Genomic DNA, 49658 nt, shown 5'->3' on the forward strand with positions numbered 1-49658 from the left:
AAGGGCCCATAAAGTTAACTAACCTCTTAACAGTTCCCCAAAAGTTTTTTACCCCTTGGGGTTTCTTACCCATTTGATGTCCATGTGGTCCCACTAAATTTCCTCCTCTCTTAGTTGTGAATGTAAAATTTCCTGGTAGACTGGGTTGGTTTGCTTCAACTCTTCGTGCGTCCCCATCCCTGCTACCTTACCTTCGTCTAAGACAATAATCTTATCCGCTTGGGTAACGGTTGAAATTCTTTGGGCTACAATTACAACAATGCCACGACTAATTCGTTCATCCGCGCTCAAAGCCTGCCGTAACTTAGCATCAGTCTTAAAATCTAGCGCTGAAAATGAGTCGTCAAAGACATAAATTGATGCGTCCTTAATTAAAGCCCGTGCAATAGCTAGCCGTTGCTTTTGTCCGCCAGAGAAGTTATCCCCGTTTTGTTCGACCACGGCGTCTAGCCCTCCGTCTAATTTAGAAACAAAATCTTTGGCTTGAGCAATCTCCAGGGCTTGCCAGATTTCTTCATCACTAGCATCGGCTTTTCCAAACTGCATATTCGAACGAATCGTCCCCTTAAAAAGCACCGCCTTTTGTTGAACAAAAGCAATTTGGGCATGTAAGTCGGCTTGGCTTAAGCGGCGGATATCTTGCCCGTTAACTTTAACCACCCCGGTTTCTACATCAAATAAACGCGGAATTAGGTTAATCAAGGTCGATTTACCAGCCCCGGTACCACCAATCACCGCCAATGTTTGTCCAGCTTTCATTTTAAAGCTCAAATCTTCTAAGACACGTTTTTCTGCCCCGGCGTAACGGAAGGAAACCTGGTCATATTCGAGGCTTGCTTGTGCTTGCGGCTTAACTTGTTTTGAAACAGGCGCATCAACAATGCTATTTTCTTTTTGTAGCACTTCATTAATCCGACTAGCTGCTGCTTGAGCTCGGGGGATAAAGACAAAAATCATCGACAGCATCATAAAACTAAATAAGACCATGGCTGCGTAAGTCATGAAGGAAACTAATTTACCAACTTCCATATCCATTGAACCGATTAGCTTACCCCCAAACCAAACAATCCCCATATTGGTCCCGTTTAAGATTAAAGTCATAATTGGAAACATCAAGGAAACGATGCTAAAAACCTTAATCCCAGTTAGTGTGTAGTCTTTGTTAGCTTGATCAAAGCGTTCTTGTTCAAATTCATCTTGGTTGAAAGCCCGAATAACTCGAACCCCCGTCAGCCCCTCTCTAAAGACCAAGTTAATCTTATCAATTTGTTTTTGCAGTTTCTTAAAGAGCGGAACCGCTGAACCCATAACCAATGCAATCGCAATTAGTAAGAGGGGAATAGAAACGGCAAAAACGCTGGTTAAGCGTCGCTCCGTTGTGAAGGCCATAAAACCGGCACCAAGTAACATTAAGGGTGCTTGAATCATCATCCGTAACATCATAATCACTACATTTTGAATTTGCAAAACGTCATTAGTCGTCCGCGTGATTAATGAAGAGGTTCCTAAATCATCAATTTCTTTGTTACTAAAGGATAACACCCGTTTAAAAATATTTGACCGGATTCGCATCCCCATCTTTTGAGCTTGAGTTGCCGCAAAGTATACGTTAAACAAAGCTGCAATCAGACCGACGAATGCAATTCCTAGCATTTGACCACCTACATGCCAAATATAAGCTGTATCACCCTTAGCCACCCCATTATCAATTAACCTTGAGGTTAGGTTGGGTAGGTACAGGTCACACATTACTTGGATTCCCAAGAAAATTACCGCTCCTAGGACTGCCCACCAATCTAGATATTTTTTCATCAACCGAATCACATTAACACTTCCCTTCCGTTTTCCCCGCTCCATACTGGAGTAAATCGAGCATGCGCTTATAGTTTTGCTTTAAGCGTTCTAAATCAGCTTTACCCTGGGCTTGTTTCATAACTAAGCCCTGCATAATCGTGTGGAATATCCCCCCCACAACAAGATTATTCAACATTTTAAAATCTTCAAAGTCACTTAAGTTCAACTTAGACTTATCCACAAACCGATAGATAAAGCGGGCATCGCGCTCATCTTCTAACCTAGGCGCTTTCTTTTGGTGAAACTTATGAAAGACTTCAAAGCTACGCGCTTCCATCATCTTAGCGTAAAACAAGGCGTCATCACCTTGAAACACTTCGTCAACAATTAAGTCAATGTAGCTTCTAAAACTAGCAAAGTAATCTCCTTGGTTAGCCTGCAAAATTTTGACTAACTTTGCCCCGTAGTCTTTTTTCATCATTTGTCCGTAGTAGGCGTACAGATCCGCTTTATCCTCAAAGTACTGATAAAAACTCCCGCGTGAAATATTAGCCCGCTCGATAATGTGACTGATAGAAGCCTCGCTAAAACTATAGGTCCTAAATTCTACCTGCGCTGCATCTAATAGTCGTTGCCGTTTTTCGGCTGGCAGATTAAAAAAGGTTTGTTTGGGCATAAAAAATCCTCCTTTTGAATGCCAAATTTAAGAGCCCGTCCTAAAACAAGCTCTCATAGTTACTATTCTTTTCGTAATGAATCAACCGGATCCAATTTAGAAGCACGGTTAGCTGGCATCATTCCGGCTAACATACTAATTAGGATACTGATTACTAACCCACTAATTACATATTGGGGGGTAATTGCCACCACGTTAATCTCAAACATCGCTTGTGAGAAATGGTTAGCAATTAAACTTAGAATCCAGGTTACCAAGTCACCTAGCGCTCCGGCACTTAAACCAATCAAGAAGGCTTCCGAAACAAAGATGCGGCGAATATCTTTCCGGCGCGCACCTAATGCCTTTAAGACCCCAATTTCCTTAGTTCTTTCAACTACTGAAATGTTAAGGACAACTAAAATCATAATCGCAGAGACGATTAGGGAAATAGCCGCAATTCCCGTCAAGACGTCGGTGATGATGGTTAACATGTCGCTAAACATATCCGTCATCGCTTCTTGCATCGAGCCACTATAACCCAAGTCCTTTACCTTATCTTTTACCCGGCTAGTTGCATCCTTATCCTTAGCTGTTAAGTAGATAACGTTAGGCTTTAGGTTAGTCCCCGTTTCCTTATATAGGCTCGCCAAATCGGAATAACGGGCTAAGATGGTCGCCGTTGATGAACCACTAGCTGAAAGTGAGTAAGTGCCGGCTACCTTAAAGGTCTTTTCAATTTGCTTAGAGTCTATGGTTAAATGAAGGGTAACCTTCTTGCCAATCATATTCTTCCCCAAGATATCCGCGGTCCCAGCATCAATTAAGATTTCATTTTTACCAGGACGCTTGCCTTGCCGAATATTGGAATCAGTTACCGCTGACGACATTGTTTGCAGTTGGACAATGCTTGCCTCTTTATTTTTATACTTAACCGTCGTAGTTCCTAGCGAAATGGTTGAAAAACCTTTTTGTGCCTTAGTCACATCCTTCAAGGAAGCCAGTTTCTTAATCTCCTTTTGACTAAAACCACTATCATTACCGGTACCCGTCAACGCCTTCAACATATCTTGGTTAGCTTGGGCCTGCGCAGCCGAATTGCCATTAGTTTGCGTAGCCATCCGCTTTTGGTTTGAAGTTCCATTCTTATGAACCTCTGTTACCCTAGGATTGGTATACGAGTTCATGGTCGACTTCACGTAGGAAGTAACCCCCTTACCTAAGGAAAGCATCAAAACAACCGACATAATTCCAATGCTTGAACCTACAGCAACTAAAGCGTTACGACCAAACTTAGCCTTCATGTTGAGCAAAGCTAACCTAAAGGCGTTATACCAGCTCATATTCTTAACTGCAACTTGTTCTTTATTCTGACTATCTTCAATTACTAACTCTTCTTGCCTGAAGTCTTCTAACAACTGGCCGTTATCAATTCTTAAAACCCGGCTACAATGCGAAGCTACCCTTTCCGAGTGAGTAACCATTAAAACAAGCTTACCACTTTTGGCAATGTCTTTAATCAACTCTAACACCGTATCAGTTGTCTCTGCATCTAAAGCCCCAGTCGGTTCGTCGGCAATTATCATGTCAGGATCGTTTATCAAAGCCCGTGCAATTGCCACCCGCTGCTTTTGCCCACCGGAAATTGCGTCCGGCTTCTTATAAATATGTGCTTCGAGGCCAACTTGCTTCAAAAGCTCTTTAGCCCGCGCTTCCCTCGTTTTTTGATCGACATTCGACAAAGTCATTGCCATGGCAACGTTATCTAATAAACTTAAGTGTGGAATTAAATTAAAGTTCTGAAAAATAAAGCCAATACTTTTCTTGTGATAGTCCACTAACTCTTGCTTACTGTAAGTGGCTAAATTCTTACCTTCATAAATAATTTGTCCGCCAAAATCGGAATCCAAACCTCCAATCGTATTCATTAAGGTTGATTTCCCGCTACCGGATTCACCTACAATTGCGACTAATTCTCCCGCTTCAAAGGAAGCACTAATTCCTTTGAGCGCCTGAAAGCTACCACCACCGGCTAATTTATAGGTCTTGGTCACGTTCTTTAATTCTAAAACTGCCATCAGCCCAATCCTTTCTCTATCATTTAATATGACAATCTGTCATATGACACATTGTCATATTACGCTTTTTCAAACTGACTGTCAAGAAAAAAAGAGCCTTAATCCCATAAGACTCCCTTAGCACTATAAAATTGTCGTCCGAAAGGCTTGCTCAGCCACCGGATTTTCCAAAATATCAAAATATATCTCAGCAAAGGCCCCTTGAAACTCCAAGCGAGCCAAAACTTGTTTAAAGGCATGTGCCACCATTTTAGGGTCGTTGCCAAATACCCCGCAACCAAAAGCCCCCAATACCAAGTGAGTAACCGCATTGTTTTTAAACATGCGTAAGGTCCGTAAAATTTTATTTTCCAAGTCGGTGTAAATTCTACTAGTATTGAGCTTTATTTTTGCTGCTTTCATCGCAGTCACATTCGGAGCCGCAATCGTCACAAAATCGACTAGTCGTCCCATAACTATTCGATCTTCCCGTTCATCCCTAATCACTTTTACTTGGTTAGCGTAGATTAGCGCGGGACTATAGAAAAAATCATTGGGATATAGTTTATTTTGCTGGTAGTAGGTATACCGATACTTCTTCAATTCAGGGTATAGGAAGCTATTACGGCAGATTGCTTCTTCTTGCGCATTGACTCCCAACATAAAGTTTCCCCCGGGAGTAAGCGGGTCTGCAAAGTTCATACAGCCCACCTTTACCTGGGAACCGAACTGGTGCAGCCGGTACAATAAATTCTCATTCTTAACGTAGATTTTAGTTTGGTAATCATAATCTGTCGGAATTTCATCTGGTTCAAACGTCACCAACTCAGATGACTGCTCAAGCTGATACATTTGTACCTGGTATAAATTCATAGCCTTATGTCCTAAAGCTTGTCTCCTTTCAGTTGGCGTCATCTTTTTTCCTCCAAATAGAGTAAGTCATATCTCCGTACTCCTTTAAAGACGCCAACTCTACTTGCGGCGCCGGTAAATTTGTATTAAATAAGGAAATGCCCGTCCCAAATTCTAGCGGCAAAGTCACTAACCTAATTTCATCAGCTAAATTTTGACTGGTCAGTTCGTTAATCAGCTCATGTCCTCCCATGACCCAAACAACTTGGCCGATACGCTCTAAGTAGGTAATTACCGCCTTGATTTCACCCTTAATGCAGCTGACATTTTGTTCGGCAGCAGTTAACTTTAAAGGCTCACTAGCCAAAACCACCACTGGTAAGTCACTATAACTGCCCACCGTTAACTCCTGTCGGTAACTTTCGAAGGTGTTATGTCCCACTAAAATTACATCGCAGTCTTGAGGCTGCCGCAATTCAACTCCTGCCGGTTGTCTGATAAAAAACGCTTCTTCTAACTGGTTACTGCTCCGATTTTCTTCTGCAATAAAGCCATCCATAGTCACCAATAAGGAGATGATTATTTTTGCTGCCATCCCAACTTCCTCACTATCTCTAAACAATTTCTTATTTTATCTTACAATGTATCCGGCTACTTGGCTAGAGGACAAAAAAACAGCCAGGCCAAAACCCAGCTGTTTTTAATGGTAAGTTGCGCTTAACCGCGACCAATCACCCAGAAGAACCCAATAAAGACGAAGAATAAAACGTACATCAAAGCAGGTACTTCCTTGCCACGCTTAGCAGCTAACATTGTAATTGGGTAAAGGATTACCCCTAAAGCCAAACCATCAGCAATACTGTATGTTAATGGCATTGCGGCAATAATGATGAAAGATGGAATTGCGATTTCTAATTTAGACCAGTCAACCCGCGCCATATTTTGAGCCATAAGTACCCCAACGATGATTAAAGCGGGAGCCGTAACTTGTGTAGTAACAATCGCAAGTAATGGTGAAAAGAACAAACCGAAGATGAATAAGATCCCAGTTGTAACGGCTGTTAACCCTGAACGACCACCAACAGCAATCCCAGCGGATGATTCAACGTAAGCACCGACTGGTGAGGTCCCTAGTAAAGTCCCAACGAGCATTGCACTTGAATCAGACATCAAAGCTTGACCAATCCGGGGAATCTTGTTGTCCTTAACAAAGCCTGCTTGGGTACATAGACCAACTAAAGTTCCGGCTGTATCAAAGAAAGCAACTAATAAGAAGGTCAAGACCACTACGACCAATTGGAAGCTGTTAATATCCGTAATGTGCTTAGCAGCCACCAAGAAGGTTGGCTTTAAGCTAGGCGCTGCAGAAACGAATGCAGTTGGCATCTTGATTAAATCAGTTGCAATCCCAAAGATAGTTGATAGGACCATCCCGATAAAGATAGCTCCCGGCACCTTAAGTACCATTAAGATTGCAATCGCGATTAACCCAAAGACAGTTACCCAAACTTGACCATGAAAACTACCCAGGCTTACTAATGTAGATTCGTTCTTAACGATGATGCCCCCACCTTGAAGACCGATAAAGGCGATAAACATCCCAATCCCAGCAGAGATAGCATACTTTAAGTCTTGAGGAATTGAATCGATAATCAATTCACGTAATTTAAAGACGGTGATTAAGATGAAAATTAAAGCAGCCACAAATGCACCAGCTAAAGCTGTTTGCCATGGAATTTTCATCCCGATACATACAGAATAAGCGAAGAAGGCATTAATCCCTAAACTAGGCGCAGTTGCGATTGGATATTTTGCAATTACCCCCATTAACACACAGCCGATGGCACTAGAAAGTGCTGTCGCCGTGAAGACTGCGCCCTTGTCCATCCCGGCTGCGCTTAAAACAGTAGGGTTTACGAACAAAATATAGCACATAGAAATAAATGTTGTGAAACCAGCTAAGATTTCACGCTTAGGATTAGTTCCTAATTTATCTAACTTAAAAAATGAATTGAGTGCATTCATTAATTTTTTCTCCTTTTTCACGAACATTAATCGTATTTTTTAGTTTAATAATAGCACTCCATTACTATAACTTATCTTTCACCCAATGTAAATAGTTTTTTAGCAAAAAGATTAACGTTCGCCTTTAAAAACTTAACATTAATTCGGAAACCGGCTTAACAAGAAACCGTTTTTAATAAAGGCTTTCGTAGTCTACTCTTACTTAACTTAATCATCAAGAAAAGCCGAACTATAATAGTAGTTGCCATTCCAGGTTCAAAGCTTTATGCTAGTTAAGAAACTATTTACGAAGGGAACAAGCACTATGCCATATTCAGTCGGGGTAAGAGAATTAGTCGAATTTATTTTAAAAAGCGGCGATTTGTCAGCTGGTGGTCTTCAAAGCCCCAACAGTGCCCTCGAAGGAACTAAAATTCACCAAGCAATTCAGGCTACTTGGCCAAGCGAGACCGAATGCGAAGTGGACCTCAAACAAACGGTTAACCTCGCTAACCAATTTGTTCTTATCCACGGGCGGGCTGACGGCCTTAAAAAAGCAGATAATCACTATACAGAAGTTCTAGAAATTAAAAGTTCGGCTCCTAGTTTTGCTGATTTAAAAGAAAATACGTTAACACTATACTGGGCCCAGGCCAAAATTTACGCCCAGCTCCTAATGCAAGCAGACCCAAGTTTAAATAAATTAGACCTAACGCTCATCTATGTTCAAGTCACTACTGGCTACCAGTGGCAAAAAACACAGTCCATTACCAGAAAAGAAGCACAAGCCTTTTTTGACCAGGTTACTAACGAGTACGCTAAGTGGTTACAACTTAAACAAGACCTGGCTAACCGACAACAAGAAACGTTAACTAAACTCAAATTTCCTTTTCCAAACTATCGCCAAAACCAACGTGAGCTTGCCGCCGTTATTTATAAAACCATTCTTAACCAAAAGAAACTCTTCGTCCAAGCTCCTACCGGGACGGGCAAAACTATCTCAACCATCTTTCCTGCCTTAAAAGCAATGGGCCAAGGAAAAATTAACCGCCTCTTTTACTTGACGGCCAAACAATCAACTAGGCAAGTAGCTCAAGACACATTGAATCTTCTCGCCCAATCCGAGCCGCTCGTGACAACCATTACCTTAACCGCTAAGGATCAAATTACCTTTGAAGAAGAAAAAGACCTAGCGGATGAAGAAAACCCCTACTTACTTGGCTATTACGACCGTATCAAGCCAGCCTTAATGGACATCCTAAGAAACGAATGGCTAATCACTAAGGAGTTAGTTTGCAAATATGCACGTAAACACCAAGTCGATCCCTTTGAGTACTCATTAGACATCAGCCTCTTTTGTTCCGTAATCATCTGTGATTACAACTACCTCTTTGACCCAATGGTTTATCTCCAACGTTTCTTCAGTAAACCAGATGATAGTAATTGCTTTTTAATAGACGAAGCCCATAATTTGGTTGCCCGCTCACGCGATATGTACACTAAGGAAATTAGCTTACAGACCTTGACTACCCTCAAAGACAAGCTTAAGCAAACAAGCGGTTACCGGGGCTTAATTAACCGTCTTCAACCTATTATTGCTACCCTAACGGAACTTAAACAAACTTTAGTAAAGCATCACCAGCCTTATTTGGTTATGGAAGATGAGTTAATCGAGCTGGCTAAAAGTTGCCGGAAATTCTGTGATTTTACCAGCAATTGGTTGCGTGAGCATCCAGAAGAAACCTTAGCCGAAGAGATTCTTACCGTCTTTTTTGACTTGTACTCCTATTTAAAGGTAGGTGAATTTTACGACCCTAGCTTTCGGACTAAATTAAGCACTGAAGCTGATGACTTGCTGGTTAAAATCTTTTGCCTCAACTCCAGTAAGCTTCTGGCAAAAAGTATGGCCCTAGGCGGAAGTAGTATTCTCTTTTCAGCTACCCTCTCACCGCTTGCCTACTATCAAGAAGTTTTAGGGGGAACAGATAGCCTTTGCTACCAACTACCATCACCTTTTGACCAAGAACGGCTCGGACTCGTAATTACAGCTAATATCGCCACGACTTACCGCCAGCGCCAGGCTAGCCTTGATGCCGTCGTCGCTACCATTGCCAGCCTAAGCCAGAGTAAAAGTGGGAATTACCTTGTCTTTTTACCCTCTTACGCTTACCTCACCCAGGTCGTCACCGCTTTTAACCAACGCTACCCCTTGGTTAGGACCATTATTCAGCAGCCCGAAATGACCGCCAAAGAACGCAGCGAATTCCTAGCCAATTTCAAGCCAACTAAGGAATCACTCGTTGCTTTTGCCCTCCTGGGCGGAATCTTTTCAGAAGGAATTGATTTCAAAGGCGATTGCCTAAACGGCGTGGCGATTATTGGCGTCGGCCTACCAGGTATCAGTCCAGAAAACGATGCTTTGCGTACCTACTTTGACCACCAGGAAAAAGCCGGCTTCGAATACGCCTACCAACTTCCCGGCTTAAACAACGTTTTCCAAGCAGCCGGACGCCTTATCAGAAGCGCTAGCGATTACGGACCGGTAATCTTAGTCGACAGTCGCTTTGCTTCAAATCGTTACCAACGTTTTTACCCTAATCACTGGTCGCACGGTCGCATCGTCTACAACACTACCCAGCTCCAAGAGTATTTAGCCAGTTTCTGGCAAAAATTTACTTCCTAACAAAAAAGTGTGCTAAGAAAGCTAACTGCCTTCCTAGCACACTTTTTACTTGCAGAAATCTTAGTTTGTAAAACCGTATTTCTTGTTGAAACGATCCACACGACCATCTGCTTGAGTGAACTTTTGACGTCCAGTGTAGAATGGGTGTGAGTCACTTGAGATTTCAACCCGGATTAATGGGTAAGTCTTACCTTCAAATTCAACTGTTTCGTTTGAAGTCTTAGTTGAACCAGATACAAACTTGTAACCTGTAGCTGAGTCCATAAATACAACTTCATGATATTCTGGATGGATTCCTTGTTTCATTATCCTTTTCGCTCCTTTGCCCTGGTCCATTTGCTGAGCCAGAGTTATTTTCTGTGTATTACAACAAAAACCATGATAACATGATTTAAACTAGACTGCAATCAAAATTTTTTTGAATTTAGTCACTCGTAGCCGCCTTTTGTTCTAAGACGTTTGAACAAAACTTACGGTTAGTCGTGGCAGCCTTTAACATCGTTAACACCTGCCGAGTAGTCTGGGCCATATCCACAGTGCGATTATGACTATTTTCACGCCGATCCGCCACCTGTCCAAACTGATCGCGGAGTTGCCAAATCGCCTTAAGGTACTGCTTTTGTAATAACAACTCTTCTTTGCGAGTACCAGATGCCTTAAGATCGATTGCCGGGAAAATCCGCCGTTCTGCTAACTGCCGATCCAATTTAACTTCTTGATTCCCAGTTCCTTTAAATTCCTCGAAAATCACGTCATCCATCCGGCTGCCCGTATCAATTAAGGCGGTAGCGATAATAGTTAGACTGCCGCCTTCTTCTACGTTACGCGCAGCCCCAAAGAATCGCTTCGGCCTATATAAAGCTGCCGGATCAACCCCACCAGATAGGGTTCTTCCACTTGGGCGTTCCGTGATATTCGCAGCCCGTGCTAAGCGGGTGATGGAATCCATTAAAATAACCACATCTTCTTTTTCTTCCACCAAGCGCTTAGCCCGTTCTAAGACAAAGTCCGCCAACCGGACATGATTTTCTGGCCGCTGGTCAAAGGTTGAATAAACTACTTCACCATTAATTGTGCGCTCTAATTCCGTCACTTCTTCTGGGCGTTCATCTATTAAGAGCATAATTAGCTTAGTATTAGGGTAATTCTTACTTATTCCCTGGGCAATTTCCTTCAATAAGGTTGTCTTTCCCGCCTTAGGTGGCGCTACAATTAACGAGCGCTGGCCAAAACCTATCGGTGCAAACAAATCAATCACCCGGGTAGACAAGCGCGCTGGCGTTGTGGTCAGCTTCATTTGTTCGTTAGGATAAATTGCCGTCAAACTATTAAAGGGAGGCCGGTGTCTAACTTGGTCGGGCCGTTTACCATTAACGGTGTCCACCCATAATAACGCCCCACTTTTATCGCCTCTTTTGGCTGGACGCGCAACCCCAGCGACCCAATCACCTTGACGTAACCCTAACCGCAGCTGGGAATATGAAACATAAAGGTCCTCTTTAGACGGGCCGTAATTAACCAAGCGCAAGAACCCAAAGGGATCCTTATCCTTGGGTCTAACTATTTCCAAGACGCCCTCTGCATAGTAACGCCCTTCTTCGTCAGCCTGTGCTTGGGCCACCGCTAGCACTAGCTCTTGCTTACTCATGTCAGCGCCATCTATCCCATACTTATCCGCTTCCGAAAGTAAGTCAGCTAGTGGCTTTTCTTGCAATTCCGCAATGGCTACCCGCCGCTCTTCGGTAATCGCCTGGCGTTCAGCATCGGATAAGGCTACTTCATCTTGCGTTTCCCCTAAATAATGGTCTTTAGGTCCTTGCTTCTTTAATTGTCTAGACTTACGTTTTCCATGGTCATTCAAATCGTTTTTTTCCACCATTAAAAAAACTCCTTATCTAATTTCAGACAGTTTCAGTTACTACTTCTAAATTAACAGATAGATTTCTAAACTTTTCTACGATGCGATCATAACCACGCAAGATATGGTCTGCATGTTCAATTACCGTCGTTCCCTCAGCCATCAACGCTAATCCTAAAAGCGAAACCCCGGCTCTGATTTCACTAGCATTGACCACCGCTCCAGTTAATTTAGGCGAGTTACCTACCGTAATCACTCCATCTTTACTCTCAATCTTGCCTCCCATCCGCTTCATTTCAGGGATATGCTTGATGCGTTCCGGATAGAGTGTATCTATAATGGTTGACTTTCCGTGGGCTCTCATCAACAAAGGGGTAATTGGCTGTTGTAAGTCAGTTGCAAAGCCTGGAAATGGCGAAGTCTTCACTGTAATCGGAGCCAAAAAGTCACCGCCTGGAACATAAATTTGATCCTCATCGATTTCCAAGTTAACCCCCATTTCTACCAGCTTAGCAATAAACGGATCCAAGTGTTCAGGGATTACGTTCTTTACTAAAACCCCCTTGCCATTAGCAGCCGCAAAGGAAAGGTAGGTGCCCGCTTCGATCCGATCTGGAATAATAGTATGGGTATTCCGTGCTTCTAAGCGGTCAACCCCTTGAATTCTAATGACGTCTGTTCCTGCGCCCCGAATATGCGCACCCATATTATTTAAAAAGGTAGCCAAATCGATAATTTCCGGTTCACGGGCTACGTTTTCCATAATGGTTGTTCCCTTGGCTCTTACCGCAGCTAATAGTACATTGATGGTTGCTCCCACTGAAACTAAGTCAAAGAAAATCCGGGCCCCTTTTAAGCCTTCTGGCCCCGTGGTAATATGAACTTCATTTTCTCCTTCTTCGACCCGAGCACCTAGAGCTTTAAATCCCTTGATGTGTTGATCAATAGGACGTGGCCCAATATTATCTCCTCCTGGGAAACCAACCGTCGCTTGACCAAATCGCCCTAATAATGCCCCCATAAAATAGTAGGATGCCCGTAAACTCCGAATGGCATTTCCTGGTAAGGCCGCTTCCTTAATCTTAGTTGGATCAATTTCCAACTCACCATGTCCAAATTTGGAAGTAACATTTAGCGATTTTAAAATCAGCATCAAGTTGTGCACATCTAAAATATCAGGGACGCTATCAAACTTGACTGGTGTATCAGCTAAAATTGCCGCTGGAATCAAAGCCACCGTACTATTCTTAGCACCGCCAATCGTAACTTCCCCCGCCAAAGTTTGGCCGCCCTTAACAATCATTTTTTTCATTTTTTCTTAATTCCTCACTGTAATTAAATAAAAACTCTTAATAAATCAAAAAATTACACACTTAATCACTATCTTGTCAGCTTCAGTGTGCACCGTGCAAAAAAAAGCACCTCTCTTCATATTACAAGATACTTGTCTTAGTTTCAATCAATTATTAGTGGGTATTTTTATTTTTTAATTCCATTATAAAAAGGCCAGCAAAAACTTGGAAGTTTTCGCTGACCTTTTAACTAAACTAACCTTTAGTCCTTAGAAGCAAATGCTTCTTCTAACATCTGCATTTCTTCTTCATCAGGTAAAGCATACATTGCTTTTAGCGCATGTACCTTTTCCACTGACAGCCGACTTAACAAAGCAAAGTCAGTATCATTTAAATGGTGTTTCTTTTCAAATTCAACAATCCGCTTGGAAAGTTGACTTAATTGACTCGTCTTTTCCATTACGACCCTTTCCTTTCACTTAACTTAGTCTATAATAACACGTTTTAACAATGTCAAGCTAGTTTAACGAGCTTAAACGTTAGCAGCAGCGTTAATAAAGGCTTGGAATAAACCTTCTGGTCTTTGTGGACGTGATAAGAATTCTGGGTGGTATTGACTAGCAACAAAGAACTTGTGGTCAGTAACTTCCACCACTTCAACTAAGCGATTGTCTGGTGAAGTTCCTGCAAAAGTCAAACCTTTAGAAGCCAATAATTCCCGGTACTTATTGTTAAATTCATAACGGTGACGGTGACGTTGTTGGATAACATCTTGGTTACCGTAAGCTTGGGCAGTCTTAGTATTAGGCTTCAACTTGCATGGGTATAAACCTAACCGTTGAGTCCCCCCCATGTTTTCCACGTCTTCTTGGTCAGCCATTAAGTCAATAACACTGTTCTTACCGTGTGGTTCTACTTCAGAAGTATTGGCATCTTCAATCCCACATACATCACGTGCAAATTCGATACATGCCATCTGCATCCCCAAGCAGATTCCCAAGAATGGTACGTTATTTTCACGGGCATAACGAATGGATTGAATCATTCCTTCTAACCCGCGATCGCCAAAACCACCAGGAACAATGATACCATCATAACCCTTTAATGTTTCAGCGACATTATCAGCATCAATATTTTCAGAGTTAATGTAAGTAATATCAACCTTGGAGTTAATGTGGTAACCAGCATGCTTTAAGGCTTCGTTGACAGAAATGTAAGCATCTTGTAAGTTCACATACTTCCCAACTAAAGCAATCTTGACTTCACCTTCAAGATTTTGAACCCGGTCGCGCAATTCAATCCAAGAAGTCATGTCAGCTTGTGGTGTATCTAACTTGAGTTTTTGACAAACAATTTCGTCCATACCTTGCGCTTGTAAGTTCAATGGAATTTGGTAAAGTGTGTCCACATCCATTGATTCAATCACTGCTTCAGGTTCAACGTCACAGAAGTTCGCAATCTTGTTTCTCATTTCCTGGGAAATTGGTTCTTCAGTCCGCACCACTAAGATGTTAGGTTGAATCCCTAATCCTCTTAATTCCTTAACACTATGTTGGGTTGGCTTAGTCTTCATTTCGCCAGCAGCCTTAAGGTAAGGAACTAAAGTGGTGTGAATGTAGATAACATTGTCGCTACCTACTTCTGACTTCATTTGACGTAATGCTTCTAGGAATGGCAATGATTCGATATCACCGACAGTTCCCCCAATTTCAGTAATGACCACGTCTGCATCACTAACAGTTCCGGCCCGCATGATTTTTTCTTTAATCATGTTGGTAATGTGTGGGATAACTTGAACGGTCGCACCCAAGTAATCGCCACGCCGTTCCTTTTTTAAGACCTCTGAATAAATCTTACCTGTCGTTACGTTTGAGTACTTATTTAAGTTAATATCAATGAAACGTTCATAGTGACCGAGGTCCAAGTCTGTTTCAGTCCCATCATCGGTTACAAAAACTTCCCCGTGTTGGTATGGACTCATCGTTCCTGGATCCACGTTGATATATGGATCAAACTTCTGAATCGTAATCTTCAAACCGCGATTCTTCAACAAACGGCCTAGTGAGGCGGCAACAATTCCCTTTCCTAATGAGGAAACAACACCACCGGTTACAAAAATATACTTGGTCATTATGACTGCTCCTTTAAAATTATTTGGGTTGGCATGAATTAACAAAAATAACAAGCTCCCTATCCAAAGTTGAATAGGGAGCTTGTCTTGCCGTACACTTGGCTTCACCTATAAGTGAAGCGCCCATAAAGCATTCTACATAATTATTATCGTTAGGTCAAGCACTAATGACTATTTTTTTACGAAAGCTTAGTCTAGTTCTTCTTCGTCATCGCTTAATTCTGTTAATTGACCTTCGATGCCATCCGGCAAATCATCATCTTCGTCATCGTCGGTATCACCGATATCACTTAGATCCTTGCTGTAAGCTTTCAATTCAGGATCTGCATCGTCGTCATCTTCATCATCACTGTCATAATCAGCGTCTAAATCTTCATCTTCTGGATCATCATCGTTATAGTCAATTACGTCATCATCATCTGAAGCATCTGCCAGGAAGGCATTAACTTTCTTACGTTTCTTACGTGGGCGGTCGTCATCTTCATCATCATCTGAATGGACAAGTGCCTCATCAATTGAATCAAATGGATACCATGAACGTAAGCCCCAAAGATTATCCCCTAATGAGATGAAGCTACCATCAACATTCAAATCTGTATAGAATTGAGCTAAGCGGTCTCTGATTTCTTGGTCACTGGCACCAAGGAATTCTTGAATCTTGTTAGTTAAATCTGCAAAAGCCATCACGTCGCCATTTTGACTTAAAATAGCGTGTGCAACTTCAATCATTGATAACTCATTTTTATTTGCGTCTTTGAATTTTTCTAGCTCCAAACTGGTACACGTCCTTTCCACAGTCTACTCTTCATCTTACAATATTAACCTTTAAATTGCAATCTAATTTTATAGCGGCCTAACAGCTGTTGCCCCGAATTTAAAGTGTAGTCAATATTAATCTGACCGATAATCCCCCTTAAAGTATCATCCACCTCTGCTTGTAACTTGCTTGTTCGACTAGTAACTGGTACTACCCCGTAAGGAGTTACATACTTAGCATTAACTTGTTTTCCAGCTACAAAATACAAGCGTAGATTCATCTCGTCGGTTTTACGAGTCAATTGTACTTCCCCGTTAGCCGTTATCTTAAAGGTTACTAGTGCTTCTTGCTCAGCTGTCTCTTGATAACGGAGGTAAATTGAAGCGCCCATCTGAAAGAATTGGCCCTCAAATACTTCATCATAATCGACGACTTGGTTGTCTTGAATATTTTGGGTCACAACGTGAATCGTTACGGGAATGCCGTTACTTAATTCTGCCACCTTAATCATCCTTTCCGCACACATTTCTTTCATTATAACTTTTATCTTGAACTATTTCCAAACACTTGCGTGGTATAATTAAAAAGAAACTGTTCTCTATAAGGAAGTGATTACCATCGTCTGTAAAAATATTAAGTACCTCCCAAAGGAAAAGGTCCTACGTGACCCTATCCATAATTACATCTACATCCAGCACCAGGTTATTTTGGACCTGATTAATACCCGTGAGTTCCAAAGGTTACGTCGAATTAAACAACTAGGCACTAGCAACCTTACTTTCCACGGGGCTGAACACAGTCGCTTCACTCACTCGGTCGGAGTTTACGAAATCACCCGTCGAATCTGTGATATCTTTGTCCGCAATTATCCTAGCCATAATCCTACCGACGGCTTGTGGAATGACGACGAACGCTTAGTGGCACTTTGCGCTGCCCTCCTTCACGATATCGGCCACGGTGCTTACTCCCATACCTTCGAGCACATTTTTAATACTAACCACGAAGAAATGACTGTTAAAATCATAACTTCTGAGCAAACCGAAGTTAACGCCGTCCTACGGCAAGTCAGTGACGACTTTCCCGCCCAGGTTGCCTCAGTCATCACCAAGACTTATCCAAACAAGCAAGTTGTCCAAATGATTTCTAGTCAAATAGATGCCGATAGGATGGACTACCTATTGCGGGACTCCTACTACACTGGGACCAATTACGGTTCCTTTGACCTCACCCGGATTTTGCGGGTAATGCGCCCTGCCAAGGAAGGAATCGTCTTTGACATTAGCGGCATGCACGCAGTGGAAGATTATATCGTTAGTCGCTTTCAAATGTATCAGCAAGTCTACTTCCACCCTGTATCGCGCTCAATGGAGGTCATCTTAAACCATCTTTTGCAGCGGGCTAAAGATCTTAGCCAAGCTCATAAACTAAAGAGTGCTTTGGGCACCTACTACCTAAAACCATTTTTTGAAGGACAAGCCGACCTCGAAGCTTACCTTCGCTTAGACGATGGGGTCTTGAATACTTGCTTTGAAGCCTGGCGCGATTCAGACGATGAAATTCTAGCTGATTTGGCTAGCCGCTTCTTAGATAGGCATCCATTTAAGTCGGTCAAATTTACCGCAACCACCGCTAACTTATTAGACCCTCTGCGGCAAATGGTCGCCCAAGCTGGTTTTGACCCTAACTACTACACCGCTGAAAATGATAGTTTTGACCTCCCCTATGATAGTTACAGTTCCCAAACTGACAAAGGTCAAATCAAGTTAATTCAAAAAGATGGTAGCCTAAGCGAGCTCTCAGCAGTTAGCCCCTTGGTACTTGCCATCACCGGCAAATTCTTAGGCGATAAGCGCTTTTTCTTTCCTAAGGAAATGCTTGGTACCGATGCGGAAGTCGACCTCCTCGTTAACCCGGCATTTAGAACCCACCTCAAAAACGATCACCTTATCTAGAAAGGAACTCTATAAACTATGACAATTAAAATGATTGCAACCGATATCGACGGAACCTTAGTTAATGACAACAAGGAAATTAGTCCTAAAACCTTAGCTGCCTTGAAAGCCGCCCGAAAAAAAGGGGTCTTTGTAGTTCTTTGTACAGGCCGCCCCGTTAGCGGGGTTAAACCCTACTTGGAGCAACTGGGACTTACCCAAGATGAGAATTACGTTATTACCTATAACGGCGCACTAGCCACTAACATTGCTAGCGGACAAGTAGTTGTTTCTAACACCCTAGACTATTCGGATTTTACTAAATTAGATTCATTAAGCCACGAACTTAACGTCCACGGGCAAGCCATCCAACCATCATCAGACCTCTACGTAACTACCCCTGACATTAGTTACTACACCGTGTTGGACTCTTTTTACACTAAGATGCCCCTCCACTACCGCCCACAAGCCCAAATTCCAACCGAATTTCCAATGGCAAAATATATGTGGGCCGACGAGCCAGCAGCCATTGACCAAGCCTTACCTAACCTTCCAACCGCTATTAAGGAAGATTACTATACGGTCCGCAGTGAAGGTTGGTTCTTTGAATTCATGCACAAAGATGCCCACAAAGGAAAAACAACCTTAGAATTAGCAAACAAACTAGGTATTAAGCCCCACGAAATTCTAACTGCTGGCGATCAGCAAAACGATCTGACCTTAATTCAAGCCGGCTTCGGTATCGCCATGGGCAATGCTATCCCCGAAATCAAAGACCTGGCCCAATACGTCACTGCCGATAACAACCACGACGGTTTAGGACTAGCCGTAGAAAAATTCGTCCTTTAATCACCAAAAAAGTCTGTCTACTTACTTTTAAGTAGACAGACTTTTTTAAATCGTTATTACTATTGCTAAAATAATAAGACCCAACCCAATCACTAGACAGTTAGCCGCAAAGCTTTGGAAGTGAATGGGTTTATTTTTTTTGCTTGCCACCGATTTAACATCAAGTTTTCTAGCTTGATATTCCTCATCACTTTCGCCGGCCTGTTTTTTCTTAAACCACCCGGCTAATAAACTAGCGTGTAATAAGATATTGATAATCATCAAACAGATTAACAATAGCCCCACTAAAAACATCACATTTGAAACCTGGACAGCCACTCCTAGCCATCGTCCGCATAAGGCAGTGGCTAGTGCCAGTAATAATACTGCCCCGTCTAATTTTAACCAGAGTTTGGTCTGTAAATTTCTCATAACTAACCCCCATTTTTCTCAATTATACCCTAGATTGGTCTAGCGTTGGGTGTTTAATTTACGCCCAGTTAGGTAAATAGTTATCCAGATAACTAAAATCACAGCCAAAGCTGAAAATAAAACGGCTAAACATTCACCCACAAAAATTTTGGCATTGAGGTAATAACCAAAGCTAGCATTTAACCTGGCTAATAAAATAAACAAGGCCAAATCACCACCAAACATCCCAAAAAAGAGGGTGTTAAAGGTCATAGCCATAATCTGAAAGCCAATCGCCTTGCCACTCTTGTAAAGTTGAGCTAACGTCAAATCCGGCTTTTGGTTAAGCAATTCTTCTAGGCCACTAGCGACTGCAATTGAGGCTTCAGCAATTGCTCCCAAAGTAGCTAAAACGGTCGTCGCAATCAACAAGGATTCAAAGTTAACACCTATCAGTAAGTTGAAGGCCTCAATTTCTTCTGATTGTTCATTACCAAACCCTTGAACCTGAGCTAAGTAATCAACTGGAACAATCAAAACCAACATCACTCCAACCACTAATATAGTTGCTATAAAAGCAGTGTTAGTTGCGGCCTCATCATCATTGCCCATGTAAATGGTGATTGCTAAGATACAGATTCCAATAAAGAGACTGACCCCTAAGGGGGGAAAGCCACCGGCAATCAAAATAACTGCTATAAATAGTAAGGCAAAATTTAAGAGGATGCTGATAAAGGAGCTAAGGCCGTGTTTACCTCCCACTAACAGCATCAGAATTAACAGAATTAAACTCAATAAGGTTATTGCTGACATTGTTCTTCCCCCAAGACATAAGCAGATAGCAAGCTTGCAGTTGGCACTACCAAACTAATCCCAATCCCACTAATCAAGGACTGGACAACACCTAACGACATGGTCCACTCAAAGGTATAAGCAAATGTATTGCCCGTTCGCAAGTACAACACGGCCATTGCGAAGGTTTCTGCAAAGAAAATTAAAAATAAAACGTTAATCAAAGGCCCCATGATGGCCCGTCCAACTTGCCGTCCCGACAAGAACAACTGCCTACGGCTAAGCTCTGGCTTACTTTCCTTAAGTTCAAATAAGGTGGCCACAATGTCGGTGGCAGCATCCATTACCGTCCCTAATAAGCCAATCAAGGTGGCTGCAAAAAATAACTGTTCCGGCGATTGGGTAGCCATATCTAAGGCTTCATAATGAACTCCCCGGTTATTCGTCAGCCATAAAGCAAAGTAACCTAACCCCAGCCCAAGACTTGTTCCCAGTACGATTGAACTAAAGGTTACTAAACACTGTTTGCTAAAGCCCATAATCATCACCAATGATAGGGCTGTAAAAATTAAGGCACTGAGTGCAAATAACCAAAAGAAGTAGGTGAGGTTTAAGGCGATATCTAGCTTGACAAAAATCAAAAAGATCACAAAGTTAGCTACCACGCTAGCTAAGGCCCTAATTCCTTGAAACCTCATCGTTATGTATAACAAGACTATTACTAGCCAGACTAACATTACTAAAATCGTATCCCGCTTACTATGAGAAAAAGAAGCGGTTAGCTTGCCACCCTCGTGATGAAAGTCGACAAAGATTTCTTGGCCTAACTTTAAGCGCTGATCAAAAGCTTTAGACCCTGAATAGGTATTGGTTACGACCATTTCTTGGCCCCGCTTAGTCCCATTTAGCAGCCTAATTTTTAACCTTTGTTTCACTTGATAGTCCTGGTTATTGTACTCGTCTTTGACCACCTGTTTAGGACCGGTTTTTACAGAAATAATTTTGCCTAGGTCTTGGTGGTATAGCCTAGCATCATGACTTGTAACCCAATATAGGCTTAAGCCACTCAAAAGAATTACTACTATTTCAATTACCCAACTTTTTTTGATGATAATCACACCCTTCTTAGTCCATTTCTAAGCCTACCACTTTTAAAGCTAATTCATAGTTTCTGTTTAAAAGCTTAACCAATAATTTGCACTTTTATGTGGCTTTTCCTATAATTAAAGCAATATTATTCGATGAAAGAAGCTGATTTAATGTCAACCAGCAGCCAACTACTAAAAATTTTAGGAGAAAAGTCACAGCCCGTCTCTGGTCAAGAGCTAGCCGACCAATTAAATATCTCCCGGACCGCGATTTGGAAAGCCATCAATAACTTAAAAGATGCTGGCTACCAAATTACCAGCCAACCACGGACAGGTTATTTTTTAGAAGATAACGGGTATTTAGACGCCGGGCTCATTAGCCGTTACCTCCCAACTAATTTTAACTTTCCGCTTGAGATTCATCAAACCATCGATTCTACCAACATCCGTGCTAAGCAATTAGCTAACAAGCCTGATTTGACTACTCCTTATATCATTATTGCCAACCAGCAAACTAATGGTTACGGTAGGTATGGGCGCAACTTCACTTCCCCTAGCCAAAGTGGGATTTACCTTAGCATCCTCCTAGCCAATGAGCAAACCGAATTTAATCCCGGCTTACTAACTACAGCGGTAGCCCTCGCCATGTGCCGGGCCATCGAAAAGAAGTTGGCGGCCAGTCCTAAGATTAAGTGGGTCAATGACGTTGTCGTAGATGGTAAAAAGGTTTGCGGGATCCTCACCGAAGGCATTAGCAACCTTGAAACCCAATCCCTATCTAATATTGTTGTGGGGGCGGGAATTAATTACCTCACCGCCGATTTTCCTGAGGAAATCTCCCAGCGGGCCGGTTCACTTAGAAACTACGCTCTCAAGGCGAAAGTGTCGCGGAACGAATTTATCGCCACTTACTTAGCAGAATTCTTTAAACTTTATCAAACCTACCAAACTGGTAACTTTATGCCCGAATACCGTGCTCATTCAAATATTATCGGTAAAGAAGTTACCATCACCCAAGGCACCAAGAGTTTTCAAGGAAATGTTGTCACCATCGATGACGACGGGGCCATTGTCTTAGCCGACGGGCGCAAGTTCACTTCCGGTGAAGTAACTAAAATTCGGGCTAATTAATATAAAAATCCGCCTCTTACTTGGTTTTAGCCAAGTGGGAGGCGGATTTTTGTTATTTTTTAGTTAACAGTGCGGCAGCTTTCTTATCCACAATAACCGTTACGTTAGGATGCTTTTGCAAAATGGTTGCGGGCACATTTGCATCTACCGGCCCCTCAACCAAGGCTTTAACTGCTTGCGCTTTCTTAGCCCCAAATGCTTCTAGTAAAATTTCTTTAGCCTGCATAATTGAGCCAATTCCCATTGAGTAGGCATAGCGGGGAACATCTTCTTCCCGTTCAAAGTAGCGCGCATTAGCCTTTATCGTTGATTCCGTTAAAGCAACTTTGCGGGTCTTTGCATCCAGCGGACTACCCGGTTCGTTAAAGCCGATATGCCCGTTTTCTCCGATTCCTAGTAGCTGTAAGTCAACCGGATTAGCAGCTAAAATCTGGTTATAACGTTCAATTTCTGCAGCCTCATCTTCAGCTAAACCATTAGGAAGGTAGGACTTAGCAAAGGGCTTTTGATTAAACAAGTGTTGTTTCATGTAATAATTATAGCTTTGGGGATCATCGGCCCCTAAGCCTACATACTCATCTAGGTTAACAGAAACCAACTTAGAAAAATCGAGCTTACTTGCAACTAATTCTTGGTAGGTTGTTTCCGGAGTTCCACCAGTTGCCAAACCTAACACCTTAGCCCCATTTGCAAGTGCGTTGGCAAAAACCTTACAAGCTTCCTTTCCACCAGCAACTTTGTCTTCAACAATAATTACCCGCATGATAATGCCTCCGTTCATTTATTGGTATAGTCCAATTATAATAGGTATAGACCAATTTTGCAAGTGTTTTCTCTTTTTTAGCCCTAAAAAAAGACGTAAGCAACTACTTACGTCTTTAATCATTATTCATAAAGGGCCGCCACTTGAGCTTGCACCGTTTCGTGAGCTAAAAATTCATCGTAGGTGGTATCCAACCGCTCAACTACCCCTTTAGCTGAAACCTCAATAATATGGTTAGCAATTGTTTGAATATATTGGTGGTCATGAGAAGTAAAGATGATTGACCCTGGGAACAAAACCATTGAGTCGTTTAGAGCCGTAATTGACTCCAGGTCCAAGTGGTTGGTTGGATCATCCATTAACAGTACGTTGGCCTTTTGCAACATCATTTTAGATAAGAGGCAGCGAACCTTTTCGCCCCCTGATAAGACCCCGACTTGTTTTTCAATATCTTCACCAGAAAAGAGCATCTTACCTAAAAAGCCTCGCAAGAAGGTGTTATCATTTTCTTCCTTGGAAGCAAATTGACGTAGCCAGTCAATGATGCTTAAATCGCTTTGGGCAAAGTTAGCGTTTAGGTCACGTGACATGTAACTACGGCTAGTTGTTTGCCCCCAAGTCACCGTTCCACTATCAGGTTCCAACTCCCCAGCCAGAATCTGCATCAAAATACTAGTGGCCAGGTCGTTTCTAGAGATGATTGCCGCCTTTTCCCCCGGTCTTAAGATGAAGCTAATATTATCTAAAATCTTAACGCCGTCAATTGTCTTAGAAACATTTTCGACCTTAACTAGATCGTTACCTAACTCCCGCTCCATTTCAAATTTAATGAAGGGATACTTACGCGAAGATGGCTTAATATCATCTAGCGTAATCTTTTCTAACTGTTTCTTACGCGAAGTAGCTTGCTTGGACTTAGAAGCATTGGCAGAAAAACGGGCAATGAATTCTTGTAATTCCTTAATCTTTTCTTCTTTTTTAGCGTTAGCATTGGCCTGTAATTTAGCAGCTAATTGACTGGATTCTAACCAAAAATCATAGTTACCCACAAATAATTTAATCTTACCAAAGTCTACGTCACACATCATGGTGCAGGCTTGATTTAAGAAGTGCCGGTCGTGGGAAACCACAATCACAATATTGGGATAATCGGCTAAAAAGTCTTCTAACCAACTGATGGTATGAACATCCAACCCGTTAGTCGGTTCGTCTAACAGCAAAATATCTGGTTGCCCAAACAATGCTTGCGCCAATAAGACCTTCACCTTGTCCCGTTCGGCTAACTCACTCATCTTTTGGTCATGCATACTATCAGGAATGTTCAGCGATTGTAAGAGCGTAGCCGCATCAGCTTCAGCGTTCCACCCATCCATTTCGGCAAACTCACCTTCAAGTTCAGCCGCCCGTAAACCATCTTCTTCAGAAAAATCTGGTTTAGCATATAAAGCGTCCTTTTCTTTCATGATTTGGTACAACTTCTTATGGCCCTGGATAACTGTTTCTAAAACTGTATATTCTTCAAAGCCGAAGTGGTCCTGGCTTAAACTCGAAATCCGCTCATTTGCTCCAATTGAAATGCTCCCACTGGTTGGTTCTAACTTTCCTTCCAACAACTTTAAGAAGGTGGATTTACCCGCACCATTGGCACCAATTACCCCATAACAATTACCGGGGGTAAACTTTAGGTTAACGTCATCGTATAAAAGGCGCCCTGAAAAATTTAAACTTAGGTTGCTAACTGTAATCAACTATCATCTTCCTCGCTTTTCATTTATTCTTGCCTAAATCTACCATATTAGTCACCACGCTGGCAAGCAAAGTTTTTCCTAAAATAAAAAGGTTCACCAGTTAGCCTGTTAATGACAACTGGTGAACAAACTACTTATCTAAATTTTGGTGCTTGAGGCTAGGAAAGAGGTACTTATCGGCCAACCCTACTAAACTTCCTTGGAATAATAAGGCGAAAATGGTCCCTACATTTACGGCGTAAATATGGTGACTCACTAACACTGCCACTATAATCGCAATTACCGGGGGCATAAAGACCACTAACTGGGCAATCGTCGCGTTACCCTTAAAATACTTAAAACGGATGATTTGCATCAAATCGTCAACTGGGTGTAGCATCCAGTTAACTCGCTGGTATAAGGAAATGGCTACTGCAATCAAAACCACCCCTAGACAATCTAAGCCGGTACGTACAAGTAAGTTTAAATGGTTAATCCCTAGTTGACTTAAGCCCGCTGAAAAATAGCCGACTAATAAAGAAAAGGGCGTCAAAAAAACCAAGTTGCCAATTATTCTTTTGGGACTTAACTTTCCTAAGATTAAGGAATTAACGATAATTACCAAAAAGGCTGGTAAAAACATCATCAAACTCAGCGAAACCGCAAAGGCATGGTTTAAGTTGACAGAAGCCGCGGTCCACAGAGCACTTCCTAAATTAATGGCTACCGTTAACCCATTACCTAAGCTATTTAGAAAGATTGATAACACAAAGTAACCTAACAGTTTTTGATTTTCTAACGTATGTTGACTGAATTCCACCGATAACAACCTTCGTTTCCAATAATTTGTTTACCGTTATCTTACGACTCAAACCGATCTCAAAGCAAGTTTTTACTTGCCAAATTTTCAAATAATGTTATATTCTAATCATAATTTATTAATGAAAGAAGGGACCAGTTATCATGACTCCGATTGCCTTTAGAATCGCGCATAGTAGTGATGCTGCTGAAATCCTCCAAATTTATGCACACTATGTCGAGCAAACTGCTATTACCTTGGACACCGTTGTTCCTAGCATTGCGGATTTCCAAACTAAAATTACCACAACACTAGAACGCTATCCCTTTATTGTCGCCGTCCAAGCTAATAAAATTGTCGGCTACGCTTATGCTTCTGCTTTTAACTACCGCAATGCTTACGATTGGTCGGCCGAACTCTCCATTTACTTACTTCCCACGATGAGAAAGCAAGGCCTAGGAAGTCGCTTCTACTCGCTGTTAGAGGACATCGCCAAGGCTCAAAATATTACTAACCTCAACGCCTGCATCACCTACCCTCGTACCAAAGATGATCCCCACGTAACCTTAGCTAGCGTTAACTTCCACGAGAAGCGTGGCTTTAACTTGTGTGGCCATTTCCATAAATGCGCCTATAAATTTGACCGCTGGTACGACATGGTTTGGATGGAAAAACAAATTTTACCTCACTCAGATAGTCCCGCACCAATTAAACCTTTCAACCAAATTGCTAAGCAATTCTTTAGCTAAGAGCTTTGTGCTAAAATAAGGGTAGTAACTAAAAGGATGTGATTTTCATGAGTGAAAATGTCTTCTTTAACCCAGGTCAAGCAATTGCAAGTGACTTTGATTTTAACAAGGCCTACGTTGCTGCCCAAATCTATCACCACAAGGCAAAAAAACCAGTCCTAGTCGTCCAAGAAAAAGACGGACAACCATTTGTCATCTTTGATGAGCAAGCTGCCCTAGATAGCGAAAAAGAGGAAGCAAAGCGTTATTCCTTGGTTAAACGGGTCACTGAATCAGACTAGTCACTAAAAGCTGGAAAAATTACTTTCCAGCTTTTTTTGCTGGCTAACTTTAATACGTATTCACAATAAGCCCCCATCTTAAGACTAAGTTCAAAGTCGTTAGCTCTAATAATACTGATGCTAGCTAAGTTATCCCTCCTAACAACGGCGTGAATTGTCTGTAACCCCAAGTCGTGGGCCGCTAAAAAAACTACTTGTGCGACGGCTTGCTTAGCGTAACCTTGGCGTCGGGCTGTCTTTTTTATCCAATAACCCAAATCTGCACTTGTTCTGCTTAGATTATAAAGGCTGACCAGCCCCACTATTTTCCCTCTAAAAGTAATGGCCCACAAATACTGCTTGTCACTACTAAAGAAATCCACCCCAGCGGCAGTTACTTCCTTGTAAATATCATCAGCCAGATTGTCATCAGTAATTCTTACTAGTTGCACCATCTGCCATCCCTTCCTTAATTTTGCTATAAAAAATAACAGTTACAAAAGCCATTGCTTTCATAACTGTCACTTCAAATCTAATTCTTAGTCTTGATCAGCTTCAATTCCACGGAAACGGTTCTTGAAAAGAGGACTAACTGGTTTGTTTTCATGAATCCGTTTGATAGCTGCCCCAATTAATGGCCCTACGGAAACTTGTACTAACTTATCAATTTGCTTTTCTTCAGGTAATTGAATTGAATCCGTCACCACCATTTGCTTAATTGGTGATTTTTCGATTCGTTCAATTGCAGGACCAGAAAAGACAGGGTGAGTTGCACAAACGTAAACTTCAGTTGCTCCGGCATCCTTTAGGGCTTGGGCAGCTAAAGTGATTGTCCCAGCGGTATCAATCATATCGTCGATTAAGATACAACGTTTACCGTCAACGGAACCAATGATATTCATAACTTCAGCCACATTAGCCTTAGGGCGGCGCTTATCAATGATTGCGATTGGCGCCTTCAAAAATTCAGCTAATTTACGGGCACGTGTCACCCCACCATGGTCAGGCGAAACTACGACTGCATCCTTTTCCAAACCATTAGTCAAGAAGTAATCAGCTAATAGTGGTGCCCCCATTAAGTGGTCAACCGGCACGTCAAAGAAACCTTGAATTTGAGCAGCGTGTAAATCAAGGGCAATCACCCGATCAGCCCCTGCTTTTTCAATCATATCCGCTACTAATTTAGCAGTGATTGGTTCCCGTGACCGTACTTTCCGGTCCTGACGAGCATAACCATAATAAGGAATGACAACGTTAATCTTATCGGCACTAGCCCGGCGCAAAGCGTCAATCATGATTAACAATTCCATCAAGTTATCGTTAACCGGTGCAGAGGTAGATTGAACGATGAAGATTTCATCCCCACGAATACTTTCTTCAATGTTAATCCTAATTTCACCATCACTAAAACGATCAACGGATGTTTTTCCTAATGGTAAGCCAACAGCAGCAGCAATTTTTTCAGCCAATGGTTTATTTGAGTTCAAAGCAAAAATCTTTAAATTGGACCCAGCATTTTGTTCAGACATAGCAGCCTCCAGTTTTTTTAGTATTATCCACTAATAATATTATTCATTTATTTCGGCAAAATCAAGCTTTCATTAGTTTTTCTCAAAAAAATCTTATTTGTTTTCGGCTTTTTCAGCTTCTGCAGCCGCTTGGGCAACAGGGTAATGATCAAAGTAGCCCTTCTTATTAACCTGTCTGCTTCTAGCAATCGCCATATCGTGCGCATCTACATCTTCTGTAACCGTTGAACCAGCGGCAACGTAAGCATGATCAGCAATTTGGACAGGGGCGATAATGTTAGAGCCGCTCCCGATAAAGGAGTAATCGCCTACGTTAGTATGGTGTTTGTTAATGCCATCATAGTTGACAAAGACAGTCCCACAACCGACGTTAATATCTTTTCCTAAGGTAGCATCCCCGACGTAAGTCAAATGGCCTACCTTAGTATTCTTACCAATTTGTGCTTTCTTAACTTCCACAAAGTTTCCAATATGAACGCCTTCGCCAATATCAGCTTGCGGACGCAAATGAGAGTAAGGGCCAATGTTTGAGCCAGTATGCATTACGGCTTCTTCTAAGAAGGAGGCAGTCACAGTAACACCATCCTTCAAGACACAATCCCTAATCTCAGAATGAGCCCCGATATGGCAATCGCTCCCAATTACAGTGTGGCCCTTTAACTGTACCCCTGGTTCAATCACAGTGTCGGCCCCAATCTTAACATCAACGTCAATATAAGTAGTGGCTGGGTCGATTAAGGTTACCCCATTTTTCATGTGAGTTTCGTTAATCCGCTTTTGCATAACTGCAGTTGCCTTCGCCAAAGCCAAGCGGTCATTAACCCCCATTGACTCTGAAAAGTCCTTCATCCGGTAAGCAGCTACAATTTTTTCTTCCTTCTTGAAGATTTCCATAACGTCTGTTAAATAGTATTCACCTTGGGCGTTATCATTTTTAATTTGGTGTAACGCGTGAAACAATTCTTGATTGTCAAAGCAGTAAACCCCGGTATTAATTTCCGTTACCGCCGCTTCTTCCTTAGTGGCATCCTTTTGTTCCACAATCTTTTCAACAATCCCAATTTCATTTCTAATAATCCGTCCATAACCAAATGGATTGTCGGTTGTAGCGGTTAGAACAGTTGCAACGGCTCCCTTAGACTTATGGTATTCGAACAATTCTTCGAATGTTTTAGCAGTAAATAGCGGGGTATCACCACAGGCAATAATCGTCATCCCCTCTTTATCGCCCAACAAAGCTTCTGCTTGCAAAACCGCATGCCCCGTCCCTAATTGTTCGGCTTGCAGAACATATTGGGTTCGAGTTCCTAATGTTGCTTCTACTTTTTGAGCCCCATGTCCGACCACCGTAACAATTTCATCGATATCGTTTTTTTCAATTTGGGTTAACACGTGGTCAACCATTGGTTTACCACAAACTGGGTGTAATACTTTGTAGAGTTTAGACTTCATCCGAGTACCTTGACCCGCAGCCAAGATAATTGCATATTTTGCTGTCATCTTAATAATCCATTCCTTTAAAAATTTAGTCTACTTGGCTTGATTATAACACAAAGCAAAAGGGGTCAAAAGCCAAAGACCGTTACTTTGACTTTTGACCCCTTAAACTAATCTGCTTTTGAGTCTGTTTGTTCAAAAACCTTTTCTAAGTAATTCCCTGGACTAACATGAATTGCCTTATCCAAGGTATTAACTTTATCAACTTTAAGTAAGGAGGTATACTCGTCTACCATGCGGTGACCTTCAAAAGCTCCTTCAGCAAAAACGGTAATCCCAACGAGTTTAGATTCAAATTCTTCAATCATACTCTTCATCCCGTTAACAGTCCCGCCGCCTTTCATGAAGTCATCAACGACTAAGACATGCGAGCCCCGCTTAAGACTCCGCTTAGATAATTCCATCTTTTCAATTCGTTCACTAGAACCTGAAACATAATTAACGGAAACGGTTGAACCTTCCGTAATCTTAGAATCACGCCGAACAATTACAAAGGGAACGTTTAAGTAACTAGAAACGCTTTGTGCAATAGGCACACCCTTAGTTGCAACTGTCATTACGGCGTCAATTTGCTTGTCAATATATTGACGGGCAATCACCCGACCTACTTGCCGTAAAACGTCCGGCCGACCTAATAAGTCTGACAGGTAGACATACCCTCCTGGTAAAAGTCGATCCTTTTCCGAAAGTTCCTTAGTCATGTCGGTAATAAACTTCCGGGCTTCTTCTTCTGAGATTGACGGAATATAACGTGCACCACCAGCTGCTCCAGGAATGGTTTCTAAAATGCCAATGCCCCGGTACTTAAAGGTCCGCTTGATAATAGATAAATCTTCACTAATTGACGATTTAGCGGATTCATACCGATCCGCAAAAAAAGTCAGTGAAATTAAAGTATGTGGCCGCTCTAACAAATAGCGGGTCATATCAATTAATCGATCGCTTCTTCTGGTTTTCACCTAACTAAGTCCTCCCCAAATATATAATCTAATCTACTTTGCTATTATACGTTAATTCTTTGTGTTTTCCTAGCTTTTTTAAACATTTTATTAAAAATGTTCGTTTTTATTTCTAAACGGCTCTGTTTAAGCCTCATTATTTAACCTTATTAACTGCCGGAGTTAACGTTCGGCAATACTGCAACTTTACTAGATTAGCATTGTCCCCCTCATTAGTCAAGGCTAACTTAAAACAAAAAGCTGAACTAAAAGGATAAGCTCCTTTAGTTCAGCTTCTCTCGTCCTAACCCTAACTTAAACCTGAATTAGGAGGTCTTTGGGAACAATACGCTTAGTCTTTTTAACAAAAACATACTTGGCAAGAAACCCTAATAAAATTGGTAAAATCAAGAAAAGGATTGTTACTAAGACTAAGGCGGCCCCATCCACCTTCATTGCCCCTAGGGCAGCCATCGGCCCAATCAAACCACTAAAGCCAAAACCGGCGCTCATTGCCGTTCCTTGAATATTGAAAATTGCGCCAATCGCCCCCAAAACGGCTGCATTAATCATAACCGGGATAAACAAGAAGGGTTTTTCTAACATATTAGCCATTTGAATCTTAGGCGTCCCCACAAAGTGAGCTAAGGTTGTCCCTAAGGAGTTAACCGAACTTCCCATAATTGCTAGCGTAAAACTTCCGGCTACAATCCCTAAGTTAGCACTTCCGGCTGCAATTCCACTCAAACCAACGGCAGTTGCAATCCCCACTGATGAAATAGGCGAAACAATTAAAACAGCAAAGACCATTCCCATCAAAGCTCCCATCAAAATTGGTTGTAAAGTAACTAGGTTTTTAATCGCCATTCCAATGAAAGTTGTTACCATCTTAATGAAAGGTAAAGTCGTCAACCCAATTCCACCTGCAATCACAATTACTAACAAGGGCAATAGCAACACCGTGTAATTCTTAAATTTATTGCCGATAAACTGAGCAACCAATACGGCTACCGTAATCGTCAAAGCCGTGTTAATTACGTCACCTGTCCCACTTAAAACAAAGCCCTGAGTCGTTTGTTTAATAACCCCCGCTCCAATCATTGCTGCGGCAGCCACGGCACTGGTTTGAATCATATTAAACTTAAATAAATGCCCGACACAAAAACCAGACACAGCGGCCAATAAGGACATCGTAAAGTTAGTCATCGAAATAACTGCCGCTCCCAGTGGAAACACACCTAATAAAGCCTTCATCAGCTGCCCGGTTAGTGCAGCGGGTACTAAGGTCACCACCACCCCTAGACTAATTCCATTCAAAATATTTAAGGTGAAATCTTTCTTGCTAATTGTCATCTCTACATCCTCCATTTAAATTAAAAACCTGAGTACTATCAGTGATGATAATCCTCAGGTTTAGTTACTAGTATTAATGGTTTGGACTAGACCCACAGATTATCATTTCTCCTGTGAGTCGAACATATCAAAAGTGTTTCTATTTCTCACAGGTGCAAACTTAGCTGAGCTGGTTTGCACCCGTGCATAGTCGGCTACAAACCCTTCCTAAAGAAATAGAAGTAGTAATAATTATTCAATTGTAAAGTCGTTTTCTTTAACATTTAAACCACTCCTCTACTTGAATGATTATAATATAAGCTATCTTTTTTAATTAGTCAAGTATTTTTTCTCAGTTATTTTTAATTTTATTTTTAACAAATTTAGTTTGCAGCACTAACCACTATGCTAGAATAGAAGTTAGCCTACTAATAAAGGGAGTTTTTTTATGTCAAAAGGAAAAATTATTCTTTGGACCTTAGTTGCTTTGGTCCTAGTTACGGGGATTGGGTTTGCCTGCAAGAAGTATGCCGATAACCAACATCAAAAACAGGTAGCTAAAATCACCGCGATGGAAAAGAAAGCTAGTCAAAAAGCTAACAAAACTAACAAACAAGCTAAGACTAGCTCTAAAAAAGCAAAGGTTACCTGGGTTAAAGAAGATAAGCGGGTTTCTTTTCCAATTTTAATGTACCACAGTATTTCCGAATCTAACGGTAATACCTTACGAGTTCCTGCCAATGAATTTGACCAAGAAATGAAGTGGCTTAAAGACCATCATTACTACACTTTAAGCGACAAGGAAGCCTACCGGGTCTTATCTAAAAACGAAGTGCCCGCTAAAAAGATTGTCTGGATTACCTTAGACGACGGTTACCGCGACAACTACACGAATGCCTTTCCGGCTTTAAAGAAGTATCACCTAAAAGCCACGATTAATTTAATTACCGACCAAATTAAAAACGGTCAGGCTAACAAATTGACCATGGACCAGATTAAGGAAATGCAGGCTAGTGGCTTGGTTTCGTTCGGAAGTCATACAGTTAGCCACTCCGATTTGGCCGCACTTTCACCTAGCGCTCAGTACGATGAACTGAAGCAATCACGGACTTGGTTAAACAAAAACCTTCACCAAAATACCATCTATGCTTGCTACCCTGCCGGTAAACATAATGCCGACACCCTGGCAGCTACGAAACGTGCCGGCTATAAGCTTGCTACCACCACCATTCCTGGGTTAGCTAATAACGAAGGAGGCCTTTATGGTTTAAGTCGGGTTAGGGTTGAACCTAACCTCAGCCTAAGCGGCTTCCAAAGCTTGCTGGAAAATAACTAACCTTCATAAGAACTAAGCCTTGCGCTTGGTTCTTTTTGTTTGCTCTACGTTTGCGCCCCCGCTTGCAAATTAGTATAATAGGACTAACATAAATTTAGAAAAAAAGGTGAGGTTATGGAGATTCTCGAAAAAGCTCCAGCTAAATTAAATTTCAGCCTCGATACACCTTTTCGCCATGCCGACGGCAACCACGAATGGCAAATGGTGATGATTGCAATTGATTTAGCTGACTATGTCCAAGTCAGGACAATCCCCACATCCAAACAAATCACGGTTTTAACAGATAGTGGCTTTCTTCCCTGTGACCGGAGAAATCTAGCTTACCAAGCGGCTTTAAAACTCCAACAAGACTACCAGGTCGACCAAGGGGTTGAAATCATTATCAAGAAAAACATTCCAGTTGCAGCTGGCATGGGTGGGGGGGCAAGTGATGCCGCTGCAGTTTTACGCGCTTTAAATCAGGCTTGGAACCTGAATCTATCTAAGGCTAAACTGGCCCAAATCGGTCTAGAAATTGACTCGGATGTCCCTTTTTGTGTCTACAGCGAACCTGCTTTAGTTACTGGCAAAGGTGAGTTAATTAACCCCCTCGGCGATTTCCCTTCCCTTTGGATTATTGTTGCTAAACCCAAAGCCAGCGTCTCAACACCCACGATTTTAAAACAGATTGACTATTCAAACTTAGCTCATCTTGACGTCACCGGCCTTGTTTCCGCCCTAAAAAAACAAGATTACGCTCAAATTACCGCTAAAATGGGGAACGTTTTAGAACCAATCACTTCCAAAAAACATCCAGATATCCTTAGAATCAAAACTAAAATGCTCAAATTCGGTGCGGATGCCGCCCAAATGAGCGGAAGTGGCCCAACCGTTTTTGGAATTACCCAAAAGTATTCACGTGCCCAACATATTTACAACAGTCTGCGTGGTTTTTGTGATGAAGTTTACCTAGTACGCCCTTTAAGTGCCACTAGTAAGAAAGAGGGATCGTAATGGATTATACCTGTGTTACAATCGCTGACCATAGCTACTACTTAGCCGCCAGCTCCACTGGGTTATGTTTTGTAGGCAGCCCCGACGGCATTTTTCAAGAATTAGTTTCTTTTTACCCGCGGGCTACACTAACCCCTACTACTTCTAATTCGATTTTACTGGCAGCTCAAGCACAGTTGGACGCATATTTTAAAAAAGCAACGCACAGTTTTAATGTCCCCCTAGATTTTACAGTCGGGACCGCCTTTCAACAGAGCGTTTGGCAACAATTAACTCAGATTCCTTATGGGCAAACCCTTAGCTACCAAGAACTAGCCACACGACTTGCCCAGCCCAATGCCAGTCGTGCAGTAGCATCTGCGGTTGCTAAAAATCCTCTGTTAATAATTGTCCCCTGTCACCGTATTATCCGCGCCGACGGTAGCTTAGGAGATTTTCGCGCAGGGAAGGCATTCAAACGACAATTACTAGAGCTTGAACAAGTAGACCTTAACTCAAAGTAAAGCGCACCGACCATGAACGGCCGGTGCGCTTTACTTCGTTATTTAACTTTTACCCCAGTAGCTAATAAACAATCTGCTAAGCGGACAAAATCTGCAATGGTCAAGCGTTCTGCCCGTACGCTCGGTTCAATTTCCGCCTGCGCCAGTGCTTGACTTAGCTTTTCTTTGACCTCAGCTTGTTTGCCGTACAAGCCCTGTAAATTATTCCACAGACTCTTGCGTCTATGCATAAAGGCTCCCCGGACTAACTGGTGGAAGAAGCGTTCGTCTTGAGGTTGATACTCCTTGGCCTTCTTTTTAGTTAAAGAAATGATGGCCGAATCAACCTTAGGTTGGGGAACAAATACCGTCTTCGGAACAATAAAAGCAACCTGACAATCCATTTCGTATTGAACTCCAATCGAGAGTGAACCATAATCCTTAGAACCTGGTTGAGCCGCTAAGCGGTTAGCAACTTCTTTTTGCATCATCACCACGATTTGGTCAAAGGCAAGTTCAGTTGCTAGTAAGTGCATAATAATTGGGGTGGTGATGTAGTATGGCAGGTTAGCAACAATTTTTAACCGGTGCTGGCCATCAAAGTGCTCAGCGATTAACTCCTTCAAATTAGCTTTCAAAATATCTTGGTGAATAACCTCGACATTAGGATAAGGAGCCAATGTTTCTTTTAAAACTGGTAGTAGCCGGTCATCAATCTCCAAGGCCAAGACTTGGTGGGCTGACTTGGCTAACTGTTCTGTTAATGCCCCAATTCCAGGACCAATTTCAATTACATCGTCAGCTTCACTAACCTCAGCTGCAGCCACAATTTTCTTTAAGACATTAATATCCGTTAAAAAATTTTGGCCTAGGCTTTTTTTAAAGGTCAAGCCGTAGGTTTCCATAATTGCCCGCGTTCTTGTTGGTGAAGCAATTTCAGGTAAGTTGTTATCCATTTTGTTCTCCTTCGTTAATCTCTTTCAAAGCAGCCGCAAATTCTTCGGGACTAATCTGAAATAGGTTAAGCCGCTTATAGAGTTGCTTGCCGTTGGTATAACCAATGTGTAGATACTCTCCCAAAAGCCGCCGTCTTTTCTTAGCTTCTGGACCAGAAATTAAGCCAGCAAGTGCTAGGTCTTCACGACTAATCTGAATAGGGGCCGCGACATCTTCGGTATAGAGGTTCTTCAAAGCCGCTCTTATTGCTTCTAAACTAGCATGTTCCACTCCTAAACTACCTTTATGGTCGGGAGCCGCATCCCGCCGGTTCAAAAAGGCGTGTTTTACCCCAGGGACTGCCTCCCTGATAGTCTTTCTGATCTTTTCGCCCGAATAGTCGGGGTCAGTAAATACAATTACCCCCCGTTTTTCATGCAACTCTTCAATCTGTTCTAAGGTTTCCTCGCTAATTGCTGACCCCCGCGTTTCCAGGGTGTCGGCATTAACTGCCAACTGAATACGCTTAGTATCAGATTTACCTTCCACTACGATAACTTCTCTAATTTTCATTCTTTCTTCAGTCATTAATCCTCAAAATTCTTTCTGTATTTTGATACGTTCTGCTAGCTAGACTAGCCGCACTCAAACCCAATTCCTGCGCTAAAAACTCCACCGTGTAGCGGGTTAAAGCCGGTTCATTAGCCCGCCCCCTAAATGGCAAAGGGGTTAGGTAGGGAGCATCCGTTTCAACTAGCATCCTATCTAAAGGGGTACTTAGCGCCGCCTGTTTAACTTCCTTAGCGTTACCAAAAGTCACTACCCCACTGTAAGACAGGTACATTCCTAAATCCAAAAACTTTTTAGCCCAGTCTTGATTTCCATTAAAACTGTGCATAATTCCGCCAAAGCGCCCTAGCTCACTAGCCTTTAAAATTGGGTAAGTATCAGCAATTGCATCCCGATTATGAATAGTCACTGGTAGCTGGTGCTTAGCTGCTAGCTGTAGTTGGCGCTGAAAGACTTCTTTTTGAACCTGGTGATCAACTTCATTATGATAATCCAGGCCAATTTCGCCTAAAACTTTTACTTTAGGGTGGGCCAAGATTGTTTCTAGCCAGTTTTCCTTAGCATCATCATAATTCAAGGCATCATCCGGATGAATTCCAACCGCACCATAAATGTTAGGAAATTGTTCACATAGCTTTAGCATCTGGGTGGCAGAATAATCATCGTAAGCTACTAAGAGCATGGCCGTGACTCCAAAGGCCTGTGCGCGTTTAATTGCATCATATTCATCGCCAGCAAAAAAACGAGCATTAATATGGGTATGTGAATCAAATATCTTCATTTACTTTTACCTCTATTTAAAATTACTAAAACTAGGTGGTCGTAACTTTAAAGATACTACCACCTAGTTTTAGAATTGTCTAGCCTACAAGCGACCCTGCAGGAATATTTTCTGGTACCGTAATTAACTGTACCGTTTCACCAAATTCAGCTGATAAAAGCATTCCTTGACTGACTTCTCCCCGCATCTTGCGTGGCTTTAAGTTTGTCACTGCAATTACGTTTTTACCAACTAATTCTTCGAAGTTAGGATACCATTGGGCAATTCCTGAGAGGATTTGGCGGTCCCCTTCATCACCAGCATCTAAGCGGAACTTCAGTAGCTTATCTGCACCCTCTACCTTGCTTACTTCCTTAATCTTAGCAACCTTTAATTCAACCTTGTCGAATTTATCAAAGCTAATTGCATCCTTAGTCAACTTGAGCGTTGTCGTAGTTGGGTCAAAACCTTGCGCGGCTTTCTGGGCCATTGCTTTACGGCCCTTAGCCTTTTCGTTGGCAGTCATCTTGGACTTGATGTATTCAACTTCTTTTTCAACTTCAAGCCGTGGGAAAATAGGTTGCCCCTTAGCAATCACTTGACTTACTTCTAAGTCAGCATAAGCCAAGCCCTTAATAGCAGGTAGGTTTTCACCTAGACCTAATTGGTGGAAAATTTCCTTAGGAGCTTTTGTCATGACAGGCTGTAATAAGACCGCAATCAAGCGTAAGCTAGCTACCAAGTGAGCTAGGACACTATCTAATTCTTGCGCCTTAGTTTCGTCTTTAGCTAGCGCCCATGGTTCCGTTTCATCAATATACTTGTTAGAACGGGAAACAAACTTCCATAAAGCATCTAGCGCATTGGAGAACTTAACAGCTTCCATTTCGGCTTCATAAGCCTTAATCGTTTCAGCCGCCAATGCTTCTAAGTCAGCATCAAAAGCTGTTACCCCACTAACAAAGGCCGGTACTTGCCCTGCGCGGTACTTGTTAATCATTGCTACCGTCCGGTTTAACAAGTTTCCTAAGTCGTTAGCCAAGTCATAGTTAACCCGCCCCACAAAATCTTCCGGTGTAAAGATACCGTCATTTCCAAATGGAACAGCGCGCATCAAGTAATAACGTAACGCATCTAACCCATAACGTTCAACCAACATTTCTGGGTAAACGACGTTGCCCTTAGACTTAGACATCTTGCCATCCTTCATCAGTAACCAACCATGGCCAATGATATGCTTTGGTAATGGTAAATCTAGGGCCATCAAAATAATTGGCCAGTAAATAGTGTGGAAACGAACAATCTCTTTCCCAACCATATGAACGTCAGCAGGCCAGTACTTCTTAAAGAGGCTCTCATCATCCCCGGTTTCATAACCAAGGGCCGTAATATAGTTACATAAAGCATCAATCCACACGTAAACAACGTGCTTAGGATTGCTTGGCACCTTGACACCCCAGTTGAAGCTAGTTCTCGTTAGGGCTAAGTCTTCGAGCCCTGGCTTGATGAAGTTATTTAACATCTCAGTCTTGCGGTTTTCAGGAATAATGAAGTCAGGGTGAGCATTGTAGTATTCCACTAATTTATCGGCATACTTACTCATCTTAAAGAAGTAACAGTCTTCTTCAACCAATTGAACTTCATGACCAGAAGGGGCCTTGCCCCCAATCATCTTGCCGTTTTCATCACGGTAAACTTCAGCTAACTGTGATTCCGTAAAGTATTCTTCATCGGACACTGAGTACCAACCAACATATTTACCGAGATAAATGTCTCCCTTAGCCAATAATTTCTCAAAAATGTTTTGCACCGCACGTTCGTGGTAATCATCAGTGGTCCGAATAAACTTATCGTTTGAAATATCTAACAGTTTCCACAAGGCCTTAATATCAGCAGCCATCTTATCTACATAAGCTTGGGGGGTCATTTCAAGGGCCTTAGCCTTTTGTTCAATTTTCAAACCGTGTTCATCGGTTCCAGTTAAAAAGAAAACATCGAAATCTTGCAACCGCTTGTAACGTGCTAACACATCGCATGCAATCGTTGTGTATGAATTACCAATGTGAAGTTTCCCAGAGGGATAATAGATTGGCGTTGTAATATAAAATGTTGGTTTTTCAGCCATATTTTCAATTCCTTTCACAATTACGTTTTTAGCTAACTATTAGTATACCATAACATTACGGGGTTACGGGTTATCAACTTGCGCAAATTCTTTAACCGCGTCTCCTTGAATCATAATCCCGTCACTAGGTAAACTAATCACCTCTTTGTTGACGGCCACCACCTTAGCCTTAGGTGAACGATACTGTATTAAACCAGCAAAGGGATAAACCACAAAAGAAGTCCCACATACAACTACTAAATCGGCTTGGCTTAAAGCTATTAGTGCTTGGTTTAGCCTTGCTTGCTTAATTCCTTCCTCATACAAAACAACGTCCGGCCTCAAAATCCCCCCACAATCTTGGTGGTACATATTCTCGAGGTAGGTTTTATAGGTTACAGTTTGACCACACTTTTGACAGTAAAGGTCATAGAGGTTACCGTGAAATTCAACTAGACGCTCTAAGTCGCTACCAGCCTTAGCGTGTAAGCCATCTATATTTTGGGTAATAATTGTTGCCCGCTTGGCCTTAGTAAAGGCTGCCATCTTTTCGTGAATAATATTGGGCTTGGCCTTAGGGTAGTAGAGGTTAGCCTTTAAGTATTCATAAAAAACTTCTGGCTCTTTAACTAGGCAAGTGTGACTCAATAAGTACTCAGGCCGCCTTTTATTCGCATAAAGCCCATTTTTAGAACGATAATCAGGAATCCCCGAAGCCGTTGATACCCCGGCCCCAGTCAAAAAGACAATTCTATTGGCAGTGGTTAACAAATCATTTAACTGGGTCATAACCATCCTTCTTTCCCTTAACGTTTTAGGTAATAAAAGCCGTTAGCCTGTAAATAGTCACTAACCTTACTTTCATAAACCTTGGCAAATACTTCTTTGTCCTGTCCCTTTGGAACGGTAAAAACAAATGTATTCTGTTGATCTCCTTGATAGCGCCCAATGTAAGCATCCTTAAAGACTGTATTATCTTGGAAAACAGAGTGATAAATTTCAAAAACTTGGGCAATTTGCAAACGACTTTGCCGTTCACTCAAAACAGCCGTCAACGTCACAAATTCATTTAGATTCATTTTCATTAAGTTCCAGGCTTGAAGCTGTTCATCAAAGGCGGCAAACACTTTTACAATCGCTCGCCGCAAAGCAAAGGCAGATTTTAACTCTTTAGCCGTCGCTATTTGATAGAGCTTTTGAGCAGCTTGGAGTGACTCTGGATATAACTCTTGTAATTTTGGTAAAATACTTTCTTCTTGTCCCTTAAAAAAGATGAGGCAATCAAACAAGGTTAAAGTCCGTAAGACCATCCATGAATCCCTTTGATCCTTAGGCTCTGGATTCAAAATAGCCAAGACTCCTTTAAAGTAAAGCTCCTCGACGGATTCATCCACCAAGCCTAACTGCCGTTGTTGTTCGTAAACTCGAAAATGAAGCAGACTGTCATATAGTTCCGTTGCTGTTACCATAATGCGTTCATCTAAAGCTTGATTACCACTGGTTACGTTAAATGAAATCCGGGGCAGCTGCTTAAACTGCAATAAAAAGTGTAATAATTCATGGGCAATCGTGTAATTAGGGTTAGTCAAATCAAAGACTTCCACCGTAATTTGACCATTATCTACATACTCTTGTGCTTGATCGTGCCTTAGATAACCAACCTTTTTATCGTGATACTTAAAATTAATTTCACCAGGATGAATTTCTTGAACCTGCTTAACTAAGTCTGTGACTGCTTCGTTTAAAACTACTTCTACCATTAACTAATCTTCCTTTCGTCGTAACTCGGCTAATAATCGTTTGGCGCTATTAGAATCACGCACCCCAGCTGATTCTAGTGCAGAAATTAAAGGGGCAAGCTCTGCTTGTTTGGCCCCCACACTAACAGCTAGTGATTTTAATTGCAAGTGCATGTGGCCCTTCTGAATACCCTCAGTTACCAAGGCTCTTAACGCCGCTAGGTTTTGGGCTAAACCAACGCTAACACAGATTTTTTCTAATTCCTCTGCACTTTCTAGTTGTAATAACTGGTGGTTAAGTTTAACTAAGGGAACAATTCCAATCGAACCGCCCACAAAGCCAACCGGTAAGGGTAAGGTCAACTTACCTTCCAAATTATCACCGACTACTTGCCACTCACTAAGACCACGATACTGACCATCCCTTGCAGCATATGCGTGTACCCCCGCTTCAACCGCCCGCCAGTCATTCCCACTGGCAATCAAGACGGCATCAATTCCGTTCATGATGCCCTTATTATGGGTAGTTGCCCGGTAAACGTCTAGCTGGGCTAGCCGACTAGCTTGGGCAATCTTTTGGCCTACTTCTTTGCCAGCTAGCTGTTTGGTTGCCAGTAACGCTAACGGAATTTGGCAGTGAGCTGTCACCAAACAGGAAGTAGCATAATTAGACAAAATACTCATTAAAATTTCTTGTTGATAATTAGTCCTAACGTAGTCTGCCACCGCCTCTAACATGGTATTCAGCATGTTAGCCCCCATTGCCTGCTTGACATCTACCGCCAAATCCAGCGAAATTAGGTCAGCCGCCAAAATCCGGACCCGGATAAAGCGCGCTCCGCCACCTCGTTTTACAATTGAGGGGTGCGCTACATTAGCTACCTGTAAAAGCTGCTCTTCAGCTTTCTTTAACTTTGTAGCTAGTTCGGTGGGAGCAACTACATTTTCTAAGACCACTTGGCCAATCATTAACCGTTCCGTTAAGTTAGTTTTAAACCCGCCTGCCTGTTTAACCAGCTTAGCACCATTGCTGCTAGCCGCGATGACAGACGGTTCTTCAGTCACCATCGGCACCACATAGTCTTTACCATCAATCATATAATTTAAGGCCAATCCTTCTGGTAAGGAGTAACTAGTAATAAAGTTTTCAATCATTGTTTCTCCCAATTCGGGATTTACCGCCACCGCTTTTAAGCTTGCTAGTTGATCAGCGGTTAGTAATTGCTCAGTTTGTAAAACTTGCAGCCGGTCGGCCCAAGGCTTTTGATAATACTTTTTAAATCCAGACACACTTATACCCTCACTAATTCTTTGGTTAATTTTAAAACGAAAATACTCAGTTATATTATATAATAAGTTAAGAAAAATTTGTTTCTAGAAAATCGAAAGGACAATATCATGAAACGTTTTTTAACCTTGCTACTAGCTACTTGCTGCCTGTTTTTAGGATTAACTTCACTCACAGCCACTGCTAATAGCTTAAAAGTGGGGGTCCTCGCTAACAATCCCCCCTATACTATTCAAAACCATTCCGGCTTTGATTTAGCTTTAAGTCAGCAACTCGCTGCCAAAGTTAAAGTTATCCCCCAAAAATCTAACTCCCAGCTAATAACTGCCTTAAAAAAGGGGCGAGTTGACCTTATTATTTGTGATGTTAGTTTACTTTCTAAACAAATGAGCCACTCACAAAGTTTCTTACACCCTGCTAACGTCTTATTTACTCGTCATGATAGCAAAACAAAGAGCATTTTGAAATTAAATCAAAAAAAAGTGGGTTACCTAAAAAATAACCCCCACCATGCCTTGCTGACGACTTTAGCCACTAAGCCCCAAGGATTCGCAACCGAGTCTGCTTTACTAACGGCCTTGAATACAGGTAAAATTAAAGCTGCAATCTTGACCGACTATCAGTACAATCAGCTGTTAGCTACCAACCCCCAGTTAGTAACTGCTCAAGATGAGACTGACCAAAAACAAGTGGGCCAGGTGCTAACTAAAATTAGTGACCCTAAGTTAACCTCGCAATCCCTAGTCGTTGCAAGCTTTAAAAAGCCTCGGCTTCAAAAGAAAATCAACCACAAATTAAAGCAGCTCCAAGACAACGGTACCCTCAGTAAGTTATCGATGAAATACTTCCACCAAGATTGGACCTACCAATAAGCAAATCCCCTCACAAGCATACTGAAGTGCTCTGAGGGGATTTTCTTATTCAGTTACCATCGAATACAAGATTCCTTCCCGGACACCACTTTCAGAAAAAATTAGCTCGGGAATGTCTAATTGCTGTATCAACTGTGCGATTGGTGTCAGACCGCCTAATATAATGTCGGCCCGGTCTGCTTCAACTCCCAACCGTTCCTGGCGTTGGCTAAAATTAAGGCCTAACCAGTCAGTGTAAATATTTAAGAAACTGCGGGCAGACATCTTAACCCCATGGAATTCATCAAGGTTTTTTTGGCCCCGACGCATCATCTCAGTCCGAGCCACCGTCCGGTTAGCCCCACCTAATAACACTAGTGGAAGATAACGCCCTTCTAATAACCATAATTGCTCGTTAAATAAGCCTTGAACAAAGCCTTGAAACCTAAATAGGTCTTTAGCTGACAGCAAATCTTGGGCATTAAAGCGCTCGGTTAGACTCACCGCCCCAAAGGGAATACTTGCCAAATTGACGGCTTGCCCGTCTTTAACGACCGCTAATTCAAAGCTACCGCCCCCCATGTCACAAAGAATAAAGTCATTTAACTTAAGCGAGTTCTTAACCCCAACGTAGTCATAGTAGGCTTCGGCATCGCCGGATAAGACTTCTACGTCGACTCCAGTTAACTCTTTGACCTGGTTTAAAAAAGCTTGACTATTGCTAGCAGCTCTAACGGCCGCAGTAGCAATTCCCTTCACCTTCAAGTTGGGTAGGTCTTGATATTCCTTTTTAAAGTCGGTTAAAGCAGCTAGCGTCCGTTCAATCGCTGCTTTCTTGAGGACTTTTTCGCCTAAAGTCTTCCCCATCCCTTCTGCCATCCGGGTCATCACTTTTTGGCGCCTAACTTCCCTAAAGGAACCATTGGTTACCTCATTAATTGATAAGCGGGTAGAATTAGAGCCCAAGTCAAGTATTACCACATTTTCCATTTGATTACCCCCGTTTTTTAATCGAAGTAATTAACCCCAATCGCAGCCCTAACTTCTGCTAGCGTTTGGTTAGCAACTTCGTTAGCCTTAGCACTACCTTCTTTTAGCATTTGGTAAACTGCTGCAATATCCGCTTCGTATTCAGCCCGCTTAGCCCTAATTGGAGCCAATTTAGCCTCTAAAACTTCGTTTAGATAACGTTTAATCTTAACGTCCCCTAGTCCCCCAGCTTGGTAGTGTTCCTTTAGTTCGGCAACCTTTTGCTTATCGTCATCAAAAACATCAAGGTAGGTAAAGACCATATTGCCTTCAACTTGCCCTGGATCTTCAACGTGGATATGGTTAGGGTCAGTGTACATTGACATTACCTTTTTGCGCAAAGTATCAGCGTCATCGGAAAGATAGATGGCATTTCCAAGCGACTTACTCATCTTAGCATTACCATCCAAACCTGGGAGGCGTCCCATCCCCTTAGGCGGGAAGACCCCTTCTGGTTCGACTAAAACTTGCTTTTGGTAGATGGAATTAAACGTCCGCACGATTTCACGAGTTTGCTCTAACATTGGTTCTTGGTCGTCACCAACAGGAACTAATTCCGCCTTAAAGGCAGTAATATCGGCAGCTTGGCTAACTGGATAGGTGAAGAAGCCTGCTGGAATTGAGCGTTCAAAATTCTTTTGTTGAATTTCCGCCTTAACCGTCGGGTTACGTTCTAGCCTAGAAACGGTTACCAAGTTAAGGTAATACAAGTTTAATTCTGCCAAAGCCGGAATTTGTGATTGGACAAAAATAGTCGATTTGGCAGGATCCAAGCCGACTGAAAGGTAGTCAAGTGCCACTTGGATTAAAGAATTACGAATCTTTTCGGGGTTACGGGCATTATCAGTCAAAGCTTGTTGGTCGGCAATCATGATAAAGGGCTCATATTTACCCGAATTTTGCATTTCTACCCGGTTACGTAATGAACCAATGTAATGCCCTAAGTGCAGCTTACCAGTGGGTCTATCACCCGTTAAAATTACTTTTTTGCTTGTCATAAAAAAACCTCCATTTACATAAAAAAGCACCATCACCCTAATAGGACGACAGTGCCGTGGTACCACCTATATTGCAAGTCTAACTTGCCACTCAAAAACAATCTTATTAATTTGTAAACTTAGCTTAGCCCACTTCGGTCAGCTTTAGGACTTTTCAGCTACCGTCCTATCTCTGTCTTAGCTTCCTACTTATCTAAGCCTAGATTACTTTTATTTTAGCCGACCGCGCTTGATTTTTCAACAAGTTAAAGATTTTTGTTTCTTAGCAATCTAGGTGCTAGAATTAAAGACGTTTAGGAAGTGATTTTTATGCGTAATATTGACCGCCACTTGGAAAAAGAATATCAACTTTGGGAAAAAATTCAAAGTCAGGAGTTGGCTAAGTTAACCGCCGCACTCCACCACCTCTTTCTTAACCTCGGGGCTTATTTTTTAATTTCCATAATTGAATACGTTTTAGCGATAATCAGCCACTCACAAACGCTACGGGCGGATGCCTTCAATAACCTTTCTGGAATTATTTCAACGATTTTATTGATGGTTGGCTTGCACATCGCGCGTGACATTGACGACGACGACATCGCTGGCCTAACTCCTATGCCCAAAATTTCTCTTCACAAACGGGGCAATGATCAGCGCGTACAATTTACCCGTTTTCGCTATGAAACCATCTTTACCTTAGTTACAGGAATTATCATGGTAGCAATTTCTTTAGGGGTAATTTTAGCCGGTATTAGTAACCTCTTAAATCCTGCTAAACATCTGATTCCTGATAGAATGGCCCTACTAGGAGCAGCAATTGCGAGCGCCATTATGTTGGGCGTTTGGTACTATAACAAACAAGCCGGCAAAAAACTCCAAAATGCGGCACTTATTGCCTCCGCCAAGGATAGTCTTAGCGACGCTTGGATGAGTATCGCCACCTTTGTCTCGATTCTAGGCGCCCTAGTTTTTAAAATTACTTGGCTGGATGGCGCTGGTGGAGTCTTAGTTGGCCTCTTCATTCTTTATTCAGGCATTAGTATTTTTTGGGAAAGCAGTTTGAATCTAGCTGACTACTTCGATCCCGAAGCAGAAGCACAATACCGCCAAGTTTTAGCAACTTTTCCTGAAATTGTTGAAGTTGACGAACTCAAGGCCCACTATAACGGAAATATCATTACGCTTGACTTAGTTTTGGTCGTCGATTCCCAAATGACTGTTTTAAGCAGCTACCAACTGGCCGAAAAAATTGAACAGCTCATGATGCACCGTTTTGGAATTATCGATACCGACGTGTCCTTTATCCCTACCGATAAAACTAAATTTTAGCATCTAACCTCACTGCGTGTTACTATAAAAACTGACACCTAAAAGGGAGGAATTTTAATGCACCCAGAACAACCAGCTGAACAAGTACGAGTTGACAAGGTTGAACAAGTTATTGCTGAGCGTTTAACAACAACTGAGCTTGCCCACGCTAAAGCCAAGGCGGAACTCTCTTCTGTTGAACGTAACTACGTACAAAATGCTCGCATTAACACCTTAGAAGTTGATGACCGCATGGAAACTAACGCGGAAGTTCAACAGCAAAAGCAATTGGTTGCTAAAAATGTTGCCGATGAGGAAATTTTAAACCGGCAATTGACTACCTTAAAGCAGCTAAAAAAATCCCCTTACTTCGGCCGGATTGACATTTTAGAAACTGGCGAATCCCAGGCTGAGACTTTATATATTGGTACCGCCTCCTTGGTTGATGACCACCAGAACTTTTTAATCTACGATTGGCGTGCACCTATCTCATCAATTTACTATAACGGGACTCTCGGTCAAGTTGAATACGAAACCCCTGGGGGAATACAAAGCGCAGAGCTTAAAAAGAAGCGGCAATTTACCATTGTTAATGGTCAAATTACAAATATGTTTGATACTAACGAAACAGTGGGAGACGAAATTTTACAAAGTGTCCTAGGGCAGCAAAGCGACGAATATATGCGTAACATTGTTGCCACCATTCAGCGTGAACAAAACGATATTATTCGGGATACTGAGCACGACTTGCTCTTAGTTCAAGGAGTTGCTGGTAGTGGTAAGACTTCTGCTATCCTCCAACGGATTGCCTTTTTACTCTACCATAGCCGGACTAGCTTGGCTGCGGATCAAATTATCCTCTTCTCACCTAACCGGCTGTTTAGTCACTATATTTCAGAAGTGCTACCTAGCCTAGGGGAACGGAATATGCGCCAATTAACCTTAGCAGAATTTTTAAGCCAACGTTTTCAAGGCTTACAGGTTGAAAGTCTCTTTGAACGTTACGAACGTAAGGAATCGTTAAGCCTGGGCAACCAAGCACTACAAGCAAAGAAGGAAGCAGCCACTTTCATGAGTGAACTTGAAAAATATGTTAACGCCCTAACTTCCTCTAAGCTTTGTTTCACGGATATTTTGTTAGATGGCCACGTCTTTTTTAGCAAGGAAGAAATTTACGAAACCTTCGCTTCACTACCAGCCGCTATGAAAATTACCCACCGCTTTTTAGAAACCAAGAATCTCTTGATTAAGCAACTTAAGCATAGAATTAATCAAGAAGCACAAAGCGAAGCGGTGTTAGAGCAGGTAGACTCATTGTCAGATGCCAAGTACCATAAGTACCTGGGGACCAAAAGACGTGGAGCTTTTCAAGAGGTGGCTGCAGAAGTAGAGTACATTGCAAAACAAATTGTTAAAGAACGATTTGCTGTTATTTACGATGCCATCTACAACAATCACTTCATTGATATCTATGAGCAATACGCGGCTTTCTTGACTACCCACCTTCCAGAAGCAGCGGCTACTTTTAACCAAAATTTGGAATACCATCGCTTAGCGCTAGAAGATGCGGCCCCCTTATTGTACCTACGTGATTTAATCACCGGAGAAGGTCAAAATAATACGATTGCGCACCTATTTATCGACGAAGTTCAAGATTACTCTAGTGCTCAACTTATTTACCTGAAGCACGTCTTTCCTAAGGCTAACTTAACACTTCTAGGCGACGGGGAACAAGCCCTGTTTAATCCCTTGATGCAAGCTCAAACCATGTTGACAAAACTCGCTACTAGTCTAGCCGCCAAAAAGCCACGCCTGATTGCTTTGAATAAGAGTTACCGGTCAACTAGTGAAATAACTAATTTTATGAAGGCCCTTTTACCCGATGGAGATAAAATCATCGCCTTTAGCCGTCCAGGTCCTAAACCTAAGCTAATCTTCACCCAGAATGCTGCTGAGAGTCTAGCCAGTCTTAAAAAGGAAGTGACTTTAAGGTTAACCGACTCCAAACAGGTAGCACTAATTACTAAAAACTTAGCTGAAAGCAAGTACTTATATGAACAACTACACCGTGACTTTAACACCCACTTATTAACAGACGGTGACCGGGCATTACCAAGCGGCTTAATTATCTTGCCTATTTACCTTGCTAAGGGGTTGGAATTTGATAATGTTATCAGCTACGATGTCTCTGCAAGTAACTACCCAGATGAAGAAAGTATCGGGATTTTATACACCATCTGCTCACGGGCCATGCACAATTTAACTTTAATTACTAATGGTCCCGTTGCCCCAATCCTTAAAAAAGTTGCTCCACATTTATATACTAGTCAGCATACTTTTAAACTTAGTTAATCTGCATTTTTTGCTTGCATTACCTACTTACATATAATATACTATTTAGGTAATGCAAAAGTGCCACTTTAGCTCAGGAGGTAGAGCATCACCATGGTAAGGTGGGGGTCGCCGGTTCAAATCCGGCAAGTGGCTTTCTTATAACACGATTTTATATTAACTACTAGATGTATTGTCCTCGTCTGAATTTGGCGAGGGCTTTTTTATTGCCTCTTCCTTGCTGCTTGGATAATAATAATCGCCCCCCTGAATATAACCCTCTAGCTTACGATGACATCTTCCTAAAGCATTATACACAGCGGTAGGAGTAACTTCTAGCATCTCTGCAATCTCTGCTGCACTATAGTCTTGCAATATTTTTAGTTTAAACACCCTTAGTTCAAACTTCGATAATAAAACGGGCGCTTGCTTGGTGATAAGTTCGTTTAATTCATCACTGATACTGCCTTCGTTAGTCGAAACGTAACCAAGAATTTTTTCTTCCCCCGCTTCTAGTAACATCTCTAGTGATAAGTCACGTTTTTGATTCCGACGCTTATCTGCCCCATCGAATCTAGTTAAACTATTATAGCGATTTATTAAGCACTGGATAAAATAAGTTCCGTACTTGGTATTAAAAGACTCTTGGTAAGTTTGGGCAGCTTTAAAGCAAACTATTTGTGCTTCTTGAATCAAATCATCTTCATCTAAAAGGTTAAAAGAAAAGCGGTTAATAACCGTCTGGATTAAGGGACGATACGCTGCAAATAAAGTTAATAAATTACTTCCGCATGGATTTTCCTTATAAGCTTCTAATGCTATGTCGCCAGCACTCTTCTTTTTTTCAGACCTAGTATTCAAGTCCATTTAACAGGACCTCCTTTGCAGTGATATCTCCATTATATACGAAAGCGTTTTCTTAGATGCAAAAATAAACTTTTTTAAGTTAAAATATAATTATTTTCCACAACCATTTAATCTTATTTTTCTAAATTGTGAATAAATTTACATTATTATAAGGTTATTTAAGAATAATTTAAATCAACAAAAATTAAGATTTGATTATAAAAAGATATTCAAGAATTACTCTAAA

At 41.9% G+C, this 49658-nt stretch carries 47 protein-coding genes and 1 tRNA gene (1 of these 48 only partly in view); 13 read left to right on the forward strand and 35 right to left on the reverse strand.

The genetic code is table 11. The features are described 5' to 3' along the window. The 7 genes from N4597_RS08975 to N4597_RS09005 all read right to left on the reverse strand — a co-directional run. A protein-coding gene (locus tag N4597_RS08975) for an ABC transporter ATP-binding protein (RefSeq protein ID WP_260905291.1) crosses the window boundary here: on the reverse strand, positions 1 to 73 show its 5' portion. 1736 nt of this gene lie to the left of the window's left edge; the window shows 73 of its 1809 coding nt (coding positions 1–73); it begins with the start codon at positions 71 to 73; its stop codon lies off the left edge, out of view. Positions 74 to 93: 20 nt separating this feature from the next. After that, entirely contained in the window at positions 94 to 1824 is a 1731-nt protein-coding gene (locus N4597_RS08980; RefSeq protein WP_260903527.1) for an ABC transporter ATP-binding protein, read from the reverse strand. 1 nt (position 1825) lies between these two features. After that, the gene (locus N4597_RS08985) at positions 1826 to 2470 is read right to left on the reverse strand and encodes a TetR/AcrR family transcriptional regulator (RefSeq protein ID WP_089143717.1); all 645 of its coding nucleotides are present in this window, start codon (positions 2468 to 2470) and stop codon (positions 1826 to 1828) included. A 62-nt stretch (positions 2471 to 2532) separates the two neighbouring features. Next, positions 2533 to 4527, reverse strand: coding sequence for an ABC transporter ATP-binding protein/permease (locus N4597_RS08990; RefSeq protein WP_260903528.1), 1995 nt, complete (start codon positions 4525 to 4527; stop codon positions 2533 to 2535). A gap of 123 nt (positions 4528 to 4650) precedes the next feature. Further along, positions 4651 to 5421 carry a TIGR02452 family protein gene (locus N4597_RS08995; protein ID WP_172573255.1) on the reverse strand — a complete coding sequence of 257 codons (771 nt, stop codon included), beginning with the start codon at positions 5419 to 5421 and terminating at the stop codon, positions 4651 to 4653. Beyond that, entirely contained in the window at positions 5408 to 5953 is a 546-nt protein-coding gene (locus N4597_RS09000; RefSeq protein ID WP_172578622.1) for a dihydrofolate reductase family protein, read from the reverse strand. The genes N4597_RS08995 and N4597_RS09000 overlap by 14 nt, the downstream gene beginning before the upstream one ends. 122 nt (positions 5954 to 6075) lie before the next feature. Beyond that, entirely contained in the window at positions 6076 to 7383 is a 1308-nt protein-coding gene (locus tag N4597_RS09005; RefSeq protein ID WP_225436969.1) for an NCS2 family permease, read from the reverse strand. Between the two features lie 304 nt (positions 7384 to 7687). On the opposite strand from N4597_RS09005, the gene N4597_RS09010 reads away from it, so the two are divergent. Next, the gene (locus N4597_RS09010) at positions 7688 to 10045 is read left to right on the forward strand and encodes an ATP-dependent DNA helicase (RefSeq protein ID WP_260903533.1); all 2358 of its coding nucleotides are present in this window, start codon (positions 7688 to 7690) and stop codon (positions 10043 to 10045) included. A gap of 60 nt (positions 10046 to 10105) precedes the next feature. On the opposite strand, the gene N4597_RS09015 is transcribed toward N4597_RS09010, so the two are convergent. The 7 genes from N4597_RS09015 to N4597_RS09045 all read right to left on the reverse strand — a co-directional run bounded on the left by N4597_RS09015 (position 10106) and on the right by N4597_RS09045 (position 16585). Next, complete coding sequence (locus N4597_RS09015; protein WP_050610852.1) at positions 10106 to 10351, reverse strand: type B 50S ribosomal protein L31; 246 nt, start codon at positions 10349 to 10351, stop codon at positions 10106 to 10108. Positions 10352 to 10469: 118 nt separating this feature from the next. Then, positions 10470 to 11924 (reverse strand): transcription termination factor Rho, encoded by a 1455-nt coding sequence (gene rho / locus N4597_RS09020; protein ID WP_260903535.1) that lies wholly within the window; start codon positions 11922 to 11924, stop codon positions 10470 to 10472. Positions 11925 to 11946: 22 nt separating this feature from the next. Beyond that, positions 11947 to 13215, reverse strand: coding sequence for a UDP-N-acetylglucosamine 1-carboxyvinyltransferase (locus N4597_RS09025; RefSeq protein ID WP_050610851.1), 1269 nt, complete (start codon positions 13213 to 13215; stop codon positions 11947 to 11949). Between the two features lie 242 nt (positions 13216 to 13457). After that, positions 13458 to 13655 carry an LBP_cg2779 family protein gene (locus N4597_RS09030; protein ID WP_050610850.1) on the reverse strand — a complete coding sequence of 66 codons (198 nt, stop codon included), beginning with the start codon at positions 13653 to 13655 and terminating at the stop codon, positions 13458 to 13460. Between the two features lie 72 nt (positions 13656 to 13727). Next, a complete protein-coding gene (locus N4597_RS09035; RefSeq protein ID WP_050610849.1) occupies positions 13728 to 15326 on the reverse strand; it encodes a CTP synthase in 1599 nt (532 codons plus the stop codon). A 189-nt stretch (positions 15327 to 15515) separates the two neighbouring features. Beyond that, positions 15516 to 16100, reverse strand: coding sequence for a DNA-directed RNA polymerase subunit delta (rpoE, locus tag N4597_RS09040; protein ID WP_260905292.1), 585 nt, complete (start codon positions 16098 to 16100; stop codon positions 15516 to 15518). 44 nt (positions 16101 to 16144) lie between these two features. Further along, positions 16145 to 16585: a DUF1934 domain-containing protein gene (locus N4597_RS09045; protein WP_225363593.1), complete on the reverse strand. Its 441-nt coding sequence runs from the start codon at positions 16583 to 16585 to the stop codon at positions 16145 to 16147. A 115-nt stretch (positions 16586 to 16700) separates the two neighbouring features. Here N4597_RS09045 and N4597_RS09050 point away from each other — a divergent pair, with 115 nt between their 5' ends. Together N4597_RS09050 and yidA are read left to right on the forward strand one after the other, a co-directional pair. Beyond that, complete coding sequence (locus N4597_RS09050; RefSeq protein WP_260905294.1) at positions 16701 to 18035, forward strand: HD domain-containing protein; 1335 nt, start codon at positions 16701 to 16703, stop codon at positions 18033 to 18035. Between the two features lie 18 nt (positions 18036 to 18053). Beyond that, positions 18054 to 18863, forward strand: coding sequence for a sugar-phosphatase (gene yidA / locus N4597_RS09055; protein ID WP_260903536.1), 810 nt, complete (start codon positions 18054 to 18056; stop codon positions 18861 to 18863). 45 nt (positions 18864 to 18908) lie between these two features. Here yidA and N4597_RS09060 read toward each other — a convergent pair whose 3' ends face one another. The 3 genes from N4597_RS09060 to N4597_RS09070 are packed head-to-tail and all read right to left on the reverse strand — an operon-like array spanning position 18909 to position 21163. Then, positions 18909 to 19274, reverse strand: coding sequence for a DUF3899 domain-containing protein (locus N4597_RS09060; RefSeq protein ID WP_260903538.1), 366 nt, complete (start codon positions 19272 to 19274; stop codon positions 18909 to 18911). Positions 19275 to 19313: 39 nt separating this feature from the next. Next, positions 19314 to 20066, reverse strand: a complete 753-nt coding sequence (locus tag N4597_RS09065; protein ID WP_204773427.1) for a YibE/F family protein — start codon at positions 20064 to 20066, stop codon at positions 19314 to 19316. Continuing rightward, a complete protein-coding gene (locus tag N4597_RS09070) occupies positions 20054 to 21163 on the reverse strand; it encodes a YibE/F family protein (protein WP_390892638.1) in 1110 nt (369 codons plus the stop codon). Before N4597_RS09070 ends, N4597_RS09065 begins: the two co-directional genes overlap by 13 nt. A 141-nt stretch (positions 21164 to 21304) precedes the next feature. Here N4597_RS09070 and N4597_RS09075 point away from each other — a divergent pair, with 141 nt between their 5' ends. After that, positions 21305 to 22264 carry a biotin--[acetyl-CoA-carboxylase] ligase gene (locus tag N4597_RS09075; protein WP_260905299.1) on the forward strand — a complete coding sequence of 320 codons (960 nt, stop codon included), beginning with the start codon at positions 21305 to 21307 and terminating at the stop codon, positions 22262 to 22264. Positions 22265 to 22316: 52 nt separating this feature from the next. On the opposite strand, the gene nagB is transcribed toward N4597_RS09075, so the two are convergent. From nagB to N4597_RS09090, 3 genes are all read right to left on the reverse strand, one after another. After that, complete coding sequence (gene nagB / locus N4597_RS09080; protein WP_260903542.1) at positions 22317 to 23027, reverse strand: glucosamine-6-phosphate deaminase; 711 nt, start codon at positions 23025 to 23027, stop codon at positions 22317 to 22319. A 122-nt stretch (positions 23028 to 23149) separates the two neighbouring features. Next, the gene (locus N4597_RS09085) at positions 23150 to 24775 is read right to left on the reverse strand and encodes an ABC-F family ATP-binding cassette domain-containing protein (RefSeq protein WP_260903544.1); all 1626 of its coding nucleotides are present in this window, start codon (positions 24773 to 24775) and stop codon (positions 23150 to 23152) included. A 130-nt stretch (positions 24776 to 24905) separates the two neighbouring features. After that, positions 24906 to 25574, reverse strand: coding sequence for a hypothetical protein (locus N4597_RS09090; RefSeq protein ID WP_094130511.1), 669 nt, complete (start codon positions 25572 to 25574; stop codon positions 24906 to 24908). A 143-nt stretch (positions 25575 to 25717) separates the two neighbouring features. On the opposite strand from N4597_RS09090, the gene N4597_RS09095 reads away from it, so the two are divergent. Beyond that, positions 25718 to 26302 (forward strand): GNAT family N-acetyltransferase, encoded by a 585-nt coding sequence (locus tag N4597_RS09095; protein ID WP_056976824.1) that lies wholly within the window; start codon positions 25718 to 25720, stop codon positions 26300 to 26302. 47 nt (positions 26303 to 26349) lie between these two features. Continuing rightward, complete coding sequence (locus tag N4597_RS09100; protein WP_056976825.1) at positions 26350 to 26583, forward strand: hypothetical protein; 234 nt, start codon at positions 26350 to 26352, stop codon at positions 26581 to 26583. Here N4597_RS09100 and N4597_RS09105 read toward each other — a convergent pair. From N4597_RS09105 to N4597_RS09125, 5 genes are all read right to left on the reverse strand, one after another. Next, positions 26580 to 27017 (reverse strand): GNAT family N-acetyltransferase, encoded by a 438-nt coding sequence (locus tag N4597_RS09105; RefSeq protein WP_260903551.1) that lies wholly within the window; start codon positions 27015 to 27017, stop codon positions 26580 to 26582. The two genes, N4597_RS09100 and N4597_RS09105, sit on opposite strands and share 4 nt — an antisense overlap. Before the next feature lie 84 nt (positions 27018 to 27101). After that, positions 27102 to 28091, reverse strand: a complete 990-nt coding sequence (locus N4597_RS09110; protein ID WP_050610837.1) for a ribose-phosphate diphosphokinase — start codon at positions 28089 to 28091, stop codon at positions 27102 to 27104. Positions 28092 to 28184: 93 nt separating this feature from the next. Beyond that, positions 28185 to 29591 carry a bifunctional UDP-N-acetylglucosamine diphosphorylase/glucosamine-1-phosphate N-acetyltransferase GlmU gene (gene glmU, locus N4597_RS09115; protein ID WP_094130513.1) on the reverse strand — a complete coding sequence of 469 codons (1407 nt, stop codon included), beginning with the start codon at positions 29589 to 29591 and terminating at the stop codon, positions 28185 to 28187. Positions 29592 to 29698: 107 nt separating this feature from the next. After that, positions 29699 to 30547, reverse strand: a complete 849-nt coding sequence (purR, locus tag N4597_RS09120; RefSeq protein ID WP_056976829.1) for a pur operon repressor — start codon at positions 30545 to 30547, stop codon at positions 29699 to 29701. A gap of 294 nt (positions 30548 to 30841) precedes the next feature. Continuing rightward, complete coding sequence (locus tag N4597_RS09125; RefSeq protein ID WP_371864174.1) at positions 30842 to 31894, reverse strand: PTS sugar transporter subunit IIC; 1053 nt, start codon at positions 31892 to 31894, stop codon at positions 30842 to 30844. Positions 31895 to 32306: 412 nt separating this feature from the next. Between N4597_RS09125 and N4597_RS09130 the strand changes: the two genes are divergently transcribed. From N4597_RS09130 to N4597_RS09140, 3 genes are all read left to right on the forward strand, one after another. Further along, a complete protein-coding gene (locus N4597_RS09130) occupies positions 32307 to 33194 on the forward strand; it encodes a polysaccharide deacetylase family protein (protein ID WP_260903555.1) in 888 nt (295 codons plus the stop codon). A gap of 114 nt (positions 33195 to 33308) precedes the next feature. Continuing rightward, on the forward strand, positions 33309 to 34187 hold the full coding sequence (gene ispE / locus N4597_RS09135) for a 4-(cytidine 5'-diphospho)-2-C-methyl-D-erythritol kinase (RefSeq protein ID WP_260903557.1): 879 nt from the start codon (positions 33309 to 33311) through the stop codon (positions 34185 to 34187). Continuing rightward, positions 34187 to 34690, forward strand: a complete 504-nt coding sequence (locus N4597_RS09140) for a methylated-DNA--[protein]-cysteine S-methyltransferase (protein ID WP_170091874.1) — start codon at positions 34187 to 34189, stop codon at positions 34688 to 34690. The genes ispE and N4597_RS09140 overlap by 1 nt, the downstream gene beginning before the upstream one ends. A gap of 38 nt (positions 34691 to 34728) precedes the next feature. Here N4597_RS09140 and rsmA read toward each other — a convergent pair whose 3' ends face one another. The 7 genes from rsmA to N4597_RS09175 all read right to left on the reverse strand — a co-directional run bounded on the left by rsmA (position 34729) and on the right by N4597_RS09175 (position 42068). After that, positions 34729 to 35625: a 16S rRNA (adenine(1518)-N(6)/adenine(1519)-N(6))-dimethyltransferase RsmA gene (gene rsmA, locus N4597_RS09145; RefSeq protein ID WP_167589707.1), complete on the reverse strand. Its 897-nt coding sequence runs from the start codon at positions 35623 to 35625 to the stop codon at positions 34729 to 34731. Further along, positions 35618 to 36178 carry a ribonuclease M5 gene (gene rnmV, locus N4597_RS09150; protein WP_147628730.1) on the reverse strand — a complete coding sequence of 187 codons (561 nt, stop codon included), beginning with the start codon at positions 36176 to 36178 and terminating at the stop codon, positions 35618 to 35620. The genes rsmA and rnmV overlap by 8 nt, the downstream gene beginning before the upstream one ends. A gap of 7 nt (positions 36179 to 36185) precedes the next feature. Continuing rightward, on the reverse strand, positions 36186 to 36956 hold the full coding sequence (locus N4597_RS09155) for a TatD family hydrolase (RefSeq protein ID WP_204773421.1): 771 nt from the start codon (positions 36954 to 36956) through the stop codon (positions 36186 to 36188). A gap of 79 nt (positions 36957 to 37035) precedes the next feature. Next, positions 37036 to 39060 carry a methionine--tRNA ligase gene (gene metG, locus N4597_RS09160; RefSeq protein WP_260903558.1) on the reverse strand — a complete coding sequence of 675 codons (2025 nt, stop codon included), beginning with the start codon at positions 39058 to 39060 and terminating at the stop codon, positions 37036 to 37038. A 63-nt stretch (positions 39061 to 39123) separates the two neighbouring features. After that, positions 39124 to 39828 carry an NAD-dependent protein deacylase gene (locus N4597_RS09165; protein WP_172583964.1) on the reverse strand — a complete coding sequence of 235 codons (705 nt, stop codon included), beginning with the start codon at positions 39826 to 39828 and terminating at the stop codon, positions 39124 to 39126. Between the two features lie 17 nt (positions 39829 to 39845). Continuing rightward, positions 39846 to 40799, reverse strand: a complete 954-nt coding sequence (locus tag N4597_RS09170; RefSeq protein WP_260903559.1) for an IpaB/EvcA family protein — start codon at positions 40797 to 40799, stop codon at positions 39846 to 39848. A gap of 3 nt (positions 40800 to 40802) precedes the next feature. Then, positions 40803 to 42068: a hydroxymethylglutaryl-CoA reductase, degradative gene (locus N4597_RS09175; RefSeq protein WP_260903560.1), complete on the reverse strand. Its 1266-nt coding sequence runs from the start codon at positions 42066 to 42068 to the stop codon at positions 40803 to 40805. 108 nt (positions 42069 to 42176) lie between these two features. On the opposite strand from N4597_RS09175, the gene N4597_RS09180 reads away from it, so the two are divergent. Continuing rightward, positions 42177 to 42938 carry a transporter substrate-binding domain-containing protein gene (locus tag N4597_RS09180; protein ID WP_260903563.1) on the forward strand — a complete coding sequence of 254 codons (762 nt, stop codon included), beginning with the start codon at positions 42177 to 42179 and terminating at the stop codon, positions 42936 to 42938. Positions 42939 to 42983: 45 nt separating this feature from the next. Here N4597_RS09180 and N4597_RS09185 read toward each other — a convergent pair whose 3' ends face one another. Both N4597_RS09185 and trpS read right to left on the reverse strand, forming a co-directional pair. After that, positions 42984 to 43907 (reverse strand): Ppx/GppA family phosphatase, encoded by a 924-nt coding sequence (locus N4597_RS09185; RefSeq protein ID WP_172577740.1) that lies wholly within the window; start codon positions 43905 to 43907, stop codon positions 42984 to 42986. Positions 43908 to 43924: 17 nt separating this feature from the next. Beyond that, complete coding sequence (gene trpS, locus N4597_RS09190) at positions 43925 to 44944, reverse strand: tryptophan--tRNA ligase (RefSeq protein ID WP_056976842.1); 1020 nt, start codon at positions 44942 to 44944, stop codon at positions 43925 to 43927. Positions 44945 to 45253: 309 nt separating this feature from the next. Here trpS and N4597_RS09195 point away from each other — a divergent pair, with 309 nt between their 5' ends. From N4597_RS09195 to N4597_RS09205, 3 genes are all read left to right on the forward strand, one after another. Next, the gene (locus N4597_RS09195) at positions 45254 to 46255 is read left to right on the forward strand and encodes a cation diffusion facilitator family transporter (protein ID WP_167589698.1); all 1002 of its coding nucleotides are present in this window, start codon (positions 45254 to 45256) and stop codon (positions 46253 to 46255) included. Positions 46256 to 46312: 57 nt separating this feature from the next. After that, positions 46313 to 48586 (forward strand): RNA polymerase recycling motor HelD, encoded by a 2274-nt coding sequence (gene helD / locus N4597_RS09200; RefSeq protein WP_260903565.1) that lies wholly within the window; start codon positions 46313 to 46315, stop codon positions 48584 to 48586. A 62-nt stretch (positions 48587 to 48648) separates the two neighbouring features. Then, a tRNA-Thr gene (locus tag N4597_RS09205) sits at positions 48649 to 48721 on the forward strand. A gap of 21 nt (positions 48722 to 48742) precedes the next feature. Here the strand turns inward: N4597_RS09205 and N4597_RS09210 are convergent. Beyond that, complete coding sequence (locus N4597_RS09210; protein ID WP_170091883.1) at positions 48743 to 49432, reverse strand: sigma-70 family RNA polymerase sigma factor; 690 nt, start codon at positions 49430 to 49432, stop codon at positions 48743 to 48745. Positions 49433 to 49658 lie beyond the last annotated feature (226 nt).

The organism is Ligilactobacillus agilis (genome assembly GCF_025311475.1).
GTDB classification, from domain to species: domain Bacteria; phylum Bacillota; class Bacilli; order Lactobacillales; family Lactobacillaceae; genus Ligilactobacillus; species Ligilactobacillus agilis.

Excerpts from the sequence above, each read along its gene's own strand:
- N4597_RS09210 (WP_170091883.1), bottom strand. The coding sequence starts at position 49,432 with ATGGACTTGAATACTAGGTCTGAAAAAAAGAAGAGTGCTGGCGACATA.
- metG (WP_260903558.1), bottom strand. The coding sequence starts at position 39,060 with ATGGCTGAAAAACCAACATTTTATATTACAACGCCAATCTATTATCCC.
- N4597_RS09155 (WP_204773421.1), bottom strand. The coding sequence starts at position 36,956 with ATGAAGATATTTGATTCACATACCCATATTAATGCTCGTTTTTTTGCT.
- N4597_RS09195 (WP_167589698.1), top strand. The coding sequence starts at position 45,254 with ATGCGTAATATTGACCGCCACTTGGAAAAAGAATATCAACTTTGGGAA.
- N4597_RS09005 (WP_225436969.1), bottom strand. The coding sequence starts at position 7,383 with ATGAATGCACTCAATTCATTTTTTAAGTTAGATAAATTAGGAACTAAT.
- glmU (WP_094130513.1), bottom strand. The coding sequence starts at position 29,591 with ATGACAGCAAAATATGCAATTATCTTGGCTGCGGGTCAAGGTACTCGG.
- N4597_RS09025 (WP_050610851.1), bottom strand. The coding sequence starts at position 13,215 with ATGAAAAAAATGATTGTTAAGGGCGGCCAAACTTTGGCGGGGGAAGTT.
- N4597_RS09030 (WP_050610850.1), bottom strand. The coding sequence starts at position 13,655 with ATGGAAAAGACGAGTCAATTAAGTCAACTTTCCAAGCGGATTGTTGAA.
- N4597_RS09105 (WP_260903551.1), bottom strand. The coding sequence starts at position 27,017 with ATGGTGCAACTAGTAAGAATTACTGATGACAATCTGGCTGATGATATT.
- N4597_RS09075 (WP_260905299.1), top strand. The coding sequence starts at position 21,305 with ATGTCAACCAGCAGCCAACTACTAAAAATTTTAGGAGAAAAGTCACAG.
- ispE (WP_260903557.1), top strand. The coding sequence starts at position 33,309 with ATGGAGATTCTCGAAAAAGCTCCAGCTAAATTAAATTTCAGCCTCGAT.
- rnmV (WP_147628730.1), bottom strand. The coding sequence starts at position 36,178 with ATGAAAATTAGAGAAGTTATCGTAGTGGAAGGTAAATCTGATACTAAG.
- N4597_RS09015 (WP_050610852.1), bottom strand. The coding sequence starts at position 10,351 with ATGAAACAAGGAATCCATCCAGAATATCATGAAGTTGTATTTATGGAC.
- rsmA (WP_167589707.1), bottom strand. The coding sequence starts at position 35,625 with ATGGATAACAACTTACCTGAAATTGCTTCACCAACAAGAACGCGGGCA.
- N4597_RS09140 (WP_170091874.1), top strand. The coding sequence starts at position 34,187 with ATGGATTATACCTGTGTTACAATCGCTGACCATAGCTACTACTTAGCC.
- N4597_RS09035 (WP_050610849.1), bottom strand. The coding sequence starts at position 15,326 with ATGACCAAGTATATTTTTGTAACCGGTGGTGTTGTTTCCTCATTAGGA.
- N4597_RS09010 (WP_260903533.1), top strand. The coding sequence starts at position 7,688 with ATGCCATATTCAGTCGGGGTAAGAGAATTAGTCGAATTTATTTTAAAA.
- N4597_RS08985 (WP_089143717.1), bottom strand. The coding sequence starts at position 2,470 with ATGCCCAAACAAACCTTTTTTAATCTGCCAGCCGAAAAACGGCAACGA.
- N4597_RS09100 (WP_056976825.1), top strand. The coding sequence starts at position 26,350 with ATGAGTGAAAATGTCTTCTTTAACCCAGGTCAAGCAATTGCAAGTGAC.
- N4597_RS09130 (WP_260903555.1), top strand. The coding sequence starts at position 32,307 with ATGTCAAAAGGAAAAATTATTCTTTGGACCTTAGTTGCTTTGGTCCTA.
- trpS (WP_056976842.1), bottom strand. The coding sequence starts at position 44,944 with ATGACAAGCAAAAAAGTAATTTTAACGGGTGATAGACCCACTGGTAAG.
- N4597_RS09060 (WP_260903538.1), bottom strand. The coding sequence starts at position 19,274 with ATGAGAAATTTACAGACCAAACTCTGGTTAAAATTAGACGGGGCAGTA.
- N4597_RS09125 (WP_371864174.1), bottom strand. The coding sequence starts at position 31,894 with ATGGAGGATGTAGAGATGACAATTAGCAAGAAAGATTTCACCTTAAAT.
- nagB (WP_260903542.1), bottom strand. The coding sequence starts at position 23,027 with ATGCGGGTAATTATTGTTGAAGACAAAGTTGCTGGTGGAAAGGAAGCT.
- N4597_RS09065 (WP_204773427.1), bottom strand. The coding sequence starts at position 20,066 with ATGTCAGCAATAACCTTATTGAGTTTAATTCTGTTAATTCTGATGCTG.
- N4597_RS08995 (WP_172573255.1), bottom strand. The coding sequence starts at position 5,421 with ATGACGCCAACTGAAAGGAGACAAGCTTTAGGACATAAGGCTATGAAT.
- N4597_RS09185 (WP_172577740.1), bottom strand. The coding sequence starts at position 43,907 with ATGGAAAATGTGGTAATACTTGACTTGGGCTCTAATTCTACCCGCTTA.
- N4597_RS09110 (WP_050610837.1), bottom strand. The coding sequence starts at position 28,091 with ATGTCTGAACAAAATGCTGGGTCCAATTTAAAGATTTTTGCTTTGAAC.
- helD (WP_260903565.1), top strand. The coding sequence starts at position 46,313 with ATGCACCCAGAACAACCAGCTGAACAAGTACGAGTTGACAAGGTTGAA.
- N4597_RS08990 (WP_260903528.1), bottom strand. The coding sequence starts at position 4,527 with ATGGCAGTTTTAGAATTAAAGAACGTGACCAAGACCTATAAATTAGCC.
- N4597_RS09000 (WP_172578622.1), bottom strand. The coding sequence starts at position 5,953 with ATGGCAGCAAAAATAATCATCTCCTTATTGGTGACTATGGATGGCTTT.
- N4597_RS09095 (WP_056976824.1), top strand. The coding sequence starts at position 25,718 with ATGACTCCGATTGCCTTTAGAATCGCGCATAGTAGTGATGCTGCTGAA.
- N4597_RS09170 (WP_260903559.1), bottom strand. The coding sequence starts at position 40,799 with ATGGTAGAAGTAGTTTTAAACGAAGCAGTCACAGACTTAGTTAAGCAG.
- yidA (WP_260903536.1), top strand. The coding sequence starts at position 18,054 with ATGACAATTAAAATGATTGCAACCGATATCGACGGAACCTTAGTTAAT.
- rho (WP_260903535.1), bottom strand. The coding sequence starts at position 11,924 with ATGGTGGAAAAAAACGATTTGAATGACCATGGAAAACGTAAGTCTAGA.
- N4597_RS09165 (WP_172583964.1), bottom strand. The coding sequence starts at position 39,828 with ATGACCCAGTTAAATGATTTGTTAACCACTGCCAATAGAATTGTCTTT.
- N4597_RS09180 (WP_260903563.1), top strand. The coding sequence starts at position 42,177 with ATGAAACGTTTTTTAACCTTGCTACTAGCTACTTGCTGCCTGTTTTTA.